Source organism: Sphingomonas sp. GW821-FHT10F09 (assembly GCF_058809195.1).
Genome location: NZ_JBXASI010000001.1, coordinates 1,631,477 through 1,689,147 on the forward strand (window position 1 = coordinate 1,631,477; position 57,671 = coordinate 1,689,147).

Here is a 57,671-nt window from a genome sequence, read left to right on the forward strand (position 1 = left end):
TACCTGCGCCGGCGTCGCGGGAATGCCGCTCGCGACGCAGGCGACCAGTTCGTCGGCCATCAACGGGCTGGCACTCTTCACGATTTCGACCTCCAGACGATGGAGGCGACCGTTAGCTCAGGGCTGTGTCAGCCCCATGACAGCTGCACGGACGGCACCGAGCCGTTGTCGTTGACGGGCGACGCGCGAAGGCCGCTGGCGGCGGCGCTCGCCTCCGCCTCGCTGGCATAGACCACCGGCAGCCACCGGCCGTCCAGCGCCGAACGCAGACCCCATCGGCCGTCGAATTCGGGCTGGGGCAGTCGTGCGGCGATCACGTTGCGTTTGTATACCATGCGGGCGCCCCTAGCCGACCCGTCACCCGGACGAAAGCCGTTTCGCAGATGCAACGTCGCGCCTCGCGTGTCACACCGCGGCAGCGCCACCCCGGTCGGCATCGGTTTCGGCGATACGGACGTCCGCCGCGACGCAGGCGGCGCGCAACGCCTCGGACGCGCGATCGGTCACCAGCCAATCGATATCGTCGAGTTTGCCGATGCGCACCGGCGCCGGCCGGTCAAGCTTGGAGGCGTCGATCGCCAGGATTACCTGACGCGCGTTACGGATGATCGTCTGCGACACGCGCACCTCGTCGACATCATAGTCGAGGAAGTCGCCATTGGCCTCGATCCCCGATGCGCCGATCAGCGCGATATCGACCTTGAAGCCGCGGATGAAGTCCATCGCGATGCCGCCGATCACCGCACGGTCGCTCGGGCGGACGCGACCGCCGGCCGCGATCACCGTAATCCCCGGCCGGTCGGCAAGGATGTCGACGACGTTGAGGTTGTTGGTGATGACCATCAGCCTGGTCCGGTCGACCAGATGGCGGGCGATCGCCTCGGTGGTGGTGCCGATGTTGATGAACAGGCTGGCGCCGTCCGGGACCAGCGTGGCCGCCGCTGCGCCGATCGCCGATTTGGCGGCGACGGCGATACCGCGCCGCTCGGCATAGGCGAGATTGTCGGTCCCCGAACCCGGCACCGCACCGCCGTGGACGCGGGTGAGCAGGGCGCGGCGTTCGAGCGTCGTCAGGTCCTTGCGGATCGTCTGCGGCGTTACGCCGAGCGTATTGGCCAGCCCCTCGACCGAGACGCGCCCCGCCTGCCGTGCAAGATCGACGATGCGCTCGTGGCGCGTCGGCACGTCCGCGTCGCTCATGCGAGATACGCCGCCAGCCGCTCCGCCGTGCCTGCGGGCACGTGCAGGCCGAGCTTGCTGCGGCGCCACAGCACGTCCTCCGCGGTGCGCGCCCATTCGTTCGCGACGAGATAATCGACCTCCGCCGCATGCAGCCCGCCGCCAAGATCGGGGCCGAGGTCGTCCACGGTCGTCGCCGTCGCGAGGATCGCCACCACCCGCGTGCCATAGGCCCGCGCGAGGCGGCGCAGCAGCGCCGGCGGCAATCGCGGATGGCGTGCCGCCAATGCGTCCGCGAACCGCCCGAAATCGGCATCGGGCATGTCGCCGCCGGGCAGCGGCGCGCCCGCGGTCCACGCCGGACCCGCGTCGGACAACAAGGGCGCGAGGTCGCGCAGCGCATGTTCAGCGAGCTTGCGATAGGTGGTGATCTTGCCGCCATAGACGCTCAGCATCGGCGCCCGCCCCTCGTCCGCGTCGAGATCGAGGACGTAGTCGCGCGTCACGGCGGAGGCATTGGCCGCCTTGTCGTCGTAGAGCGGCCGGATCCCCGAATAGCTCCAGACGATATCCGCCACCGCGACCGGTCGTGCGAAATAATGGCGGATGGTATCGAGCAGATAGCGCGTCTCCTCCGCGTCGATCGTCCCTCGGCCGGGCGGGTCGGTCCATGGCTCGTCGGTGGTGCCGACCAGCGTGAACGCGCCCTCATAGGGGATGGCGAAGACGATCCGGCGATCGGCGTTCTGCAGCATGAAGGCGTGATCGCCCTCGTAGAGGCGCGGCACGACGATATGGCTGCCCTTGACCAGCCGCACCGACCGGTCGTTGCGCGCGCCCGCGGTCTTGCCGAGCACGTCGGCGACCCATGGCCCGGCGGCGTTGACCAGTGCGCGCGCCGCGACCCGGCGACGGGTGCCGTCCGCCTGTTCCAGATCGGCGCCCCACCCCGTCCCGGTCCGGCTCGCCGCGATCAGGCGCGTACGAGTGGCGATCGTCGCGCCACGCTCCGCCGCGTCGAGCGCGTTGAGCACGACGAGGCGGCTGTCCTCGACCCAGCAGTCCGAATAGACGAATGCCCTGCCCGCCCGCGGCGACAGCCCCTCCCCCAGCGGCGAGCCTGCGAGCGAGACGCTCTGCGTGCCCGGCAGGCGCTTCCGCCCGCCGAGATGATCGTAAAGAAACAGGCCGAGCCGCACCATCCAGGCGGGCCGCGGCGACTGGGTCTGCGGCAGGACGAAGCGCAGCGGCCAGATGATGTGCGGCGCCATGCCCCACAGCCGTTCGCGCTCGATCAGCGCCTCGCGCACCAGCCGGAATTCGCCATATTCGAGGTAGCGGAGCCCGCCGTGGATCAGCTTGGTCGACGCCGAGGAGGTATGGCTGGCGAGGTCGTCCTGCTCGACCAGCAGCACCGACAGGCCGCGCCCGGCGGCGTCGCGGGCGATGCCGGAGCCGTTGATGCCGCCACCGACGATGAGCAGGTCCACGGGGTCGTCCGGCCATCGGTCCATTGTGCTACACCCTTCGTTGTCGTCGGCGACCATAACGCATCGCGCGACGAACCGGAACACTTGACCTTCGTTCGAAACGATCCGAACTTTCGAACGAAGCGCTGTAGGAGAGGCGACGTGGCCAAGACGCATATCCTGGTGATCGATCAGGGCACCACGTCGACGCGCAGCATCGTCTTCGACGGCGCGGCGCGGCGGGTCGGCATCGCGCAGGCCGAATTCGCGCAACATTATCCCCAGCCGGGCTGGGTCGAGCATGACCCGGAGGACATCTGGCGCGACGCGCTCGCCACGGGACGCGACGCACTGTCGGCGAGCGGGCTGACCGCGCAGGACCTCGCGGCGATTGGCATCACCAACCAGCGCGAGACGGCGGTCGTCTGGGACCGGGCAAACGGCGAGGCGATCCATCGCGCGATCGTCTGGCAGGATCGGCGCGGTGCGCCGCGCTGTCAGGAACTGAAGGCGGACGGCGCCGAGGATTTGGTGCGGGCGCGGACCGGGCTGCTGATCGACCCCTATTTCTCCGCGACCAAGATCGCCTGGATGCTCGACCATGTCGCCGGCGCCCGCGCGCGCGCCGAGCGTGGCGAGCTCGCCTTCGGAACGATCGACAGCTTCCTGCTCTGGCGGCTGACCGGGGGTGCGGTGCACGCGACCGATATCACCAACGCTTCGCGGACGATGCTCTACGACATCCACCGCCAGTGCTGGGACGCCGAATTGTGCCGCCTGCTCCGCGTGCCCGAGGCGATGCTGCCGCAGGTCCACGACAATGCGTACCTCTACGGCACCACCGACCCCGCCCTGCTCGGCGCGGCCGTGCCGGTGGCGGGGATCGCCGGCGACCAGCAGGCGGCGCTGTTCGGGCAGGCGTGCTTCGATCCGGGCATGGCCAAATCGACCTATGGCACCGGCTGCTTCATGCTGCTCAACACCGGCGAGGAGGCGGTCGAATCGCAGCATCGCCTGCTCACCACCCCCGCCTACCGGCTCGACGGGCGGACGACCTATGCGCTGGAGGGGTCGATCTTCGTCGCAGGTGCGGCGGTGAAGTGGCTGCGCGATGGCATCGGCGTCATCACCCACGCCAGCCAGACCGACGACCTCGCGACCCGCGTTCCCGACAATCACGGCGTCTATATGGTCCCGGCCTTCGCCGGCCTCGGCGCGCCGCATTGGGACCCGGAGGCGCGCGGCGCCATCTACGGCCTGACGCTGGGCGCGGGCGCGGCGCATCTGGCGCGCGCGGCGCTGGAGGCGGTGGCATTCCAGACGATGGACCTCGTGGACGCGATGGCGGCGGACGGCGGCGGACGGCCCGCAATCCTGCGCGTCGACGGGGGCATGGCGGCGAACGACTGGCTGTGTGGCTTCCTCGCCGACATGATCGACACGCCGGTCGAGCGCCCCGAAGATCTAGAGACCACCGCCCGCGGCGCCGCCTTCCACGCCGGCCTCGCGACCGGCGTCTGGTCGGGGCTCGCCCATCTGTCGGCGCTGTGGTCGCGCGAACGCTGCTTCGAGCCGGACATGACGGCGGAGGCGCGCGCACCGCTGGTCGCGGGCTGGCGGGATGCGGTACGGCGCACTTTGGGACCGCGCCGCTAACGCAAACGCTTATCTCCCTAGCAGGTGGTCATACCAATCTGGACAGGCCAAATTTCACCCGTTAAGCGTCAGCGTCGGTGCCATTTTCCGGCAGCCGATGGAACGACGTGAGGCGATGTGATGGCCGTTGAGCCCGTGATGATGACGCAGACGATGCGCTGGTTCGGCCCCGCCGACCCCGTGACCCTGCGCGACATCCGCCAGGCGGGCGCGAGCGAGGTCGTCACCGCGCTGCACGACCTCCCCAACGGTGCGGTCTGGCCACGCGAGGCGATCGCCGCGCGCCGGGAGATGGTGCAGGCGGCAGGGCTCGACTGGACGGTGGTAGAGAGTCTGCCGGTGCACGAGGAGATCAAGCGCCGCGGGCCGGACTGGGATCGCCTGATCCACGCCTATCGCGACAGCCTGCGCCATCTCGCCGCCTGCGGCATCCGCGTCGTCACCTATAATTTCATGCCGCTGCTCGACTGGACGCGGACCGATCTCGCCTGGGCGCTGCCCGACGGCGCGCTGGCGCTGCGCTTCGAGATGGCGGCGGTGGCGGCGTTCGACCTCCACATCCTCCGCCGCCCGGGCGCGGCGCGCGACTATACGCCGGAGGTGGTGGCCGCCGCCGATCGCCACTTCGCCGCGCTCGACGCCGATGCGCGGCATCGGCTCGAACGCACGATCATTGCTGGCCTGCCGGGCAGCGAGGAAAGCTTCACCGCCGCCGCCTTCCTGCGGGCGATCGGCACCTATGACGGCGTGGATGCCGACCGGCTGCGCGCCAACCACGTCGCGTTTCTCGAGGCGGTCTGCCCCGTGGCCGACGCGGCCGGCGTGCAGCTCGTCGTCCACCCGGACGATCCCCCCTTCCCGCTGTTCGGCCTGCCCCGCGTCGTCAGCACCGAAGCCGACGTCGCGGCGCTGTTCGATGCCGTCCCCAATCCGTCGAACGGGCTGTGCCTGTGCACCGGTTCCTTCGGGGTGCGCGCCGACAACGACCTGCCCGGCATGGTCGACCGGCTTGGCGACCGGATCGGCTTCCTCCATCTGCGCGCCGTCCAGCGCGAGCCGCAGGGCGCGTTCCACGAGGCGGTCCATCTGGGCGGCGATGCGGGGATGCCCGCCGTGGTCGCCGCGGTCCAGCGGCTGCAGCGCCGTACCGGCCGCAGGATCCCGATGCGCCCCGACCACGGCCACCAGATGCTCGACGACCTCGGCAAACACACCAACCCTGGCTATTCGCTGCTCGGCCGGATGCGCGGCCTCGCCGAACTGCGCGGGCTGGAAACCGGCCTCGCCCACGCCACGCTTGCGCAGGGCTGAAGCGACCTTCCACGTAGATGGGTCGCGCCGAGGCGCAGAGGACGCAAAGACGTGGCGCCCACGGCATCCACGGCCCTTCTATCGAACGTCGAAGATGAGAGGGCACGCCGCCTCAAGCGGCCCCTCTCCGCGCCCTCCGCGCCTCCGCGCGAACCCCGATCTCCCTTACATCGGTCAGTCGTCCCCCACCGGCCCGGCCGCCTTCCAGAACATGACATAGCCGAACACGCCCGACACAACCGAAGCGACGAGGATGGCGAGCGCCGCCAGCTCGGTCTGCACCGGATCGGTGAAGGCGAGTTCGGCGATGAACAGCGAGATGGTGAAGCCGATTCCGGCGACGCCGCCGATCCCCAGCACCATCCTCCAGTTGACGCCCTCGGGCAGCGACGCCGCCCCCACCCGCGTCGCCGCCCATGTCGCGGCGAGGAAGCCCAGCGGTTTGCCGATCACCAGCCCCGCGACGACGCCGATGGCGAGCGGCGCGTGCACCGCCTCCGCGATGAGGTCGGCGGAGAAATGGATGCGCACGTTCGACAGGGCGAACAGCGGCATGACGATGTAAGACACCCAGGGCGTCAGCACCCGGACCAGCCGTTCGGCCGCCTCGTCGGTCGCTGCCGCCATCTCGTGGATATAGCCCAGCCGCCGCTGCGCGCTGTCCCGCTGCTCCTCCGCCTCCGCCGGATCGTCGGTCCGCTCGGCCGCGGCATGCGCCTCCTTGAACTGGTCGATCGGGGCCTGCACCCGCTCGGCGAACCGTCCTTCCGACAGTCGCGACCGCGTGGGCAGCAGCAGGCCGACCGCGACCCCGGCGATCGTCGGATGCACGCCCGAGCCGAACACGCCGATCCACACGACGATGCCGAGCAGCACATAGGGGATCGGCGCGACCCAGCGCAGCCGCAACAGGCCGAGGATACCGGCATAGGCCACCCCGGCGAGGCCGAGGAACCACAGGTCGATCGACGCGGTATAGGCGACCGCGATCACCAGCAGCCCGAACACGTCGTCGATCGCGGCGAAGGCGAGCAGCACCGCGCGCACCGCCACCGGCAGCCGCGTCGTGAACATCGCGACGATCGCGAGGCTGAACGCGGTATCCATCGCCGCGACGACGCCCCAGCCATGCTGCGTCGGCGTGCCGAGGTTGAACGCCAGATAGATGGCGATCGGCGCGACGAGGCCGCCGATCGCGCCCGCGATCGGAAACACCGCGGTGCGGAGCGACGACAGCGATCCCTTGACGAACTCGCGCTTCACCTCCGTCCCGATGATGAGGAAGAACAGCGGCATCAGGGCATCGTTGATCCATTCCGCGGCGGGCCGGGCGAACGACCAGCTGCCATAGCTGATCCGCACCCCGCGATCCCACAGCCGGATATATTCGGCCCCGATGGGCGAATTGACCACGACCAGCGCGATCAGCGTGGCGATCAGCAGCGGACCGCCCGAAATTTGCCCGATCGCGAAAAAGGGTTCGATCTTCTGTAATACCGCCGCAGCGGGCGAATGGTGCGCGCGCGCCGCCACCTGCCCGGAAAGACGTGGAGTAAGCGCCATGAATATCCCGTCTTGTAAGCCGTTGAAACAATACACTTGAGCGAAGGGCTCCGTTCCCGTCGCCGGGCGGTGCCCGCCGGGTTCCGCGCCAGTCGGGGCGAGGATCGCGCCGCATGCATGAACTTCGACTAGACCGCCCGACTCTTGGCACGGCATCGTTTTTCCGGTTCGTCGTCACATAACCACAATTGATCGACTGCGCCGATGACATCAGCCGAAATTGTTCTTTTGACTTTATCCCGCCAAAAGTCTTTTAGGTCACCGTCGATCCTCCCCCAGGTATCGACATCCCCCGTCCGACCAAGCGAGTAACCCGAATGAACAAAGAGACGAATACCGTCGAGCTTGCCACCGAGCTGACCATTGCATGGCTCAGCAACCCGAACACGCGCACGTCGGCGGATGATGTTCCGGCATTCCTGCAATCCATGTTCGCGGCGGTCGGAAAGCTGGCCAATCCCGAAGCGGGCGAGACCGAAGCGACGGCGCAGGATCACGTCCCGGCCGTCTCGGCGCGCAAGTCGCTCGCCTCGCGCGATCACATTATCTCGATGATCGACGGCAAGCCCTATCGCACCCTGCGTCGCCACCTGACGACGCACGGCCTGACGCCGGACGAATATCGCCAGCGTTATGGCCTGAAGTCGGACTATCCGATGGTCGCGCCGTCCTACAGCGAGAGCCGCAGCGCGATGGCCAAGACGATCGGCCTGGGCCGCAAGGCTGGGGAAAAGGTCGAACAGTCCGCCGCCGGCGCGGTCAAGACGGTGCGCAAGGGCGGCAAGGCCGCACTGCAGGCCGCCAAGGAAACGCTCGGCGTCGACGAATAAGTGTCACCGGCGGGGCGGCGTTCGACGGCGCCGCCCCGCATCTTCCTCGATCGGTCTATTCGAGGTCGTTCTCGCTTATCACGATCAGCGACTGGTCCGGATTGCGCGCCAGCGCCGCGAGCCCCGCTTCGGCGATCTCGTCGGAAAAGCGGTTGAACATCTCGACCGCATCATCCTCTTCGGGGGCGTCGCCGCTCAGCGCTTCCAGCACGTCATATTGCACGGCGAACTGCAACTCTTCGGCATCGACTTCGCCGGAGAATTCCACCTGCCGCTCGTTCGGATTGTCGAGGACGGTGGCGATGTCGATGTCGAGTTTGTCTGCGGCCATAGATAACCTCTTTGCATTGATATGATCCGCGGATGGCGGACCTGACGGCATAGCGCGAGGGAGCAGGCGATGTTCCGCTTCGTCGGCAATGCGATGCGTCGGCGGTGCGTGCCGACCGCCCCTCCCTGCCCGCCGTCGTCCGCCAAGGCAATCGGGCCACGCGCGGATACCGGATTCTCAAGTAAAGAAATGCGGTTAACGTCCCGCTTCGATCGTCGGGACAGCCATGGTGCCGCATTGGCACAACATCCGGCCCACTCTTCTGCCTTATCCCTCTTCGACATCTGCGCGCATGTTGCTACGGGCGAAGTAACGGGGGCCTCCAGCAGGCCGGTTGATGGTTAACGGGGAATCTTTCGGCATGGCGAATGCAGCACCGCTCATTCTGGACGGCAATCTGAACGACTGGACGTCGGCGGACCGGATCGATCGCGGGCTGCCCGACGGCTACGCCATCTACGCCCGGGCGGACGGCGCCGATTTCGTCTTCGCGATGACGGCACCGACCGTGATCGGCGTCAACACCACCGCCTGGCTCAACACCGATCGCAACGCGACGACGGGCTATCAGGTGTTCGGCTTCGCCGGCGGCGCCGAATATAACGTCAACTTCGCCGCCGACGGCACCGTCTCGCTCTATCGTGGCGGCGCCGGTGAGACGCTCGTCGCGGGCGGCCTGCAGGCGGTGTGGAACGCCGATCGCACGACCGTCGAATTCCGCGTTCCCAAGGTCGACATCGGCAATCCGCAGGCGATCGACACGATCTACGACGTCAACGACAACGTCTTCCTGCCCGGCAGCTATTCGTCCGCGCCGTTCACCGTCTTCAACGACACCGGCGTCACCGCCGCCGCCGATCACCGTATCGCGATCGTCTGGTCGGAAACGACGGCGAACAACTATTTCAGCAAGACCGCCTATTCGCAGCTGTTCATGGCCGCGCAGAGCCAGGCGATGCAGGCCGGCGTGCCGTTCGACATTCTGACCGAAAGCGACCTCACCAGCCTCGCGACGCTGGCGAAATACGATTCGATCGTCTTCCCCTCGTTCCGCAACGTCGACGCGGGCAAGGCCGACCTGATCGCGCAGACGCTGGAACAGGCGGCCAGACAGTTCGGCATCGGCCTCGTCGCGGCGGGCGAGTTCATGACCAACGCCGCCGACAACAGCGCGCTTCCCGGCGACAGCTATGCACGGATGAAGCTGCTGTTCGACGCGACCCGCGTCACCGGCGGCTTCCCGGCGGACGTCACCGTCAAGGCGACCGACGCGGCCGGCACCGTGTTCGACGGCTATGCCGACGGGCAGGTCGTGCGCCAATATGCGGGCGTCGGCTGGAACGCGTTCAAAAGCGAGAGCGGCACCGGCACGACGATCGCGACCGAGACGATCAACGGCCAGACCTATGCGGCCGCGATCGCGACGCAGACCGGTGGCCGCAACGTCATCTTCTCGTCCGAGGCTGTGATGGCGGACGACAATCTGCTCCAGAAGGCGATCGACTATTCGGTCCATGGCAGCGGCCTGTCGGTCGGCGTGCAGATGACGCGCGAAGCCGGCATGTTCGCCTCGCGCGTCGACATGGACCAGAGCCAGGAGCGCGAGGAGGTCAATCCCGAGAACAACGCGCCCGGCATCTACGACAAGCTGATGCCGATCCTCACCGAGTGGAAAAACAACTACAATTTCGTCGGCAGCTATTACGTCAACGTCGGCAACAGCCCGACGACGGGCCAGTCGACCGACTGGGCGGTGTCGCTGCCATATTACAAGCAGCTGCTCGACATGGGCAACGAGCTGGGTTCGCACAGCTATACCCATCCCGAGAACACCAACCTGCTGACCGACGAACAGATCAAGTTCGAATTCGGCCAGTCGCGCGCCGAGCTGGAAAAGCAGCTCAGCGCCTTCCTCGGCAAGACGGTGACGGTCGGCGGCGCCGCGGTGCCGGGCGCGCCCGAACAGATCGCGACCAGCCAGGAAATCCTGAAGTACGTGACCTATCTCAGCGGCGGCTATTCGGGCGTCGGCGCGGGCTATCCCAACGCCTTCGGCTTCATGATCCCGCAGAATGCCGCGGACGACAAGGTCTATATCGCGCCCAACACCTCGTTCGACTTCTCGCTGATCGAATTCCAGAAGAAGACGGTCGCCGAGGCGAGCGCGGTCTGGGCGAAGGAACTGGCCGGGCTGACCGCGGGCGGCGATGCCCCCGTCGTCGTCTGGCCGTGGCACGATTACGGCCCGACGATGTGGACCAGCGACGGCACCGTCAGCGGCTACACCAAGCAGATGTTCACCGACTTCATCGCGCAGGCGGCGAAGGCGGACCTCGAATTCGTCACCCTTGCCGATCTCGCGACCCGGATCAGCGCGTTCCAGAACACGACGATCACGACCAGGGTGGTGGGCGACACGATCACCGCGACGGTCGGCGCGACCACCGGCACCTTCAGCCTCGACGTCGACGGCCAGGGCAAGGGACAGGTCATCAAGAGCGTCGCGGGCTGGTATGCCTATGACGCGGACAAGGTGTTCCTGCCCAAGGCGGGCGGCACCTATACGATCACCATGGGTGCGGTGGCCGACGACGTGACCCACATCACCGCGCTGCCGATGCGCGCCGAGCTGACCGCGCTGAGCGGCGATGGCCGCGACCTGTCGTTCACCGTGCAGGGCGAGGGCAAGGTCGTCGTCGACGTGAAGGCGCCCGGCACCGACTGGGTCACCGTCACCGGCGGCAAGATCGCCAGCCAGATCGGCGAGATCCTGACGATCGACATCGGCACGATCGGCACCCACGACGTCAAGGTCGGACACGAGGCGAACGTCGGCCCGGTGCTGACCTCGTTCGGCGGCGGCACCACCGGCGCGCTGTCGATCGCCGAGAACGGCACCGCGCTCACCACGATCACCGCGACCGACGCCAATGCGGTCTGGGGCGATTCGATCAAATATTCGATCCAGGCGGGCGGCGACGGCGGCAACTTCACCATCGATGCGACCACCGGCGTCCTGAAATTCATCACCGCGCCCGATTACGAGGCGCCGACCGACGCCAATCGCGACAATATCTATGCGGTGACGGTCGTCGCCACCGACGCGCGCGGCGCGATCGACACGCAGACGCTGACGATCGGCGTCACCGACGTGGTCGGCATCACGAAGACGGGCTCCATCCTGTCCGAAACGATGACCGGCACCAGCGAACAGGACGTGCTCGACGGCAGCTGGGGCAACGACGTCATCAACGGCCTCGGCGGCAACGACCGCCTGATCGGCGGGCTCGGCAACGACACGCTGAACGGCGGCGACGGCAACGACACGCTGCTGGGCGGTGACGGCACCGACACGATGGACGGCGGCGCCGGCGACGACATCCTGACCGGCGGTCGCGGCGTCGACCTGCTGACCGGCGGCGCGGGCAGGGACATCTTCCGCTTCGAGGCGACGACGGACAGCGGCGCCGCGCTGGGCACGCGCGACATCATCCGCGACTTCGTGCAGGGCGAGGACAAGATCGACCTGTCGGCGATCGACGCCAACACATCGCTGCTCGCCCGCGGCGACCAGGCGTTCAGCTTCATAGGTCAGGGCACCAAATTCACTGCCCCCGGCCAGTTGCGCTACAGCTACCAGATCATCAGCGGCAAGGAATATACGATCGTCGAAGGCAATACCAATGCCGGCTCGACGGCCGATTTCTCGGTCGCGCTGTTCGGCCATCACACCCTGACTGCAAACGACTTCTTCATGTGATCGTGTGATGACGCGGTCGACGTCATGGCCGGCATAGGGTTCCAACTTGCGAAGACCGCACGCGAAGGCGGCGTCGGCGGTATCGTCGGCGCCGCCGCATTCGGTGCGATCATCAGCGCGGGCCCCTGGCTCATCACCGCGATCGCGATGGCGCTGCTCGACGGCTGGACGCTGCGCCACCTCGGCAGCGAGGGCGGCCGCGTCGTCCAGACCGTGCTCGTCTACGCCTTCAGCCTGTCCGCGCTCGCCGCCGCGCCGATCGGCATCCTCGCCACCCGCATGGCCGCCGACCGGATCTTCGCGCGCGACGCGGCCGGCGTCACCGGCATCGTGATCGTCGCACTGGCGGCGGGCGGAGCGCTCGCGCTGGCGGTCGGCGCGCTGGTGTTCGGGCTCCTCGCCGGACTGCCGCTCCTGCAGGCGACGATCGCGACGATCATCCTTGCTTGGCTCACCCAGATCTGGATCGCCGCGCCACTGCTCACCGCGCTGCGCCGCTATCGCGCCGTGCCGCTCGCCTATCTGTTCGGCATCGCCTTTGCCGCGATCGCGCTGCTGCTGATCCCGCATCCCGGCATTGCGCAAGCGCTGGCGGTCATCGCCGCGGGGATCGGCCTGACGCTGGCCGCGATCGTCTGGGTCATACGCGGCCATTTCGCGACGATCGCGACGCTCCCGCCGCGCGACGCGATCGCGCCCCAACTCGCGCGGATCGTCGCCGCGGCCGGCGTCGCCGCGGTGGCGGCGATCTGGATCGACAAATGGCTGTTGTGGGTCGGCCCCGACAGTATCGCCGCGGTCGGCCTGCTGCGGCTCAACCCGATCAACGATCAGGGCAGCTTCCTCGGCCTGCTGACGATGGTGCCGGGGCTGACGCTGATCCTGATCGTCGCCGAAACCCGCTTCGACCGCGCTTTCGGCGACCTGATCGCGCGCTGCACCGGCACCTCGACGCTCGAGCGGATCGAAGAAGCGCGCCGGGACGTCGCCACCACCCTGCTCGACGGGCTGCGGCTGCTGGTGCTCGTCCAGGCGCTCGCCGCCGCGCTGTCCTGGGTGCTGGCGGTGCCGTTGTTCGACTGGATCGGCGCCGATGCGCGCGCGATCTTCGCCTTCCGCCAGACCTCGCTCGGCGCGGTGTTCCACCTCGTCGCGATCGCCGCGACGGTGGTGCTCGCCTATTACGACCTGTTCGGCCGCATCCTGATGACGTGGAGCCTGTTCGCGATCGGCAGCGCGATCGCCACGCTGCTGCAATGGGATCAGGGGTTCGCAGCGTTCGGCTGGGGCTATATGGCCGGCGCGGTGGTGGGCGCATCGGTCGGACTGGCGTTGGTGGCGGAGGCGACGGTCAACCTCACCTATCTGCTGTTCGTCGGTAACAACCCGTCGGTCGTCGGGCATGGGGGGCGGTTGCTGTGACGGATCAGGTCCATTGGGGACGACGCAGGATGCTGACGCTCGGCGCGGTCGGGCTGACGCTGGGGCTGAAGGCGCCGATCGACGCCGCGGCGAAGAAACGCGCGCTGCCCGCCGCCGGCGACTGGGACTGGGCGGTCGATTACGGCCCGGCGAGCGATCCCGCGATCGCCCGCCGCTATCGCCTGCTGGTGCTGGAGCCGCATCACGCCCGCCCTATCGCGCCGCTGCGTGGGCCGGGCAGCCGCCTGCTCGGCTATGTCAGCCTGGGCGAGGTGGAGCGGAACCGCAGCTATTTCGCGGCGCTGGATGCCGCGGGCGCGCTTGGCCCGCCCAACCCGAACTGGCCCGATGCACGCATGCTCGACCTGCGCCACGAGGCTGCCCGCCGCGCGGTGATCGAACGGATCGTGCCCGACGTCCTCGCGCTCGGCTATGACGGAATCTTCATCGATACGATGGATAGCGTCGAAGCGATGGAGCAACAGAATGCTATAGCAAACAAGGGCATGGTCGCGGCAGGTGCCGCATTGATCGGTCAGTTGCGCGCGCGCTTCCCGGCGATGCGGATGATGCTGAACCGGGGCTATGCGATGCTGCCGGACGTCGCGACCAGGATCGACGTCGTGCTGGGCGAGGCGATGGCGTCGCGCTGGAACTTCACGACCAAACGCTACGAGCTGCTCAGCGACAGCGACTGGCAATGGCAGGCGGATCGGCTGCGCGCGGCGAAGGCGCGTAACCCGGCACTGACCCTCACGACGCTGGACTATTGGGATCCGTCCGCGGCGCGACAGGTCGCCGGCCTCTATGCGCGCGAGCGGGCGGCGGGCTTCCGCCCCTATGTCGCGACGCTGGCGCTCGACCGCCTGATCCCCGAGCCGACGGGATGACTGCAAAGCGTCAACATGCCTGGCTGGCGGTCGCCATCCCCGTGCTCGCCGGACTGGGCCTGCTTGCGGGCGGGCTGCTGCTGCTGCCCGGCCGGCGCGAGGTGCTGCACGCGCAACGGCGTGCGCAGCCGGTCGACCTGTCCGTACCGCCCGCGCCCGCCTCGATCGCGGCGCGGCCGGACGCGCTGATGCCGGCGCCGCCCTCGATCGCGGGCGCCATCCCCACCGCCGATGCGGCGGCGCTCGCGACGCTGACCGCGGAACTCGTCGCCGACGGGCAGCCGGTGACGACGGCGCAGGTCGCCTATGATCTGGTCGCGGCGAAGCGACCCGCCGTCGCCCTCGCCTATCTTCGGCTGCGTCCCGACCGCGCCGCGCCTGCGACCTGGGCGCTCTACGTCGACCTCCTCCGACAGGCCGGCCGCACCGCCGAGGCTGCGGCGCTGGTCTCGGACGCTGCCCACGGGCGCGGCGGCATCAAGCCGGCGGATCTTATCGCCACGGCCTATGCCCTCGACCGGCCCGATCTGGTGATCGCCGCCGCCGCCCGCGGGGCGATCCCGCCGCCCGATGCGGCGCTCGCGCTCGATCTTGCGCGCCGCGCCGACAAGGCCGGACGCGGCGACCTGATCGTGATGCTCGACCGCGCGACGCGGGCGGACTGGCGCAGTGCGGACCCGTGGCTCGCGATCCGCGTCGCCACCCGCTCCCGCGATACCGCCGCCGCGCTGCGCGCTGCCGACCGCCTGCCTGCCGACCAGCGCGATGCCGCGCGCGAGACGATCATGACCGGCGCGGGCGACCGCGACGGCCTGCGCCGCCTGCTGCTCACCCGGGCGGCCGCACCCGGCGCGCCGGTGCAGACGATAGCCGAGCAATTGCTGGCGGCGGGTTTCCGCGAGGATGCCCGCGCGATGCTGCGCCGCGCCGCGATCGATCAGCCGGTCACCAGTCCGGCGACCCAGCGCCTGCTCTACCTGATGGGACCGCGGCCCGCGGCGGACGATCTGGCGTGGCTGCGGCAGCAGGCGACGCGCGGCACCCCGGCCGACCAGCTCGACTGGCTCGCGCTCTATGCGCAGCGCGATCGCCCGACCGAAGCTTTGACCTTCCTGTCGCGCCACCCGCTCGCGGCGCGGACGGAGGTGATGCTGACCCGCCTGTCGCTGGCGCGTGCCGCGGGCGACGATGCCGCCGCACGAAAGCTGGCGGCCACCCTGCTCGACGGGCGCGACCTCAGCCCCGCGCAAGTGCGTAGCGTCGCCGCGGCGGCACCAGCGGATGCGGTGCCGGCGGGCGCACTCGCCCGGCGACGGATCGCGGCGGGTGTCGCCGAGCCACGCGATGCGATCGATCTCGCCTGGGCGGCGTGGAATGCCGGCGATGCCGCGGGGACGGTGAAATGGCTGCGCGATCATCTCGCGACCGCGCCCGACGATGCAGCCGCACTGCGGCTGATGGCGGACGCACAGGCGCGGACCGGCGGTGCCGCCGCGGCACGGCCGTGGCTGGAACGCGCGCTGGCGCAGACCCCGCCGGACAGCCGCGCGCGCGCCGAACTGCTCGACCGCCTCGGACGCCGGGCGGAGGCGGTCGCGATCGTCGAGCGCTTGCGCACGAGGGCGCCGCAAGACCGCGCACTCGCCGCCCTCCACGCCCGGCTGCTGATCGCGGGCGGACAACCCGGCCGCGCCCGCACGGTCCTCGCGCAATGATCGCGCTGCTTCTCGGTCTGGCGGAGCCCCCCGTCCTGTCGGTGCCTCCTACGGTGTTCGCCGACGCGCGCGTTACTGCGCCCTCCCCCCTGCTGGTGTGGCCGGACGGCACGATCGTGCGGGTCGAGGAGGCCGAGGGCGAGATGGTCGCACGCTTCGACCGGCCGCTGGCAGCCGACCGGATCGACGCGTTTCGCAAAGCCGCCGGCGAGGCGATCGGCGACCTGCGCTGGAACGACGACAGCCTCGTGCTGCGCCCCGCGCCGGGATGGACGATGACGTGGCGACAGGCGGGGACGACCGTATCGGTCGCCTTCGCGCCATCCGCCCCCGTCGCCGCGCCATCCGCACGGGAGGGCGATGCCGCGCGTGATGCGGCGATCGCGGCGATCGAGGCCGACGCCGCCGCCGGCTATACCGGTGCGGCGCGACGGCGGGCGGCGGCGCTTGCCGCGCGCTACCCGAACGACAAGAGCGTCGCCCGACTGCTCGCCGACACGCGCTCGGCCGATGGCGATTCGCGCGGCGCGGCGCGCGACTATCGCGCGCTCGGCGCCGACGATCGCGCCGCACGCCGCGCCATCGCGGCGGATCCCGGCGCCGCGAGCCTCACCGTCACCGCGCGCGATGGCAGCGACCTGTCGCAGGTCGAACTGGGGGCGCGGGTCGATGCCGCGATCGGCGCGCGCCTGACTGCCGGCGGCGGCGTGCGTCATCTGGTCAGCCGGGTCGCCGGCGACACGCGCGCCGGCGCGACCGTCGCCGACGCCGCGGTCGCGGCGACGATCGACGAGACGGTCCGCGTGCAATTGCTCGCATCCGCCGCGCTCGACGATGCGGTGACCGGCGGCGGCGTCCGCCTCGTCGCCGGCCCGGCGGAGGCACAGTTCCGCGCCACCGTGCTACGCCACATGCCCGATTATTCCACCGTAGCGCAGGTGCTGGCGGGCGGCTATCTGTCGCGCGCCCTCGTCGGCGTCACCTATCGCCTGACCCCCGGCGTCGTCGTGCAGGCGGATGTCGGCGCCAACCGCTACGGCCTCGCCGGCCTGCCCGGCGCGAGCGACACGATCGTCGCCAGCGCCGGCGTCGACTATCTGATACGGCGCCAGTTTCCCGCGCTCGGCCTCACCTATCGTTACGAGGCGGAATACGTCCAGCGCATGCGCCGCGGCGCCGACGCCATCCCGATCGTGCCGCTCGCCACGCGTGAGAATCATACGCTGCAGGGACTGGTCAGCGGCAGCGTCGGCGTGGTGCAGATGACCGGCCTCGCCGGCTGGACGGTCGACCGCTTCGGTGGCGACGGCCCGACCGCCAGCCTCGGCGTCGCCGCGCCGATCGGCATCGGCTGGCGGATCGAGGGCAGCGGCGGCATCACCTCGATCGCGCGGGCGGGCTTTTCCGGCCGCCAGCTGTTCGCCCGTGCGCAGCTGACCCGCAGTCTGGGCGAGGCGCGATGACGCCGGCGCCCCCTCCCCCCTGGCGCCGGCCGGTCCGCATCGCGGTCGAGCTCGCGTTCGGCTTCGTCGCGCTCGTCGCGCTCGACTGGTGGCTGACCGGCGGCACCGGCTTCGCCGCCGTCCAGCCGAGCCCCTATTGGCTGCCGGTGGTGGTGATGGCGCTCGCCTATGGCACCGGGCCGGGCGTGATCGCCGCCGCCATCGCCTCCGGCCTGTGGCTGCTCCACGCCCATGACAGCGGCGGCGAGCGCGACTATCTGGATCATCTGTTCCACCTGTCGCTGCCGCCATTGCTCTGGTTCGTCACCGCGGTGGCGATCGGCGAGGTGACGATCCTGCGCACCAACCGCCACGCCCGCCTCGAACGGCGCGGCCGCGTCGCCCGGCGCAACGTCGCGCGGATGACCGAGGCGTTCGACGCCCTGTCGCGCACCAACCGCCGGCTACAGGTCCAGATCGCGACCGAAAGCGCGACGCTCGGCCATGTCATCGATACCGCCACCCGGCTGTCGTCGGCCGACCCGGCCGACCGGCGCGAGGCGATCGTGCACCTGACCGCGCTCGCCGCCCGGACCGAGGATTTCACCTGCTATCGCATCACCGGGGACGAGGCGCGGGCGTGGCTGCGAGGCGCGCAGGCCGCGGTCCGGCGCGACGTGCTGCCAACCGCCCTGATCGAACGGCTGCTTCGCCGGCGCGGCATCCTCCATGTCGCGCGGCGCAGCGACCGGGCGGCACTGGAGGGCATCGGCGTCGCCGCGGTCCCGCTCTGCGACCCCGCGACCGACGACCTCGTCGGATGCCTGATCCTCCACGCCCTCCCCTTCGCCGCCCTGAACGCATCCCGCGTCGCGGAACTGGCGGAGGTCGGGACATGGCTGACGCCGCTGCTCGCCGATGCATCGCGCGCGGCGCAACGATCGCCGAGACCGGCCGGGCTGGTCGCATGATCGCGCGGCTCGCGGCGCTCGCGATCCTCGACATCGCGCTATGGAGCCTGTGCGCGATCGACGGGCTCGCCCCCGGCTGGGCGCTCGGCGCGCATGCGCTGCTCACCGCGCTCGGCTATGCGCTCTGGTTGCGCGGCGGCGAGATGTTGAGCTTCGCCGCCGCGATCCTTGGCGTGCTGGGACCTGCCGGGATCGCCATCGCCCTGCCGCTGGCCCGCCGCCGCACCGCGCCCGCCGCGCAGGCGGACGACGCCATCTTCGGCCCGGCCGCGGTCCGCGTCGGCCAGCGCGGCGCGACCCTCGCCGCGGCGCGGATGCTCGACGGGCGCATCCACCACGCCGGCCCCGAGACGCTGAGCTCGCTCGTCACCATCCTGCGCCACGGCGACGTCGGTGCGCGACGGCGGGCACTGGAAACCGTCGTCCGTTCGTTCGAACCCTCCCTGTCGCCGTTGATCGCGCTGGCGCTGACCGACGGCGACCAGACGATCCGCGCGCTTGCCGCCGCCGCATCGTCGCGCGTCGCGCACAATCTGATACTGACCCGCGCCACGCTGGCAGAGCGCAGCGACGATCCCGAGGCGCAGTCGCGCCTCGTCGCGCTGCTCGCGGATCATGCCCGCGCCGACGTCCTGCTGTCGGATTCGCAACGTGGCCATTTGCGCGAGGACGCGGTGGCGATGATGCCTGCGGCCGACCCTGCACGGCAGGCGCTGGCGATCGAGGCGCTGTGGGCGGCCGGCGACTATGCCGCGATCGATGCGATGGCGGCCGACACGCTCGCCGCCGACCCCGATGCGACCAGCCGCGATGCGCTGACGGTGGCGCGCTGGTGGCAGGCGGAAGCCGCGGCGTGAATCATACTGACGCACCCGAAGCCGACGTCTGCCTGATCGTCGAGGGCGCCTATCCCTATGTCATCGGCGGCGTGTCGGGCTGGCTGCAGGATCTCATCACCCATCTGCCCGACGTCCGCTTCGCCATCGCCGCGATCAAGCCGGGCGCCGATGCCGCCCCCTTCCGCCTGACACCGCCGCCCAACGTCGTCTCGGTCACCGAAATCGGCCTCGCGCCCGAACCGGCGATGCCCCGCCCGCTCGCCGATACCGTCGCGATCCCGATCGCCGATGCGCTGGTCGCCTTCGTCGCGACCGGCGACGCGCAGCGGCTCGCGGCGCTGATCGACCTGATCGGCAGCCTCCGGCGCCCGCCGGCGACCGGCGACATCCTGTCGCATCCTGCGGTCTTCGCGCGCCTGCGCCGCCATTATCAGGCGATGCTGCCCAAGGCATCGTTCCACCATTATTTCTGGGCAATGCGCGTGCTGCTCGGCGGCCTGCTCGCGGTGCTGACCGCGCCGCTGCCGCGCGCGCGCGCCTATCACACCATCTCGACCGGCTTCGCCGGCCTGCTCGCCGCCCGTGCCGCGCGCCAGACCGGCCGCCCGGCGTTCATCACCGAACACGGCATCTACCTGCTCGAACGGCAGATCGAGGTGATGATGGCGGACTGGATCGGCGATCAGGTCGATACCGGCCTCGAACTCGAACGCAGCGTCCGCGACCTGCGCGACCTGTGGGTACGCGCCTTCACCAGCTATGGCACCGCCTGCTACGACGCCTGCGACCCGATCGTCGCGCTCTATGGCGAGAACACCATGGTCCAGCGCCGGCTCGGCGCGGCGTCGGGCCGGGTCCGCGTCATTCCCAACGGCATCGATTCGGGACGCTTCACCGGCATGGCCGACGCGCGCGATCCGGCGCATCCGCTCGTCGCGCTGCTCGGCCGGGTGGTGCCGATCAAGGACATCAAGACCTTCATCCGCGCCGCCGCCATCGTCCATGCCGAGCGCCCCGACATCCGTTTCACCGTGCTGGGGCCGGCGGACGAAGACCCCGAATATGCCGACGAATGCACCCGGCTGGTCGACGATCTGGGGCTGGCACCGGTGTTCGATTTCGCCGGCCGCGTCCGCATCGAGGACTGGATGGCGGAGATCGACCTGTTGGTGCTCACCAGTCTCTCCGAGGCGCAGCCGCTGGTGATTCTGGAGGGCGGCGCCTGCGGTATCCCCGTCGTCGCCCCCGACGTCGGCAGCTGCCGCGAGATGATCGAGGGGCGCGGCGACGGCGACGTCGGCCATGGTGGGATCGTTACCCCGCTGGTCAATCCGGCAGCGACCGCCGCAGGTATCCTGGCGATCGCCGGCGACCCCGAAAAGCGCCGCACGATGGGCGAGACGATGCGCGAACGGGTCCGCCGCGACTATGATCACGACACGATCATCGGCGCCTACCGCCGCCTCTACCGGGAACTGGTCGACCGCGAATGACCGGTGGCCGGTCGGCGAAGCCACATCGGTTAAGAAGGAAGAGAATGGTTCGCGCAGAGGCGCAGAGGCGCGGAGGACGCTGAGGCGCACGCTTGTCGCACACGCGGCCCTCTTCATCGAACCTTGGTGATGACAGGACCACGCTCTGCCACGCGCGAAACATCTCCGCGTCCTCCGCGCCCCTGCGCGAACCCTATCGCCTTCTATACAGGCGGATCACCTCGAAAACCGATCCTTCCTACGCCCCGCCCGTCACCACCGTATCGTTGAGGTCCTCCGCCACCGGCCCGCGCAACACCGGCCCGATCGGCAGCGCCCGCCCGGTCGGTCCCGCGACCGCCCGGACCGCTGCCGGCCGGACGCGAACGTCGGTCGCGATCGGCAGCACCGGCGCCGGCCGGGCCGCGCTGCCCGGCATCTGCGCCCGGTCGATCGGCGCGAGGATCGGATCGAACGGCCCGAAACTCTGCCGGCGGACCGCGCGGGTGTTGCGGGCCGGATCATAGGCCGGCACCGCCTGGTCGATCGCCGCCGCCTGGAGCCGGCCCAATGTCGCCAGCAACCGCGCCTCGGCGGCATAGGCGGCATAGGTCGCGTTGGTTTCGACCAGCTGCGCGGTCAGCAGCCGCTGTTCGGAATCGAGCACCTCGAAATTCGACCGGAAGCCCTCGGCGAACCCGCGCTGGACCCCGGTCAGCGCCGCCTGCGCCGCCTCCGTCGCCAGCCGGCCGGCATCCATCTGCTCGCCCGCCGCGACCGCCTGGTTCCAGGCATTCTGCGCGGTGACCAGCGCCGAACGCCGCGTCGTCTCGACCTCGAACCCCAGTTGCTGGCGTTCGGCGACGGCGGCGCGCACCCGCGATCCGATCACGCCGCCGGTCAGCAACGGCATCGTCAGCGTGACGCCGCCGGTCGCCGCCGGCCCGGCGTCGCGCAACTGGTAGGAATAGGAGCTGGTATAGCCGTAGCTGCCGGTCAGCGCGACGATCGGCGCCCGCTCGGCCCGCTGCGCCGCGATCCGCGCATCGCCTGCCTTGGTCGCCATGATCGCCTGCCACAGGCTGGGGCTTTCCTGTTCGACGATCGCGAACGCATTCTCGAGCGAGGCCGGCAGCCCGGGCAGCGTCGGCGGCGTCATTAGCGTCCCGGGATTGCGCCCGACCACCGCCGCGAACCGCCCGCGGCTCGCCTGAAGATTGGCGATCGCCTGCGCCAGCTGCGCCCGGATGATCTCGCGCTGCGCCCGTGCCTGCGCGATATCGGTGCGGGTCAGGTCGCCGCCGCGTTCGCGCGCGATCGCCTGTTTGAGCTGGCGGCCGTAGGATTCGAGCGAGCGCTGCTGGATCGCCACCAGCGCCTGGTCGCGGCGCACCGAGACATAGGCGTCGACCACCTCGAACAGGATCGCATTCTCGACCTCGCGCAGCCGCTCGCGCCCGGCGAGCACTGTCGCCTCCGCTGCCGACACCTGCGCGGCGGTGCGGCCGCCGTTGAGCAGGATCTGCGATACGGTCAGCGTCGCGCCCATGTTGCGCGCCCGCAGCGTCTCAAAATCGCCGAGCAGCCCGCGCTGTTCCTGCGAGCGATATTGCAGCGACATGTTGATGCCCGCGTTGAGCCGATAGGGCGAGCTTGCCTGCACGATCTGCTCGTCCAGCGCCCGCAGCTGCGCCCGCTGCCCTTCCAGTGCCGGATTGCTGCGATAGGCATCGGCGATCGCCTGCCCCAGCGTCTCCGGCGGCAGCTTCGCTTCGACATAGATCGACGGCGGGTCGCTCTCCTGCGCGCCCGCGGCGGCGGACAGGCCGAATGCGACGATCAGGGCGATGCACAGCTTACCGTTCATGGAGCGACCGTGAAAAGGCCTCGGTCAACGGATCGAGGAGATAGCCGAGCGCGGTGCGCGAATGGAGCTTGACCAGCACCGTGACCGGCACGCCGGCGCGGATGCCGGTATCGCCGCCGCGCACCGCCTCGATCTGCGCGATCTGGTCGCGCGGCACCGCGATCTCGGCGCTGAAATAGCTGTGGCCCGATTGTTCGTCGCGCAGCGCGTCGGCGGACACGTTGCGGACGGTGCCGGTCAGGATCGGCAGGTCGCGTTCGTGCAGCGACAGGAACTTCACCTCCGCCTCGCGGCCCGCGAACACGCCATCGATGTCGCCCGGTGCGAAATTGGCCCGCACCACCAGCGGCGCGGCATCGGGGACGATATCGAGGATCGGCTGGCCGGGCTGGATCACGCCGCCGACCGAAAAGACGCGCAGGCCGACGACCCGCCCGGTGACCGGCGCGCGTATGATCGTGCGGGCGAGCTGGTCGCGCGCCGCCAGCCATTTGGGCAGCATCTCGTTGAGCTGGAACTGCGTGTCGCGCAGCAGGGTGGCGCTGTCCTCGACATATTTGCGGCGGTTCTGCACCACCTCGGCCCGGGTCTGTCCGATCTGTTCGCGTGCCGCGGCGGAGCGGCTGACGAAATCGGCATCGGTGCCGTCTAGCTGCTGGATCGACCGTTCGATTGCCCGCACCGTGTTGCGCGACACATAGCCCTGGTCGGCGAGCGCACGGGTGCTCTCCAGCTGCTGGCGCAGCGAGGCGCGCTGCCGAGCGGTCGCCTGCGCCTGCGCGCTATAGCCGCTGCCCTGTTGCGCGACCGCCGCCTCCTGCTGGCGGAGCACCGCGCCGTTGGCGGCGAGCGCGGAGGCGCGGGCGGCGCGTTGCGCGACCTGCAACGCCTTGGCCCGCTCGACCAGCCGCAGGTCGTCGCCGGTCGCGGCGGCGAACTCCGCCGGCCAGACGATCGCGCTGCCGCGGACGTCCGCCTCCAGCCGGGCGCGCTGCGCCTGCAGATCGATGACGCTGGCGGCAAGTGCGCGTTCGCTCGCAGCGACGTCCGCACCCTGCAGACGGAACAGGACGGCGCCGGACCGGACATGATCGCCGTCGCGCACCGCCAGCGCGGCGACGATGCCGCCCTCGCGATGCTGCACCGTCTGGCGATTGCCCGCAACGACGACCTGCCCCTCGCCCGCCGCCGCCGCGTCGAGCCGCGCGAACGCGGCCCAGCCGAGCCCGACGACGAAGAACAGGATCGCGACGATCGAGCCGCCGAGAATCGCCGGGCGTGGCGAATCGTCCAGATGCAGGCGTTGCGCGATGCTCTGACGGCCGGCGGCCGGTTCGGGCATGGCGAGGTCGGCATGGATCATCGTGCGCCTCCCGCCGCGGCCGCGGGCACCGCCGTCGGGCTCGTCGGCCGCACCACCTTGGCGCGTTCGTCGAACAGCTGGATAGTGCCGCCGCGCAGCACCATGATCTTGTCCGCCACCTGCAACAGGCCGGTGCGGTGCGTCGACACGACGATCGTCGCGCCGCGGCGGCGCATTGCCTCCAGCGTCGACACCAGCCGCGCCTCGCCCTCGCTATCGAGATGCGCGTTGGGTTCGTCGAGCAGCAGGATCGTCGGCAGCCCGAACAAGGCGCGTGCCAGCGCGACCGCCTGGTTCTGACCGGCGGACAGGCCCGATCCCTCCGCCATGCTCAGCATCGTCGCATAGCCCTTGGGCAGGCCGAGGATCACCTCATGCGCGCCCGCCGCCTGCGCCGCCTGCACGACCGCGGCATCCAGCGCCTCGCTCTCGCCCGACAGCACCGACTGGAAACGCGAGATGTTGGTATGGACCGTCGTCGGGAACAGCGACGGGGTCTGCGGCATGAAGCCGATATGCTTGCCGAGCTGTTCGCGGTTCCAGTCGCTCAGGCTGGCGCCGTCGATCCGCACCTCGCCTTTGTCGGGCGTGAGGGCGCCGGAGAGCACCCGCAGCAACGTCGACTTGCCCGCGCCGCTCGGGCCGACCAGCGCGACGATCTGGCCCGGCTCGACGGAAAAGGCGATGTCGGACAGCAGCGCGCGATCGCTGTTGTCGGCGAGTACCGTGACGCCGCGCACGTCTATCCGACCCACCGGCGCCGGCAGCGCGGTGGCATGCGCCGCAGGCCCCGGCCGGCGGCAGAAGGCGTCGAGGTCGCGCCACGCGTTGCGCGCCGCCGCCAGCGGCTTCATCGCGCCGAGGATCTGCTCGACCGGCTGCAGGGCACGCCCCAGCAGCAGCGACGCGGCGAAGATCGCGCCGCCCGAGATATCCTGCCGGATCGCCAGCCACGCGCCCAGCGCCAGCGCCAGCGATTGCAGCAGCAGGCGCAGGAATTTGGTGACCGCCAGGAACTGCCCCGCCGTGCCCGCCAGCGCCGACTGGCGCCGCACCAGCTCGGCGCGCTCCAGCAGGTGCCGGGTGATGACCGCATTGCGCATGCCCATCACGCGGACGACCTCCGACCCGTGGATCGAGACGTCCTGTTCGCGCGTGGCGAGCGTCGCGCGCATCTGCGTGTCCCGTGCGGCACGCGCGGTCACCCGGTCGCTGGCGATCGCGATCCCGCCGAGCAGGAGCGCGCTGACCAGCGACAGCACGCCGATCCACGGATGGAGCAGGAAGGCGATGCCGATATAGATCGGCGCCCAGGGCGCATCGAACAGCGCGATGATCGTCGGCCCGGTCAGCGTGCCGCGAATCGTGTCGAAGTCGCGCATCGCCTGACTGCGCTGCCCGCCGGTCGCATCGTCGGCACCGAGGATGCGGAGCAGGATGCCGGGCGCGGCCCGCCGCTCCAGCCGCAGGCTTGCGCGCAGCAGCAAGCGCATCCGCATCATGTCGAGGATCGCGAACACGATCAGCGATACGACGAGGATCAGCGTCAGCAACAGCAGGGTCGCGCCGCCGCGGGTCGGCACCACGCGGTCGTAGACCTGCAACATGAAAATCGACGGCACGAGGTACAGAATGTTGACCAGCCCAGAAAACAGGGCGGCGAACAGCAGGTGCCGGCGACAGCCGCGGATCGCGTTCGCCAGCACGTTGGCGACCCGATCGGGCTCGGCAGATTCCTGGCGGGGGGACGACATGGTCGCCGACGTAGCGCGGAAAGGTAGAGGATATCCTAACCACGCACGACGGGGGTATCGGTCACGCCGATCCCCTCGTCGGGGCGGATCAGGCCTTCTTGGCGGTCAGATGCGCGCTCAGATGCTTGTTCATCTCGAACATGCTGACCGACGGCTTGCCGAAGATCTTGGCGAGCTTGTCGTCACCGTTGATCTGGCGGCGGTCCTTGGCGTCCTGCAGGTCGTGCTTCTTGATATAAGCCCAGACCTTGCTCACCACCTCGCTGCGCGGCAGGTCCTTGTCGCCGACGATCTCGGCGAGATCGGCCGACGGCGTGACCGGGGCGGTGATGCCGCCACGCGCGCCACCGGCGGGCTTGCCGGTCGCCTTGACCTTCTTTTCGGTCGCTGCGGTCTCGTCCTTGCCGCGCTTTTCAGCAGTCTTCGCCATCATCGTCTCCCTTTATCGGTGCGGAGCGGGTGCTCCCTGCGGGTATATACGCCGATGCCACACGCTTCGTTGCCTCCCCCGCGTCATCGGCAGGCGGGAGGGGGGAATTACACGGTTGACAGACCCGCGCCGCATCCGCCACCTGAAATGATACATCATCTCTCCGAAAGCTGCCCCTTGCTCCTCCGCTCTTCCACGGCCGCCATGCTGCCGTCCCTGTTGCTATGCGCCACACCCGCCGTCGCCGAACCCGACACCGCAGGCCCGGACACCGCGGAAAAGGACGAGGCGGCGGGCGATATCGTCGTGCTCGGCACCCGGCGGTCGCGGGCCGATCCGACGATCTCGTCCGACGTCGTCACCGAACGGATGTCGCAGTCGAGCCGGTCGGTCGAGCGCGACCTGCTGGTCGCGGCAGGCGCCTACCGCCTGTCCGACGCGCTCGAACTGGTCAGCAACGTCAGCAACCAGAACAATCGCGGCGGCGTGATCGACAACTTCGCGATCCGCGGCTTCCTCGGCACGCCCGATGGCGGCGCGGAATATTATGTCGACGGCTTCCTCGCGAACCGCGGCATGGGCCCGCCCCGCGATCCCGCGACGGCGGAACGGGTCGAGCTGTTGAAGGGGCCGGCGGGCGCGCTGTTCGGCGACATCGATCCCGCCGGACGGGTCAACATCGTCAGCAAGACGCCGGACTTCGCCCCCGCCGCCAGCGCAGCGCTGACCTATGGGTCGTTCGACACGCGCCGCGTCGAACTGGATGCGACCGGCCCGCTGTCGGCGACGCTGGCCGCGCGGATCGTCGTCGCCGCGGAGGATTCGGACGGATGGCGCAATTTTGTCGGCGTCAAACGGCGGGTCGTCTCCCCGTCGCTCACCTGGCAGCCGGTCGACGCCGTCCGCCTGACCTATCTGGCGGAGATCAACCATTTCGACACGCCGTTCGATCGCGGCATCCCGGCCTTGCGCAACGACGCCAATGCCGCGCCGCGCCGCGCCTTCTATGGCGAGCCCGGCGACGGCGTCACCCGCTTCCGCAACGAACGCCACCAGCTGACCGGCATCGGTACGTTCGGCGACTGGACGGTGAACGGCGGCATCGCATGGCGCACGGGAACGCTGAAGGGATTCTCGTCGGACCAGTCGCGGCTGGTCGACGGGCGGACGCTGTGGCGACAGCGCCGCTCGCGCGACTTCGCGGTCGACGACCTGTCCGCGCGCCTCGAACTGTCCGGGCGCCTCGGCGCGCACCGGCCGAGCATCGGTATCAAGGGCTATCGCCTCGAATATGGCGAGCGCTGGATGCGGCGCAATCCGAGCGCCGCCGCCCCTTATGCGATCGACGTGCTCCAGCCGGTCTATGGCCAGGCGCTGCCGGTCCTGCTGCCGTTCACCAACAATGACGAGGCGCGCTGGTCCGGCACGCTCTACGTGCAGGATATGTGGGACGTCGGTGACCGGCTGACGCTGTCGGGCGGCGCGCGCCTCGACGCCTATCGCCAGCGCATCCGCAACAATCGTACCGGCCTGACCGGGCGGACGATCGACCAGCCGGTGACCTTCCGCGTCGGCGGCCGCTACCGGCTGACCGATGCCGTCGCGGTGCACGCCAATTGGGGCGAGAATTTCGTGCTCAACTCCGGCACCGATCGCACCGGGCAGGGCTTCGCACCGGAGACCGGCAAGGGTTATGAGCTGGGCATCGCCGGTCGCTGGCCGGGCGTGGACATCGCGCTGACCTGGTTCGACATCCGCAAGCGCGGCATCCTGACCAACGATCCGACCGACCCCAATTTCCTCGCGCCGGTCGGCAGCCTGTCGAGCCGCGGGATCGAGGGCGATGCGGCGATCCGCATCGCGCCGCACTGGCAGGTCATCGCCAATTACGCCTGGACGCACGCCCGTACCGACGATGCCGCCTTCGCGACGGATCGCGTGCTCAACGTTCCGGCGCACAGCGGCACGCTGTTCGTGCTCGGCCGCTTTCTCGATCCGGCGGGACGCGGCGTGTCGGTCAGCGGCGGCGCGGCCTATGTCGGCGACCGCGCGGGCGCGGTCGACGCCAGCAGATTGGTGCTGCCGGCCTATGTAAAGGCGAAGGCGGCGGTGGAATATGCCTTTTCCCGGCGCCTGACGGTGCGGGCGGAGGCCGACAATCTCTTCGACGCCCGCTACGCGCTCAGCTCGTACAGTCCGGTGTGGATCTATCCGGGCCAGCCGCGCACGCTGCGGCTGTCGCTGCGCATCGCGTCCTGACCGGTCAGCCGCGGGTCCGCACCTCCTGCAGGTCGAGCTCGCGGATCAGCTTCTGCGCGGTGGCGCTGCCGATGCGCCGGTCGCGCGCGCTGTCGACGATGGCGCGGCGTTCGGCCTTCAGGCCGCGCAGCCTGAGGTCGCGTTCCAGCCGGTCCTGCAACCGCGCCTCCGCCGCCACCCGCGCGCCCTGGCTGCGGCTCTCGATCCGGTCGCGGTACAGGTCCATGATCCGGCTGCCCGCCGCCGAGTAGAAATCGGCGTTGCCGTGCGCCTCGGCCAGTTCGTGCTGTGCATGCTCGATCTCGCGGATCGCGGCTTCGTAGGCGATCACCCGCGCCTTGTCCTCTTCCGCCTGCATCGACGGTTCGGGCGGCAGCGTCAGGCCGTTGAGCAGCACCGGCAGCAACAGGCTGGCGATGATGAGCGAGACGATGATGACGCCCGCAGCGAGGAAGATCGCGAGATCGCGCGCGGGAAACGGCGACCCGTCGTCGAGCACCAGCGGCAGCGTCAGCACGCCGGCCAGCGTGATCGCGCCGCGCACGCCGGCGAGCGACATCGCCGCGATCAGCCGCCAGTCGGGGCTGACCCCGTCCGCGCCCTTGCGCTGGCGTAGCAGCGTGAGCCGCAGCGACACCCACACCCAGGCGAAGCGCAGCGCCGCCAGCCCGGCGACGATCGCAACGACATAGATGCCCAGCCACAGCGGATTGCCGTGACCGGTGATCCGCACCGTCTGCGCCGCCCCCGCGAGCACTCCCGGCAGCTGTTCGCCGAGCAGCACGAAGATGATGCCGTTCAGGGCGAACTGCACGGTATCCCAGACCGAATTGCGCCGCATCCGCGTCGCGGCCATCGCCTGGCGCGAGATTTCCGCGAAGGTCATCGTCACCCCCGCCGCCACCGCGGCAAGGATGCCGGAGGCGTGGATATGTTCGGCGAGCAGGTACGACCCGAACGGGATCAGCAGGCTGACGAGGATCTGGGAGGCGGTCTCCTCGCCATAAAGGCGCGACACCCACGCCTTGGCGCGGGTGACGGCGCCGGTCACGACGATGCCGGTGAGGATACCCGCCCCGGCGACCCACAGGAAATTGGCTGCGGCCGCGGCGGGCGAGAAGCTGCCGGTCAGCGCCGCCGCGACCGCGAAGCGCAGGCAGACGAGGCCCGATGCGTCGTTGAGCAGCGACTCGCCCTCGAGGATATGCATCATCCGTCGCGGTATCGGCACGCGCGCGGCGATTGCCGACACCGCGATCGGATCGGTCGGCGACACCACCGCCGCCAGCGCGAAGGCGACGGCAAGCGGCATCGCCGGGATCATCCAGTGGATCACGAAGCCCATGCCGAGCACGGTCAGCAGCACCAGCCCCAGCGCCAGTTCGAGGACGACCGGCAGATCCTTGAGCAATTCATCCTTGGGGATGCGCCAGCCGTCGAGGAACAGCAGCGGCGGCAGGAACAGCAGCAGGAACAGTTCGGGATCGAGTTCGACGCGATAGGAGGTGGACAGCCCGATCAGGCCACCGAGCAATATCTGCACCAGCGGCGTCGGGATCGGCAGAGGCAGCATGCGCGACGCCGCGCCGCTGACCACCACGGCCACCAACAGGAACAGGACGATCGAGATGACTTCCAACGCGTAACTCCGCAGACCTGACGTAAGGCCGCGACCTTAGCGCCCCGGAGCCGCGTTGACGACCGCCGGCGGCACCGGCCCGCCCGATTCCGGCTCCGCGGTCAGCAATCGCCACCCCGCCGGCAGATAGTCGGTCGACATGTAAAAGTAGAACGCGCAGCTGCCGTCGGCACGATAGCTGCCGCCTTTCAGGATGCCATAGGCGGTCGTGCCGAGGAAGACCGGGCTGCCGCTGTCGCCGCTCTTGCACACCGGCCCGGACACCGTCGTCCACGTCGGCAGGCAGGCGCCGCCGCACAGGTCGCCCGCCGGTGCGAAGTCGGTCAGTTCGACCTGCGAACAGCTGTAGCCGGTGCGCTCGCCACGGTGGCACACGACGTCGCCCGCGCGCATCCCCGACCGGCTGCGCGCGCCCGTCACGGGGCGATTGAGCGTCTTGGCGGTATCGGCGAAAAATAGGGGCAAGAGCGGTTCGGGGCTGGCATTGATCTGCACGTCCTGATGCCCCCAGCCCCATTGGCCGACGAACGGCAGTGCCAGTTCTCTTCCGTCGGCATCCCGGATGCTCAGCGCGTCGGGGCAATGCGCGGCGGTCGCCAGCCCCGACCGGACGCCGTCGGTGACGACGAAGCCGCTGGTGCACAAATAATGGCGCGGATCCCCCGGCACCGTGCCGATCACCCGCGCGCCGCCGACGATGCCGCCCATGTCGAGCGTCGGCTGGTCGACGACGCGCAGCCGCACCGGCACCCGCGTCAGCGCCGCCAGCCGGTCGCGCAACAGCGCCTCTCCCTCGCGCGCGATGTCGCGCGGCGAGACGATGACGACCAGTTCGCCGGTGCGCGGGTCGATCCCCATGCCGGGCGCCCCGAGCAGGCTGGCGCGGATCGTGGCCTTATAGGCGGTGATCGCCTGCACCAGTTCGGTGTGCGTCGCGGTCGCGCCGGTGACGAACCGGACGGTCACCGCCTCCCCGGCCAGATCGAGCGTCTCGTCAGGCTGTGGCACCGCGCCGGTGAGCAGCACGTCGATCCCGAAGGAGGGGCTATGCCGGATCGCGATGCCGGCCAGCCGCGACGCGAAGCGCGTGCCGATCGCGTCGGTCGCGGCGACGCTCGCCTGCTGGAGGCGCAACTGCCGCAACGCCTCGTCGCCGGACGCGCCGATCGTGCCGGCGATCGCGTCGGCATCCTGCGCCAGCGCCTGCTCCGGCGTCTGCAACAGGATCGGCACGGCCGTTTGCGCGCCTGCCGGACCACTTCCGACGAGCGCCAGCATGGCCCCAAGCCTGATGAAATAACGCCACCCCACGCCGGCATTCTACAGCGTGCAGATAACCGGCGACTGAACGAACGCGACCAGTAGCTGAACGATGCTGCCTTGTTCCCGACGTGATCGCGCGGCACGGTCGCGGTCATGCGCTGGCTGATCCCCCTGTTCGTCCTCGTCCCCGCCAATCTCCTCGCCGCCGACGTCGCGCCACAGGCGATCCCGGCAGGGCGCTGGGACGTCGTGTCGAAGGCGGTCGACCTGGTTATCCCCGGCGCGCCGGGATTCGTGCTGCGGATGATGAAGGGCCGTTCGAAGACGGAGCGCAAATGCCTGTCGCCCGCCGCCGCACAAGCCGGCGTCGCGGCGTTGCTCGCGCCCGATCCGAAGGCGAAATGCCGCGTGGAGAGCGTGCAGGTCGCCGGCGGCCGCTACAGCCAGACGCTCTCCTGTCCGCAGAAGAAGGGGCCGCCGCTGCAGATCGTCCGGTCCGGCAGCTACGATGCCGCCGGCTTCACCGGGCGGCTGAAGATGGCGGGGCAGACGCCGAAGGGGCCGATGGCGATCACGATCGACCAGACCGCCCGCCACGTCGCGGCAGCCTGTTCCGGCTAGGCGCATCGCTCAGTTGGCGCTCAGCACGCCGCTGAACCCTGGCTCCTCCAATGCCCGCCCGGCGCCGAGCGCGACGCACATCAGCGGTGCCTCGGCGACGATCACCGGTAGCCCCGTCGCGCGGCTCAGCACGTCGTCGATCCGTTGCAGCAGCGCGCCGCCGCCGGTCATCACGATGCCCTGTTCGACGATGTCGGCGGCGAGTTCGGGCGCGATCTGTTCGAGCGTCTTCATCACCACCTCGACGATCTGCGCGACCAGATCGGCCATCGCGTCCGCGACCTCCGCCTGACCGATGCTCAGCTCCTTGGGAATGCCGTCGACCAGATCGCGACCGCGCACGCGTAATTCACGGTCCTCGCCCTCGGCTGGACGGCAGGCCATGCCGATCTCGTGCTTGATCCGCTCCGCGGTCGCCTCGCCGATCATCAGATTGTGTTTGCGGCGAATGTGCGAGGCGATCGCCTCGTCCAGCTTGTCGCCGCCGACGCGCACCGAATTGCTGTAGGCGAGCCCGCCGAGCGACAGCACCGCGACCTCGGTCGTGCCGCCGCCGATGTCGACCACCATGAAGCCGGTCGGCGCGGTGATCGGCAGCCCCGCCCCGATCGCCGCGGCCAGCGATTCCTCGATCAGCAGCACCTGCGACGCGCCGGCGTTCATCGCCGCCTGCCGGATCGCGCGGCGTTCGACCTGCGTCGATCCGGCCGGCACGCAGATCACCATCTTGGGCCGGCGCTGGAACTTGCCCGGGCCGCCATGCACCTTGGTGATGAAATGCTTGATCATCTGCTCGGCGACGTCGATGTCGGCGATCACCCCGTCGCGCAGCGGCCGGATGGTTTCGACATGCTCCGGCGTCTTGCCCATCATCAGCTTGGCATCGGCGCCGACCGCCAGCACCTTGGGAATGCCGTCGCGCGTCTCGATCGCGACGACGGAGGGTTCGTTGAGGACGATGCCCCGGCCCGCGACGAACACCAGCGTGTTCACGGTGCCGAGGTCGATGGCCATGTCCTGGGACGCGAGGCCGAATGGCAGGGAAAGCCGCAAGGGGATGAGCTACTTCGTTGGTGGTGGCACGGCCGATGGCATGCCAGCACGGGGTCGCGCACGCCTTCGCGTTCTGCGCCCCCGCGTCAACCGCCATGCGACGACCGGCACGCCGCGAACGGCGATGCGCGACCTGCCCCGCCCTGCCCAGGGCCGATCGACATTCAGAAGATGACGTGGCGAACACGGTGGTTTCGCGTGACCCGGAGCGCAGCGTGCTTTCGGTAGGTGAGCACCGGAAGCGTGCGAAACCGCCGTTTGCAGGGCGTCAGGGCTGAATGGCGATTGGCCCTAGCGGTTGACGAAGCGCTGGTTCGAAGCGGCGTAGCGTTCGCCATGGATGGTGATGCCCGCCAGCGCCTGTGCGATCCGGTCGAGATCCCCGGGTGTCAGCACCACGTCGGCGGCACTCAGATTCTCCTCCAGCCGGTGCAATTTGGTCATGCCGGGGATCGGCACGATCCAGGGCCGCTGCGCCAGCAGCCAGGCGAGCGCGACCTGCGCCGGGGTCGCGCGCTTGTCCGCCGCGATCGCGGTGACGAGGTCGACCAGCGCCTGGTTCGCCTGCAACGCCTCCGGCGCGAAGCGGGGACCGGTGCTGCGGAAATCCGATGCGCCGAACGTCGTGGTCGCATCCATCTTGCCGGTCAGGAACCCCCGGCCGAGCGGGGCGAAGGGGACGAAGCCGATGCCGAGGTCTTCCAGCACCGGAAAGATGTCCTGCTCGGGCTCGCGCCACCACATCGAATATTCGCTTTGCAACGCCGCCACGGGCTGGACGGCATGCGCGCGACGGATCGTCTCCGCCCCCGCCTCGGACAGGCCGAAATGCTGCACCTTGCCCGCCTGAATCAGGTCCCTGACGGTGCCCGCGACCTCCTCGATCGGCACGTCCGGATCGACGCGATGTTGATAGAACAGGTCGATGCGATCGGTCCGCAGCCGCGTCAGCGCGGCGTCGGCGACCGCGCGTATCCGCTCCGGCCGGCTGTCGAGGCCGTCGGCCGGCACGCCATTGGCGAAGCCGAACTTGGTCGCGATGACGACGGCGTCGCGCACGGGTGCCAGCGCCTCGCCGATTACCTCCTCGTTGAGGCCCGGGCCATATGCCTCGGCGGTATCGAAGAACGTCACGCCACGATCGTGCGCGGCGCGGAGCAGGCCGATCGCCTCGCCGCGGTCGGTCGCCGGCCCATAGCCATAGCTCAGCCCCATACAGCCGAGGCCGATCGCCGATACGGTCAGGCCGCTCTTGCCGAGGTCGCGTGTCTGCATGGCTGTTCTCCGATCGTTGCGGCGGCGACGTCCGCTGTGTCGCCCTTTGTATAGCGACGTCTCCGGCTATCGATTAGACACGCCACTTCACTTGGGCCTATGACCGGTCGTCATGAAACCGATCGGAAAGCCGGACGATGCGACGTGAGGATCTGGGCAGCCTCACCATGTTCCTCGCCGTCGCCGAGGAGCGCAGCTTCACCCGCGCCGCGCGCCGGCTCGACGTGTCGCAATCCGCGCTCAGCCATGCGATGCGTCGGCTCGAGGCACGGCTGGGACTGCGACTGCTGACCCGCACCACGCGCAGCGTCGCGCCGACGGTCGCCGGCGAACGGCTGATCGAGACGCTGCGGCCGGCGTTCGACGAGATCGAGAACAAGCTCGCCTCGCTCACCGAATTGCGCGAGCGGCCCGCCGGCACGATCCGCATCACTACGTCGAAACATGCCGCCTATACGATCCTGTGGCCGGTGATCGCGCGGCTGACCGCCGAGAATCCCGACATCGAGGTCGAATTGAGCATCGATGCCGGGCTGACCGATATCGTCGCGGAACGGTTCGACGCAGGCGTCAGGCTGGGGGAACGGCTGGAGAAGGACATGATCGCGGTCCGGATCGGGCCGAAGCTGCGCATGGCGGCCGCGGCATCGCCCGACTATCTCGCGCAGCACGGCGTGCCGCTCACCCCCGGCGATCTTGCGCATCACGTCTGCATCAACCTGCGCTTCCACACCGCCGGTAGCCTGTATGTCTGGGAATTCGAGAACCATGGCCGCGAACTGAAGGTGAAGGTGGAGGGGCAGCTGGTGCTCAACGACGTCGATCTCGCGGTCGAGGCGGCGGTCGCCGGCCGCGGCATCGCGTTCATGCTGGAGGATCACGTCGCGCCGCGCATCGCCGACGGTTCGCTCGTCCGGGTGCTGGACGACTGGTGCGAACCCTTCGACGGCCATTACATCTACTACCCTAGCCGCCGGCAGCCCTCCCCCGCCTTCAGCCTGCTGCTCGAGGCGTTGCGTCGCCAGCGCGACGCGGACGCCTGACCGCCCCCGCCGTCATTCGCCGACGACGCGCGCGATCGCGCTGTAGCGTTCGAAGCTCTTTTCCATATGGCGACGCGCCGCCTGGCTCGCCTTCGCCGGGCTCTGCGCGGCGATGGCGTCGTAGATCGCCTTGTGATCCTTGTTGATCGTCTTCGCGTAGGCCGCGTGCGAGCGCGGGCTGTCGGTGCGCAGATACAGGCGACGCGACGGCACCAGCCGGATGCCGAGGAAGTCGGTGAAGCGCAGGAAATAGGGATTGCGCGTCGCCCGCGCGATCGCGGCGTGAAAGGCGGTGTCGGCCGCGACCGAGGCTTCGGTGTCAGTGCTGCGCGCCATCTGCTCCATACAGTCGAGCATCGCGTCGAGATCGTCCTGCGTCCGGCGCTGTGCGGCGATCGAGGCCATTTCTGCCTCGAACCCCGTGCGCATTTCGAGCAGGCGGAGGACGTCGTCGATCTCGCGCAGCTCGTTCGCCGTCACCTGAAAAGCCTGATAGCGGGCGCCCTCCGCGACATAGGCGCCCGATCCGCGCCGCGATTCGAGCAGGCCGCGCGCCGCCAGCCGCGCGAACGCCTCGCGCACGACGGTACGGCTGACGCCGAATTCGGCGGTGATCGTCATCTCGGTCGGAAAGCGCTCGCCCGGATTGAGCGCGCCGGACAGGATTTCCGCCTCGAACTGGCGGACCAGATCGTCGGCGAGGGACGCGGCCTTGGTGATCTTCATCGTCCGCTCACATCCCCCCACCACGCGGCTCAACCTGCCACGCCGTTCCTGCTTGCCCAGGGACCATAAGCCGCGATCGCCCGCTGGGGAACGGTCACCCACCAATTATAGCCGTTGCGGCGCCCGACGGAGATGAAGTTGACGTCGTCGTGGATCGATTTGTCCTTGTCGCCGAAGATCGGGCGCTGCGTCGCGATGTCGTAATTGCGCGACCACAAGGCACCGCCACCCTGGCGGGGGAAGAATTTGCGGCCCTCTTCGCCGACCCGTTCCCAAGCATGATCGTAGACCGCGCAGGCCTTCAGCCAGGCGATGCCGCCGGTCACCGCCGCCTTGATCGCGGGGCTGGGGGCGGGTTGCTGCATCAGGAACATCAGCACGTCGGTCGTCTCGCCGCTGGCGATCGAGCGCGGTTCGTAATTGCGTGCCGAGATCGGCGCCAGCGTCAGCGGATCGACCTGCTGCGGCCAGCCGGCGAGGCGGCCGTCCACCCGCACCTGCGCGCGCAGGATCAGATCGACGCCGCGCTTCACCGCCGCGGCGGACCGCGAACGCAGGTCGGCGGGAACGAAACGGTAGAGCGCTTCGGTGGCGACCGCCTGCAACAGCATCGCCGCCTCCGCCATCGCATTGTCGTTGAACGTAATCCCGTCGTGGAACCCGCCCTCCAGCGGCCAGATCTGCGGCCAGCCGCCGTTGGGATATTGCGCGGCGAGCAGATAGCGGACGCCCTTTACGAAGCTGGCGCGATAGCGGTCGCCGTCGCGGCCGGGCAGCGTCGCCGCCACCTTGGCGAGGAAGCGCATCTCCATCCAGGTCGCGTCATTGTCGAGCGTGCCGACGAAGGTCCAGTAGCGATCCTCCGGCGCGTCGAAGTTCGACCGGTCCGGGTCCATCGTCTCGGCATCGTTGGCGTAGCGCTGACCGGGCAGGCGCGGCGGTCCGGCGCGGTTCTGGTTCTTGCTCCAGCCGCCCGCCGGGGTCTGGAAGCTGACGATCGTGTCGGCGACGCTGCGTGCGGCTGCGCTCGCATACCATGCCGCATCGCGATCGAGCGGCATGTTATACTGCCCGCCACCCACCGCCTTCGGCGGCGGCGGCGCCGTCTCGCCGGGCTTCAGTTCGGCAGCGAGACTGGCGCGATCGGCGGCGCGCTGCCGTTGCGAACGGCGCAGATAGTCCGCCCATGCTGCCTGCTGCGGCTTCGGCAGCGCCGCGATGCGATCGGCGGTCAGCGATTGCGCGGGGGTGTTCTGGCCGATGACCTTTGCCATAGCGGGCACGGCGAGCAGTGCGACGGGGGCTGCGGCAAGCGCGAGCCACGACAAACGGGACATCCTCTCTCCTGTTCTTATGGGTGTTTGGCGTCGAAATCGAATCGAGTTTTCGCGACCAGCGCATCCCAGTCGGCGGTGCCGCGCACGTCGAGGCCGCGGTCCCAACCATAGCCGGTGTAATAAGCAAAGGCGGTGCCGGGCTCGACCCGGACCAACATCAGGTAATTGTCGGCATCCTCGGCAAAGCCCTGCACCAGCGTCGGGTCGGCGGCGACGGTGATCGACACCGCGCCGTGGCCGGGATCGACGGGCTCGTGGAAGGTCAGCCGCCCGTTCGCCTTGTCGCGCACGACGCGGCCAGCACCGGCGCCGCCCTTGCGCTTGCTGATGCCGATACCGACGACCAGTGGCTCCTTCATGTCCGAGCCGAGCGTCGACACCATGCGGGTGAAATGCGATCCCATCGGCAATGCGAAGCTGCGCGTTTCCCAGACGCGGCGGACGACATCGACCGGCCAGGGCTTGTAGGTCACCTCGAATTTCGCGACCTTGCCGCCGGTATCAAGCACGCGGTGCGTCGCCCAGTTGCGCGAATTCCACAGCTTGCTCGCATACCAGATGCCGAGCGCCCCTGCCCCGCGCCCGCCGCCGACATCGTAGAAGTCGAGGCCCTCGCCGCGATCGACGTGATAATTGGGAAATTTCAGCTGCCGTTGCATGAACGGCCAGCGCACCCGCTTGCCCCAGATGTCGATACCCGACCCCGACGGCGGCTCCTTTGCCTCCAGCGCGGGACCGTAGATGCGCAGCGCGACCTTGTCGTTCTCCCACAGGATGTCGTCGAGCCGTTCGGGGGCATAATGGACGATCGCCCGCGGGCGGGCGGCGTCGCCGGTGGGCGGCGTCAGCGGCTCGATCGTCGCCGGGCGCTTGAGCACGGCGGGATCGTAGGCGAGCGCCGCCGTCGCCTTCATCTCTTCCGCGCGGCGGGCGCGTTCCGCATCGCCGACGACGCTGCGCGGCGCCGGGGGTTGCGGCGTGGTCGCCGCGATCGCTCGCTCGCCGTCGCGCGGCGGCTGCGCGACCGGCAGGGCGGTGGCCGGACGGGCGAGGTCGGCGACTTCCAGTGCGGTCAGCAGATAGGCGCCGGTGCCGTACAGGCCGACGTCCGCCGCCGCGGTCGCGACCGGCTGGTCGCCGGTCTTCTGCACCGCGCCGAGCAGGCCCGACGGCAGCATGTGCCGGTTGAGCCCTGCCCAGCCGCGCGTCACCACCGGTACGTAGCGGTCGCGCGGCAACAGCCCGTGGTTGACGCCCCAGGCGAGGCCATAGAGCAGCAGCCCCGATCCCGATGTCTCCGCCTCCGGAAAGGCCGCACGGTCGAGCAGGCTGGCGCTCCACAGGCCATCCTTGCCCTGCAGTTCCGCGCTGCGGCCGGAGAGCTGGCGGAACAGGTCGATGTAGAAATCGCGACCGGCGAAATCCGCCGGCATCGCCTCGATCGTACGGGCGAGGCCGGCGAGCACCCAGCCGTTGCCGCGCGACCAGAATATCGGCGCTCCGTTCGCCGACGTGCGGTCGAGGAAGCGCGCGTCGCGGAAGAACAGCCGCTGCCGCGGGTCCCAAAGCAGCTTCGCGGTGCGCCGCCATTCCTTGTCCATCGCGATCAAATATTTGGGATCGCCGGTGATCGCCGACATGCGCGCCAGCACCGGCGGCGCCATGAACAGCGCATCGCACCACCACCAGACCAGCGCCGGCGTTTCCTCCGCGCGATTGAGATGCGGGATCATATAATCGAGCCGCTGCTGCAGCGGCATCAGCGCCCCCTCCTGCCGCCGCCGGACATAGAGCTCCTGATACAGGTCGCCGATCGCGATGTCGTCGGCGTTGAGCATTGTCTTGCCCGAGCGCGCCCCCCGAAACCCGTAATTGTAATGTTCGGCGACCGCGGTGAGGTAACGCAGCGTCTCCGGGCGCGGGGAGACGCGGGCGAGGCGAGCGGCGCCGACGTAGAAGGTCGCGGCGACCCAATTGGAGGCGGCCGCATCCGTCGCACCGCCGGTGGACAGCGGCAGCGGATGGCGCGCCATGTCGGCGATCTGCGCCGCGGCGACATAGTCCGCCGCGCGCAACACCGCCGCGGAATTGGGGATGCGATCGGGGGCGAAGGCAAGCGTCGGACGCGGCGGCAGGACCTGCCATTCCGGCTGCATGCCGAACGATTCCGTCCCCTGCGCCGACACCGCGCCCGGCGACGCCACCGCCATCGCCGCCATCGCCGCCTTCATGGCCAGCTGCGTGATCGATCGCATGGCATCCCCCTCCTCATGCTTGTTTTCGGCGGCCCATGTGTAGGCCGCACGTCAAAGTTGTGCAACAACTTGGGACAAAGCCGAGTGCTGCAGTTAACCGGTGTCACCCATTCGGGCAAAAGGGGTGCGGAGCGCCTTGACGCTCCGCACCAGAATGGCGCCGACCAGGGGAGGTCAGTAGCGCCAACGCAGACCGAACAGGATCTCACGGCCGAAGTGACGATAGTTGGACACGCGGTCCGTCACGTCGGCATACCTGTCGGAATAGGTATCGGTCAGGTTCACGCCCTCCAGCGTCAGGCTGAACTTGGGCGTCAGATCGTAGCGGATCGCGGCGTCGATATTGGTCGCGGCCTTGATCCCCTCTTCGGTATTGCCGTTGCCGCCGGGGAAGGCCACGAGATAGCCGTCGCGATAGGCGGCGGACACGCGTGCGCTGAACCCCTTCACCTCGTAATAGAGCGTCGCGTTGAACAGATTCTTCGACTGGCCGGTCAGCCGGTTGAACAGCGGGTTGGCGGCGGTGCGATAATTCACGCGGCTGGCGACGTGCGTGTAATTGCCGATGAAGCCGAGATCGTCGAACGGCGCCGGCAGGAACTTGAACGGCTGCTGATACTGGAATTCGACGCCCTTCAGCGTGCCGCCCGTCCCGTTGATGTTGCGCGTGACCTGGAACAGCTGGTCGGGCGACGAGGGGGTGCCGGTCAGCAGCGAATCCGGTAGGCCGAGTTCGCGATACGGCAGGAACGAAATGTCGCTGGCGATGAACGAATCGATCTTCTTGTAGAAGACCGCGACGGCGAGCAGCGATTCGGGCGCGAAATACCATTCGGCCGCGAGGTCGACGTTCTTGGCGCGGAACGGTTCGAGCAGCGGATTGCCGTAGGAAATCGTCTGGCCCGAGGTGTTGAGCGACCCGCCGGGCGTCAGGCTGTTGAGCGTCGGCCGCGACATCACTTTGGCGACGCCGAAGCGGAAGACGAGCTTGTCGGTCGCATCCAGCGCCAGATTGGCAGACGGCAGCCAATCCTCATATTTGTTGTCGACGGTCACATAGGTCGTGTTGAGGAAGCCCGACGACGCCGTCTCGGTCCGCGCATAGCGCAGGCCGACATTGCCGCGCAGCGTCGTGCCGCCGAATGGCTGTGCGAAGTCAAGCTGCGCATAGGCGCCGGTGTCCGTCTCCGACACCTCGCGGAACCCGTTGAAGGTCGGGAGCAGCGGAAAATTCTGGTACAGGCCGATCGCCTCGGTCGTCTTCCAGATGTCGGGCGTGATATAGCTGAGGTCGGTGCCGTTCGGGATCGCCAGCTTGCCGTCGAGGCTGGCGAGCTTGCCCAGATTGCCGACGCCGACGATCTGTTCGGCCGCGGTCAGCACGCGATTGCGCTGGCGGCCGAAGCTGTTGAAGCCATAGCCGCGCCGTTCGCCGCCCAGCTTCAGTTCGAACACCTCGTCGAACCTGTAGGCGAGCGCACCCGATGCCGAGGCGAGATCGTAGACCGCACCGCTTTCGCTGGCCCGCACCTCGGTGAGCGTGAACTTCGACGGATCGGTGACGTCGAAGCCGTAGCGGATCAGCGGCAGACGATCGTTCTGCCGGAAGTCATAGGTATATCCGTTCACGTTGTTGACGTCGAACTGGTAGGAGATCGACACCGGGGTGAGCGCCTCCGCCTTCGACTTGCCGAGCTTCAGCTGGCCGCGCAGCTTGTCGTTGAACTGGTGGCGGGCGTTGAGCGACACCTGCGTGAACCGGCTTTCGTTGCGGTCGAAGCCGTTTTCCGAACGCACGTCGACGCGATCGAACACGCCGTAGGAGATGACGTTCTTTTCGGGGTCGATCGCATAATCGCGCACGATCGTCTCGCGCACGCCGGTCGCGGTCGATCGGCTGAACGAGATCGCCTCGATGTTCGGGCTTTCGAATTCCTGGTTGAAGCGCGAATGGAGCGCATCGATCGACACTTCGGTGCGGTCGCTCGGCTTCCATTGCAGCGAGGCGGTGATGCCCATCCGGTCTTCGGAAAACTGGCCGAAGGTGTAGCGCGGGATGCGCGGATAATAAGCGTTGAGCAATTCGGTCCGCTGCGCGGGCGTGGCGCAGACTGTGCAGCCGGCAAAATTCTGGTTGGTGCCATAGGCCTGCGCGGCGTTGCCGGCCTGCCAGCGCGTGGTGTTGAAGCTTTCCGAGGTCGGCTTGCGCTCCGAATAGGCGAGCGAGATTAACCCGCCCCAGGTCTGGTCGTCGTTGGTCCAGCTGACCAGCCCGGCGATGCGCGGCAGCACCTTCTTCGACAGGTCGTTGTACGACCCCTGCGTCGACAGCGCGGCATCGAAGCCCGCCTTGAAATCGAGCGGTCGCCCGGTCTGCAGGTCGACGGTTGCGCCGAGCGAGCCCTCCTCGATCTCCGCCGACTGGGTCTTGCGGACGGTGACGCTGTTGAACAGTTCGGAGGCAAAGATCGAGAAATCGAAGCCGCGGCTGCGATTGCCGCCGGCCGCCGCCTGCGCCTCCAGCCCGTTGATGCGGACGCGGGTGAAATCGGCGCTGAGGCCGCGGACGCTGATCGTACGCCCCTGCCCCGCGTCGCGTTCGATCGTGACGCCGGGCAGGCGCTGGATCGATTCGGCGAGGTTGAGGTCGGGGAAGTCTGCCATGTCCTCCGCGAGGATCGCGTCGACCGCGCCGGCTTCGGTCTTCTTGACGTTGAGCGCCTTCTGCAGGCTGGACCGGAAGCCGGTGACGACGATGTCGTCGCCGGTCTCGCCCGCGGCCCCGTCCGTCGCCTGCGCCGGATCGGCAGCGACGGGCTGCTCCTGCGACGGCGAGGTGGACGGCGGCGCGATCTGCGACATTGGCGGTGAAACGGCCTCCGGCGGCGGCGTCGTTTGGGCCGCAGCGGCGGTGCCGATCAACAGCGCAGACGCCGAAACCGTGGCACGGAAAGATGTACGCAAAGCCACTCGAACCGTCATAATCCCCTCAATCCATTCCGTTTTTGCTACCGGTGTCATCGCCGCAACTGCCCCAGAACTGACGCGAGTTGCAATACAAATCATGTCTGACCGGGAATTTTTCCGTCAGGCTCGTTGACCGAAGTTGCATGACAAGTTACCCGTCCAGCATGGAGAGGTCTGCTTGGGGGAACGGCCGTACGCGGCCGATGGAGGGCGTCGTCCGTCGGCGCGCGATACGCGTCGCGGCGCTGCCGCTGGCCTGCGCGCTGATCGCCGCCGGGCCGCCGCCGATTGATCGCGAGGCGCTGGTGCGACGGCATACGATTATCTTCACCAAGGCCGATCCCCACGCACCGGTCATGCTCGGCAACGGTGAGCTGGGCTTCACCGCCGACATCACCGGCCTGCAGACCTTCCCCGCGCTCTATTCCGAGCTGACGCCGCTGCTGACGATGGCGCAATGGGGCTGGCACAGCTTCCCCAACCCCAAACGCTACACGGAGCGCGACGGGCTGACGATGGTCGCGGTGCCGGGCCGCGGGCAACAGCCCTATCCATGGATGCGGGCGTGGAGCGATGCCGACAGGAACCCGGCCTTCAACTGGCTCCGCGCCAATCCGCATCGCATCTCGCTCGGGCGGATCGCGCTGACGGTGGACGGCAGGCCGGCCGATTTCGCGCGCATCTCCGCGACGCGGCAGGTGCTCGACATGTGGACGGGGACGCTGACCAGCCGCTTCCGTTACGATGGCCAGCCGGTCGAGGTGCGAACGCGGGTGCTGCCGGGAATCGATGCGGTCGCGGTCGAGGTGACGTCGCCGCTGGTGACGCGCGGATCGCTCGGCGTGTCGGTCGCATGGCCGGGCGTGGCGCCGGCGATCAATCCCGATCCGTCGCACTGGACGCCGCGCGCCGGCGAGACGACGCGCATCGTCTCGCAGACGCCCGGCGAATGGCGGGTCGAGCGAGCGTTGGACGCCACACATTACTGGTCGACGGTGCGATCCGACGGGACGATCGCGCAGGGCGACGGCGACCGGCTGACGATCCGCGGCAGGACGCCGACGCTGCGCACGGTCGTCGCATTCGCTCCACGAGCGGAGGCGCCACGCCTGCCCGGCTTCGCGGCGATGCCCGATGCGGTGGCCGCGCACTGGCGGCGGTTCTGGACTCGCGGTGCGGCGGTGGATTTTACCGGCAGCAGCGATGCCCGCGCGTCCGAACTCGAACGCCGCGTGGTGCTGTCGCAATATCTCTCGGCGATCAACGGCGCGGGCACCCTGCCGCCGCAGGAAGAGGGCCTGTTCTCGAACAGCTGGTTCGGCAAGTTCCACCTCGAAATGCACCCGTGGCACAGCGCGTGGCAGGCGGCATGGGGCCATGCCGACCTGCTCGAACGCAGCATGGGCTGGTATCTGCGCACCCTGCCCTCGGCGCGGGCGGAGGCGGCGCGGCATCGGGTCAAGGGCGCATGGTGGCCGAAGATGGTCGGGCCAGAGGGGCGCAACAGCCCCAGCCTGATCTCGCCCTTCATCATGTGGCAGCAGCCGCACCCGATCCTGCTGTCCGAACTGATCCGCCGGGCCGGCACCGGCCGGGCAGGGAAGGATCGCGCGGCGCTCGACCGCTACGCACCGCTGGTCGAGGCGACGGCGGAGGTGCTGGCGAGCTGGCCGACCTGCGATGCCACCGCCTGCCATCTCGGCCCGCCGCTGATCCCGGCGCAGGAGAATTACGATCCGCTGACGACGCGCGATCCGGCGTTCGAGCTGGAATATTTCCGCTGGGCGCTCGGGGTCGCGCAGGACTGGCGGGTGCGGCGCGGCTTGCCGCGGCGGGCGGACTGGGACGGCGTGATCGCGCGCCTCGCGCCACCCGCGGTGCGCGACGGGCTGTACCTGCCGGTCGCCTCCGTCCCCGATTTCTGGCGCGTAGCCGCGTCCGACCGCTGTCGCCGCCATGCCGAGGCGGAGGGGTGCCGGAACCGCGACCACCCGTCGTTCCTGATGGCCTATGGCTTCGTACCGGGCGCGCGGATCGATCGGGCGACGATGGCGCGGACGTTGCAGGCGGTCGAGGCGAACTGGGACATGCGCCAGACCTGGGGCTGGGACTATCCGATGATCGCGATGACCGCGGCGCGGCTCGGCCAGCCCGACAAGGCGGTCGACTGGCTGTTCGCCGCGGGAAAGAACAACCAATGGGGCGCGACCGGCATGACGCCGCGCGTCCATCTGGATGCGCATGCCGCGGGGCTGGTGCCGAAATCGGGCGGAGCGGGCGGCGTCGCGATGGCGGTCAATCCCGACGGGCCGGGCTATGCGCGCGCGGCAGAGACCTATTTTCCCTCGAACGGCGCCCTGCTGATGGCGGTGGGGCTGATGGCGGGCGGCTGGGACGGTGCGGATCGCCCTGCCCCCGGCTTCCCCACGCGCGGCTGGCGGGTGCGCGCCGAGGGCTTCACCCCCCAATCCTGAGACTGGAGCGATGATGGACGGATCGACACGACGCGCGTTTCTGGGTGCCGCCGCTGCCATGACCGGTACGGCGATGGCAGGCGCGCGCGCGATCGGACAGGGGCCGGCCGGCGTGCCACCGCGGGAATGGACCGATGCGAAGACCGGCCGCCGCATCGTCCGCCTGTCCGGCGACGAGGGTGGCAACAAGCTGTATTTCTATCGCAACAGCTTCACGCCGCAGGGCGACCTGATCGCGATGTCGAGCCCGCGCGGCATCGTGCTGGTCGACCTCAAAACGCACGCCCGCCGGCTGCTGGTGGCAGACCCGCGGGCCGACCTGATGTTCACCGCGCGCCGCTCGCGCACCGTCTTCTACAGCGTGTCCGATCCGGGCGAAGGGCAGCCGACCGACCGGCCGCGCACCTTCTTCGCGGTCGACGTCGACAGCGGGCGCAGCCGCCGGATCGCGCGGATCGAGGCGGGGCAGATCGGCGCGGTCAACGCCGACGATACGCTGTTCGTCGGCACCGTCGCCTATGGCGATGCGCCGTTACAGCCCGACCTGCCGGACCCACGCAACCGCCGCTTCGGGCAGGCGGAATATGCCGCGGTAGGCCCCGACGGGCGACCGCTCAACTTCGCCAAGGCGAAGGGGGTGCGCATGCTGCAACGTTGGGCGGCGCGCGTGCCGATGGAATTGTTCGTCATCGACCTCAGGACCGGGCAGCGCCGCGTCATCCACACGGCGAAGGACTGGCTCAACCATCCGCAATTCTCGCCGACCGATCCGGGCCAGATCATCTTCTCGCACGAGGGGCCGTGGCACCGCGTCACCCGCATGTGGCGCATCCGCACCGACGGCAGCGGCCTGGCGGCGACGCACGATCGCACGATGAACATGGAGATCTGGGGCCACGAATTCTTCAGCCCTGACGGCAAGTGGCTATGGTACGATCTCCAGACGCCGCGCGGGCAGGTGTTCTGGGTCGCCGGGCTGGAGCTGGCGACCGGGCGTCGGCTGTGGCGACGGGTCGATCGGAACGACTGGTCGGTGCATTTCAACGTCTCGCCCGACCGGCGGCTGTTCGCGGGCGACGGCGGCGATGCCGACATGGTCGCGCACGCGCCGGACGGCAAATGGATCGTGCTGCTGACCCCCGAGCCGGTCGTCGACGGGGAGACGCAGGCCTACGATCCGGCGCTGGTGACGCCCGAATATATGCGATCGGCCCGCCTCGTGGACATGTCCGCACACGATTACCGGCTGGAGCCGAACGTCACCTTCACCCCCGACAGCCGCAGCCTCGTCTTCGGATCGAACATGCACGGCCAAAACCACGTCTATCGCGTGTTCCTCTAGCCCGGACGTGCGGCGTCATTCCGCCAAGAACGCTCGCGCCTTGCCGAGGAATGCATCGTGATACTGGAAGATGCCACCATGCCCGGCATCGGGATAGAGGACGAGCTCCGCACCGGGAATGCGACTTGCAAGGTCGCGCGAATTCTCGCTCGGCACCATGATGTCATGATCGCCGTTCGCGACGAGCACCGGCGTGCGGATCGTCTCGAGCGGCTGCGGTGCCTGCAGCCCCCATGCCTTGATCGCCGCGAGCTGCGCCAGGAAGGGCGGCAGGCCGACCGCCTTGTCGCGATCCGCGGTGCGCAGCTTCAGCCGCGCGAGAAAGGCCCTCGCCGCGCGCCGGCCGTTCGCGCTGGCGGTGAAGAACAGATAGGTCTTTGGATCGCGGAAGGTGACGATCCCCTTCAGGATCAGCGGCCAGGACACCGCACCCACCCGCTCGATGCCGACGCCGCCGGCGGGCCCCGTCCCCGCCAGGATCGCGCGGCGGACGAGGTCGGGCGCGTCGAACAGGATCTGCTGCGCGACGAAGCCGCCGAAGGAGAAGCCGATCAGGTCGACCGGCCCGGCGCCGAGGGCGCGAATCGCGGCGATGACGTCCTGCGCCGTGGCGGCGATGGTGCGTGGCGCCTTACCCTTCGATGCGCCGATGCCGCGATAGTCGAGCGCATAGACCGGCCGATCCGCGGCCAGCCCTTCGACGATCGGCGGATCGAAATTGTCGAGGTTCGCGCCCCAATGGTTGAGCAGCACGACCGGCACGCCGCTGTCCGGCCCGAGGCGGCGACAGGCGAGCGACGTGTCGCCCGCGGGGATCGTCTCCGTCGGCACCGACGCCCAGTTGGCGCGCGCGGTCATGCCGATGCCTCCGGTCGGATGGTGACGACGACCTTGCCCTTCGCCCGGCCGCTGTCGACATAGGCGATGGCATCGTTCAGCGCGTCGAAGGCGAAGCGGCGATCCACCACCGGCTTGATCGTGCCGTCGTCGATCAGCGCGCCGAGCTGCGCCAGCTGGCCGCCATCGGCGTGCATGAACAGGAAGGAATAGTCGACGCCCGCCCGCTTCGCCTTGCGGCGGATGCCCGCGCTCAGCAGGCGCATGACCAGCCGCAGGACGGGATTGAGCCCCTGCGCCCGGGCAAAGGCGGGATCGGGGGGCCCTGAGATCGAGATCAGCTTGCCGCCGGGCTTCAAGACCTTGAGCGATTGCTGCAGCGTCTTGCCGTCGAGGCTGTTGAGGACGACGTCATAGTCCGACAGCAGGGTCGAGAAGTCCTGCGTCCTGTAGTCGATGACGACATCGGCGCCGAGGCTGCGGACGAGGTCGGCGTTGGCGGCGCTGGCGGTGGTCGCCACCGTCGCGCCGAGATGTTTGGCGAGCTGGATCGCGACCGTGCCGACGCCGCCCGAACCGGCGTGAATCAGGACCTTCTGCCCGGGCTTCAGGCCGGCGCGTTCGACCAGCACCTGCCACGCGGTCAGGCCGACGAGCGGAATCGACGCCGCCTCCGCCATCGACAGCGTGACGGGTTTGCGGGCGATGTCCGCCTCGGCGACCGCGATCCGCTCGGCGAAGGTGCCGATATGGCCGTCGCGCGGGCGGGCATAGACCGCGTCGCCGACCTTGAAGCGGTGCGCGCCCGCGCCGGTCGCCACGACGACGCCGGCAAGGTCGTGGCCGAGGATGACGGGCGGCTTGTACGGCAGGATCGGCTTGAACGCGCCGTCGCGGACCTTGCCGTCGAGCTGGTTGATCGCGGTCGCATGCACCTCGACCAGCACTTCGCCCGCCCCTGGCACCGGATCGGGCGTCTCGGTCGGCGTCAGCGCCCGTCCCTTGCCGTAGGAATCGAGGCGGAATGCCTTCATGCTGCATGCTCCCGGGCATCGGCCGTCGCGGCGACCGGATAATCCGTATACCCCTTTGCACCGCCGCCGTACAATGTCTGCGGATCGATCTGTGCCAGCGGCAGGCCGTTGCGCAGCCGCGCGACCAGATCCGGATTGGCGATAAACGGGCGACCGAAGGCGATCAGCTGTGCCTGTCCTTCGGCTAGGTAGCGTTCTGCCAGAGGCTGATCGAAGCCGTTGTTGGCGATGTAGGTGCCGCGGAACCGGCTGCGCAACGCCGCATAGTCGAACGGCACGGCATCGCGCGGGCCGCCGGTTTCGCCCTCGACGACATGGATATAGGCGATGCCGAGCGCGTCGAGCCGCTCGACGATATGCTCGTACAGCGGCTGCGGATCGCTGACGGACGTGCCGTTGGCGGACGCGACGGGCGACATGCGGATACCCGTCCGCTCCGCTCCGACCTCGCGCGCCACCGCCTCGGTGACCTCGATCATCAGCCGCGCGCGGTTCGCGATTGATCCCCCGTATGCGTCGGTGCGATGGTTGGCGCCGTCCTTGGCAAACTGTTCGAGCAGATAGCCGTTGCCGGCATGCACCTCCACGCCGTCGAAGCCGGCGGCGATCGCGTTGGCGGCGCCACGCCGAAAGTCGTCGACGATACCGGGGATCTCGCCCAGTTCGAGCGCGCGCGGCTCGGATACGTCGACGAACTGGTTGTTGACCACCGTCTTCGTTGCGGCGCGGATCGCGGAGGGCGCGACCGGCGCCGCACCGTTCTCCTGCAGGTCGACGTGGCTGACCCGCCCGACATGCCACAGCTGCAGGACGATGCGGCCACCCTTCGCATGGACCGCATCGGTCACCTTGCGCCACCCTGCGACCTGCGCGTCGGTGTAGATGCCGGGCGTATCCTGATAGCCCTGCCCCTGCTGCGACACCTGCGACGCTTCGGTGATGATGAGCCCCGCCGAGGCGCGCTGGCCGTAATATTCGGCCATCAGGTCGGTCGGCACGAGGCCGGCACCGGCACGGTTGCGCGTCAGCGGCGCCATCACGACACGGTTGGCAAGGCTGACGGGGCCGAGGTCGTAGGACGAGAAGAGGCTGGGTTCGGACATGACGGGGGTCTTTCGCAGGTCAGGGGAGACGGGTCGGGATATCGCCGGGATCAGGCGGTGTAGCGCGGCGCGGGACGGTTCTCGCCGAAGCCGGGCAGCATCGCCTGCCGCGCGCCCTGGAACGCCTGCCACAGGTCGCCATCGTGGAGCGGCGGGATCGTCACGCCTTCGCGGGCATCGAAGCCGGCGAGCGCGGCATCGACCATCGCGCCGACGTCCATCATCGGCGGCAGCGACGCCTCGTCGGCGCCCGCCCGGCCCCACAGCTCGGTTGCCGTTGCGGCGGGCAACACCGCTTGGACATAGACGCCCTTCGGCCCCAGTTCGAGCGCCAGCCCCTGCGACAGGAACAGCACGAACGCCTTGGTCGCGCCATAGACCGTCATGCCCAGTTCCGGCGCCAGCCCGACCACGGAGCCGATGTTGACGATCGTGCCCTCGCCGCGCGCGGCAAGCCGCGGCGCGACCGCGCTGGCGAGCCGCGCGACCGAGGTGGTGTTGAGGGCGATCAGCCGGTCGATCGCATCGGTGGTCTGGTCGACGAACCCGCCGCCCAGCCCGGCCCCGGCATTGTTGACGAGCGTGCCGATCCGGTCATCCTCGCGCAGCCGCGCCTCGACGCGTGCGAGCTGGTCGGGCTGCGTCAGGTCGGCGGGCAGGACATCGACCGCGACGCCCGTCTCGCCCGTCAGCTTCGCTGCCAGCGCCTCGAGCCGCGCGGTATCGCGGGCGACGAGGACGAGGTCGTGGCCGCGGCGTGCGAAGCGATCGGCATAGGTCGCGCCGATTCCGGTAGAGGCGCCGGTGATGAGGATGGTAGACGTGGTCATCGAAATGCCCTTTCGGTGTGGACCGCCCTATTGATGATGGGCGTCATGATTGCTAAATGTGATGGCGATCATGAAACTGTCAACGGGGCAGGTGGAGAAATTTTATGAAGGTCAGTCGCGAGCAGATGGGGGAAAACCGCCGCCGCATCCTGCGCGAGGCGAGCCGACTGTTCCGCGACCGCGGCTTTGCCGCGGTGACCGTCGCCGACGTGATGAAGGCGGCTGGGCAGACGCACGGCGGTTTCTACGGGCATTTCCGGTCCAAGGACGATCTGATCGCCGCGACGGTCGCCGACACGCTGTCGGTCGAAGTGACCGCGATGGCGGATATCGAGGCGTGGACCGACAGCTATCTGTCGCCGCTGCACCGCGAGAATCCAGCGCAGGGCTGTCCGATGGCGAGCCTTGCGGGGCTGATGCGTCAGCAGGCGCCGGAGGCGCGGGCCGCGATGGCGCATGGGCTGGACGTGCACATCCACCGCTTCGCCGATTGCCTGGCCGGGGAGGACGATGCCGAGCGGCGCCGCGCCGCGATCGGCCGGTGGGCGGCGATGGTCGGCGCCGTGGTGCTATCGCGCGCGGTCGGCGACGCGACGCTGGCTGACGAGCTCCTGACCGAAACCCGGGCGTGGATCGCCGCGCAACCGCCGCATGGCCCCGCCCCGCACGCCCCCGTCGATCCGGCAGGCCCGGTCGCTATCGAACAGGATGCTCGCGCATGAACGTGCTGACCGACCATGCCGATCTCGACGGCCACGACCAGCTCGCGGCGCTGATGGCCGCCAACCGTCATCCCCCGATCGGCGAGACACTGGAATTCGCACTGGTCGAGCTGGAGCGCGGCCGCGTCGTGTTCGAGGGCTCGCCGTCGCGCAAGGTCTTCAATCCAATCGGGTCCGTTCATGGCGGCTATGCCGCGACGTTGCTCGACAGCGCCTGCGGTTGCGCCGTCCATTCCAGCCTGCCGGCCGGTCAGGGCTATACGACGCTGGAGCTCAAGGTGTCATACCACCGCGCGCTGACCGAGACGAGCGGGCCGGTGCGCGCCGAAGGCAAGCTCGTTTCGCTGGGCCGGCGGGTCGGTTTCTCCGAGGCGCGGCTGGTCGATGCGCAGGGGCGGCTCTGCGCCTCGGCGACGTCGACGCTGCTGGTCTTTCCGATGGGCGGCGGCTGACCCGATACCGCCGCGCGGTCAGGCGTGCAGCCGCCGTTCCAGCGCGCCGCGCTGCTGCTCGATCTCCGACCGGGCGCGGCGCAGCGCCTCTACCTCGGTCGCGGCCAGCAGATCCTCGACGACGCGCTTCAGGTGGCTGCGCATCGCGGTACGGGCCGCGGCCGAATCGCGGGCGCGCAGCGCGTCGACGATCAGGCGATGCTCCTCGACCCGCGGGTTGACGCCCTCGCGGCGCGCTTCGGCAAACATGTGCGCGCTGAGCGGAGACCGTTCGCGCAGGCCCCACAGCATCTCGACCACGGTCGCGATCACGGTATTGCCGGTGGATTGCGCGATCGTCAGGTGGAACTGGCGGTCCGCGGCCATCGCGTCCGCGCCCGAGGGATCGCAGGTCGCCATGTCCGCCAGCACGCGGTCCAGCGCGCCGAGCGTCTCGTCGTCGATCATCGTCGCGGCGACCGCGGCCGCCTCGCCCTCGAACAGGATGCGCGCCTCCAGCAGTTCAAACGCGCCGATATCGAGTTCGGCCGGCGCGGGCGGCTGGGCCGGCGCGGCGGTGACGTAGAGGCCGGATCCGTGCCGCGCCTCGACCAGACCGCGAATCTCTAGCGCGATCATCGCCTCGCGGATCGTCGGCCGGCTGACGTTGAACTCCTCCGCCAGCTCGCGTTCGCCGGGCAGGCGGGTGCCGATGCCGTGGCGTCCCTGGTCGATCGCCTCGACGATCGCATTGACGACACGCTGATAGAGTTTTTCGGGACGCGGTTTCATGCCCCAACCAATCTCACGGCGGATGGATTGACACAATAGCCGAGCTGATCCAGATTGGCCTTGCCAAAAGGAACGGCCAATTTTCCGGTAATCACCCCGGACGATGGATCGGACCCGACGGCGGCCGGACCCTTATCAGGGCTGGTCGATCGGAGCCGCAGCTTCGTACAGGGGAGGGACAGGATGACATTCGCTACCGTTACCGGAGCGCGGCCGATGGTCGCCGCACTGCTGGCCGCCACCATGCTGTCCGGCACGCCGGCCTGGGCGCAGCAGGACACCGCCGCGCCGGGCAATCCGCCCAGCCCCACGGTCGCGACGCCGGCCAACCCCGCCCAGACCACCGCCGCCGACCCGCAATCGCAACCCGCATCCGCCGATGACGGCGCCTCCACCGACATCGTCGTGACCGGTTTCCGCCAGAGCTATGCCGACGCGATCCGGTCGAAGCGCAATGATATCGCAATCACCGACGGCATCTCGTCCGACGGGCTCGGCCGCTTCCCCGACCTCAACGTCGGCGAGGCGCTGCAACGCGTGCCCGGCGTGCAGATCAACCGCGAGGCGGAGGGGCGCAACGCCACGATCAACCTGCGCGGCCTGCCCGGCGAATATGCCAAACTGACGATGAACGGCGTCGCCTTCGCCGAACCGATACTGACCGAGGCCGCACCGCTCGGCGCGTTCAACGCCGACATCTTCAGCGCGATCGTGATCGACAAGTCGCCGCTCGCCAACGCGCAGTCGGGCGGCCTGTCGGGCAACGTCGACCTCCAGATCGCGCCCGCGCTCAGCCGGAAGGAGGGCGGGTTCGCAAAGGTGGCAATGGAATACAACCAGCTGGGCGACAAGTTCGCGCCGGCTGCCACCCTCGGCTACAACCACCTGTTCTCCGACAGCTTTGCGATCTTCGGCGTGGCCGCCTACAAGCGCGAGAACTTCCGCCGCGATACGGTGCAGTACAACAGCTATTCGCAATTCTCCGCCGCGCAGGCGCAGGCGAATGCCGCCGCGCTCGGCGCTTATTACCCGCGCTCGGCCGCCTGCCCGTCCTGCACCGGCACGACGACGACCGCCGGCGTCCTCTACAATTCGCAGCTGCGCCAATATTCGCGCGAAAATCCGGGCGACCTGTATACCGGTGCCGCCGGCGCCGAATGGAAGCCGGACGACAAGACGCGGTTCGGCCTGACCGGTTTCTACACGGATCGCCGCCTGCCCAAGACGATGCAATATCTCTCGATCGTCGGCAACAACGACGCCAGCGTGCTGACCCCGCGCTCGACGCCGGTGCAATTGAACGACGGCCGCTACGTCGTCACCGATTTCGACTTCGCCAACCCCGACGCGCGCGCCTCGACCCGGCGGCTCGGCATCCGCCAGCGCGCCTGGGGGCTCAACGGCAAGGCCGAATGGAGCGACGACGTCTGGCGGCTCAGCACGGTGCTGACCGCGTCGAAGGCGGACAACCAGTCTGAAGAGACGTCGATCGATTTCGACCGGCTCCAGACCGCGGCCGGCAACGGCGCCAGCGGTTCGCTGCGCACGGGTGCCGGCAACGTCGACGACCTCGCCTATACGCTGGCGCCCGACCCGCTCATCACCAGCGCGGTGCCGGCCTGGGTGTGGGGCGGCGTCGGCGATCCGACCCAGTTCTACAATTCGGCGACCGCCTCGGCGCGCACCAACCGGCTGCAGCTGACCGGCACGCAAAGCTATGCCAGAAACGACCTGCTCGCCTATCAATGGGATGCGGAACGTAGCTTCACCAACAGCGTCTTGACTGGCATCCAAGCCGGTTTCCGGTTCGAACACAACAAGTTCCGCTCGGAGGGCTATCGCACCCAGGCGTTCGGCATCCAGACGCAGAACATCGACGGCAGCTTCCTCGAAACCTCGCCGACGGTCGACGATTTCTTCGGTGGCAAGGCGGGCAGCTACAGCCGCAACTGGCAGGTCACGCGCTACGATTATGCGATCGCCAAGCTGTTACCGGTGACGCTCTATCCGGGCGGCGGGCTGTCGCCGGCGGGGTTCAACATCCGCTACAACGACAACAATTACGCGCTCTACAATTTCACCAACCAGACCGATCTCGCGATCGGCTATGCGCAGGTCAAATACGAGCTGCAGCTGGGCGGGGTGCGCATCCGCGGCAATGGCGGCCTGCGCTACGAACAGGCGCACAACCGCATCGACGCGCTCGACCGCATCTCGCTGACCGGGACGATCGGTTCGCCCGCGGACTTCCGGACGAACACCTACACCAACACCTATGGCAAGCTGCTGCCATCGTTCATCCTCGTCGCCGACCTGACCGACAAATTGCTGCTGCGCGGCGCCGCCTATCGCACCTATGTCCGCCCGCAGCCGCGCCAGTTCACGCCGTCGACGATTGTCGGCAATCCGACCAACGGCGTCTACGCTGTGACGCTAGGCAATCCGGGGCTGAAACCGTATGATTCGACCTCGCTCGACGTGTCGGTGGAATGGTACAACCGGCCGAGCGGCATCGTCTCGCTGGCAGGCTTCCAGAAGCGGATCACCGGGCTGATCGCGCAGGTGACCGATCCGACCCGGCTGTGCCCCGCGGACGCGTCCGAGCTGGGACTGGGGACGCTACGCGTCAACGGCGACCGGTGTGAAAGCAGCCTGATCTACACCGGCGGCGCGGTGCCGACGCCGTTCCTCGTCGCCGCCAACGGCTTCGTCAACCAGACCAGCCCGATCACCGTGCGCGGCCTCGAATTCAACGTCCAGCAGACGCTCGATTTCCTGCCCGGCGCGCTGCGGCATCTCGGCGGCGGCTTCAACTACGCCTTCACCGACATCAGCGGCAGGACCGCGACCGGCGCGCAGGCGACGCTGCCCGGCGTGTCGCGGCACAATGCCAATGCCATCGGCTATTACGAAACCGACGGCTATGGCGTGCGGCTGGTCTACAACATCCGCAGCAAATACGACCTCGCCTCCGCCGGTACGTTCACCGGCGCGGCGCGGCAGGTGCGCCAGCGCGGACAGCTCGACCTGTCGGCATCGTACAACGTCAACGACGCCATCTCGCTCTCGTTCGACGCCTACAACCTGACCAATGCGATCCGTGTCGAATATGAGAACGATCCGCGCCTGATCCGCCGTGCCGACTATGACGGCCGCACCTTCACGATCACCGCGCGCGCGACCTTCTAGGCTCCCCCAACTGCGGCGCCCCCTTCCCGGGGGGCGCCGTTTTCGTTCGCCTCAGCGCGCCGCGCCGTAGCGGGGCCGGGCACGGTCGAGCACGACGTCGATCCGGTCGAGCATGACGCCGGGGTCGAGCGCCGCGATCGACAGCCGGTGCGTCCCCGCCGCCAGCATCGGCAGCGCCACGGTCGCGACGCTGGTGTTGGTCAGCACGTTCTGCCGCCAGCGATCGCTGCGGCCATGCGTGGCGAGGTCGAGCGTCACCGGCGCCGCGCCGTCGATGCTGACGGCGACTCGCAGGCCGCGCGACGGATCGACCGGATGCGTCGGCAGCGCCACGACCCGCAGGTCGGCATCGGATGCGGTCACCGTCGCGAAGCGATAGGTCGCGGGACGCGACGCGGCATCGGCGGGCAGGCGCAGCGGCGCGCGCAGGCTCGCGCCCAGGCTGCCGAGCCCGGCGATCCGCTCCCATGCGCCGGTCGTCCCCGCCGCCGCGGGGATGGTGACCCGGCGTTCCTGCTCGACGATATCGCCCTCGCCGACGCGCGGCAGCAGCGCCACCGGCAGCGTCAGCCGCTGCGTGCCGCAGCCCAGCCGGATCGGCCCACCCTGCCCCGTACCGTCGTAGCGCAACGTCAGCCGCATTTCGTAATCGCCGCGCGCGGTGAGCGTGCCGGCGGTGGCCGACAGCGACAGGCCGGCCGGCGGCGCCTCGGCGCGCCACGCCAGATCGACCGGCTGCCGCGAGAACAGCGTGACCTGCCGCTCGCCGGGGATGCCGCGGGTGAAGGCGGCGACATTGCCGTCCCCCATCCACGCGCCCCAATGCGTCAGCACGCAGCCCGTCTGCGTCGCGGGGATCGTCCATTGCGGCCATGCCGGTTCCTGGAAGACCGGCAGCTGGCGCGGCGCCATGTCCATGATCCCGCGCCATTTCCCGCCGGCGAGCGCGTTATAGGCCGCGGTGTCGGCGACCAGCCCGGCATGCGCCCGCCGCGCCCGCTCGACATAGGCGTTGGTCCCGGCGCGATACTGGCGTGCGTAGAGCGCGGCGAGGTCGAGCGACAGGATGCGATCGTTGAGCCCGGCGGCGCCGCGGACCGGATAGAGCACGAGTTCGAAAAAGGCGTCGCGCCGGTCGGCGGGCATCCGCGCCGCCACCGCCTCCGCCCGTGCGGCGAGCGCGCGATAGGCGGCGAGCCGGTCCTGCGCCTCGCCCCCGTCGGCGGTGACGTAGCCGGTAGGGCGGTTCGGCGTCACCCATTCGGTTTCGCCGAAGCCCATGAATTCGGGCTTCCGCTCCCATGCCAGGTCGTAGAAGCGCATCATGATCGCGGCGATCTCCGATGCGTCCGTGGTCCCGAACTGCTCCGCCATGAACCGCGTCAGATGCGCCTCCGGCCGGTCGGCGAACAGCCGGTCGTCGAAGGCGAGATCGAGGAAATATTGCGTCAGATATTCGATCGGCTTGATGTCGCCGACGTTGACGATCCACATCCGCCGGGCGTCGGTATCCCAGGCGCGGCCCATCTGTTCGCGGATCAGCGCGGGATGCGTGGTGCCGAGCCACAGATAATCGTGCGGACGCCCCCAATAGGACAGGTGGTAATAGACCCCCGCCCCGCCCGGCCGCCTCCGCTCCGCCGTATTGCTCAGCCGCCGCAGCCAGCCGTAATTGTCGTCGGTCCACATCAGGGTGACATCCGCCGGCACCTTCAGCCCGGCGTCATAGGCCTCCTGCAATTCGTGATAGGCGACGAACACCTGCGGAATGTCGGCGATCGGCCGCCCGAGCGTGGTCGAGAGCAGCGACTGCTGCACGCCGAACACCTTTTCGAGGACCGCCTGCCGTTCGGCATTGGTCTCGGCCCCCTGCATCGGGCCGTCATGGATGCCACGCAGGCCGAGCGTGTAGATATCCTCCTGCGCGCGCGTCGCCGCCACGCGCTCGCGCCAGTAATCGGCGATCGCGTCTGGGCGGCGGGTGAAATCGAACCCGCCGCGTAAGGCTTCGTCCCATTCGCGCAAATTGTTGCGCATCATCGGTTCGGCATGGCTGGTGCCGATGACGATGCCATAGGCGTCCGCCAGCGGCGCATTGCCGGGATCGCCGTAGAAGGGCGTCGAGATGCTGTGCATCGCCGGCCACAGTGTGTTGGCCTTCAGCCGCCACATCAGCTCGTAGACGCGGGCATAGGTGCGCGGCCCGATATTGCCC

Annotated in this window: 43 protein-coding genes (2 of these 43 running past the window's edge); 19 read left to right on the forward strand and 24 right to left on the reverse strand. The window is 69.1% G+C overall.

Annotated features, from left to right (window positions below):
- From AC1RTO_RS07730 to AC1RTO_RS07745, 4 genes are all read right to left on the reverse strand, one after another.
- Nucleotides 1–81: the start of a hypothetical protein gene (locus tag AC1RTO_RS07730; RefSeq protein ID WP_493160237.1), read on the reverse strand. The gene continues 135 nt to the left of window position 1, outside the view; only the first 81 of its 216 coding nucleotides appear in the window; it begins with the start codon at nucleotides 79–81; the stop codon falls past the left edge of the window.
- 47 nt (nucleotides 82–128) lie between these two features.
- Entirely contained in the window at nucleotides 129–335 is a 207-nt protein-coding gene (locus tag AC1RTO_RS07735) for a hypothetical protein (RefSeq protein ID WP_493160238.1), read from the reverse strand.
- 70 nt (nucleotides 336–405) lie between these two features.
- Complete coding sequence (locus AC1RTO_RS07740; protein ID WP_493160239.1) at nucleotides 406–1,200, reverse strand: DeoR/GlpR family DNA-binding transcription regulator; 795 nt, start codon at nucleotides 1,198–1,200, stop codon at nucleotides 406–408.
- Complete coding sequence (locus AC1RTO_RS07745; protein WP_493160240.1) at nucleotides 1,197–2,693, reverse strand: glycerol-3-phosphate dehydrogenase; 1,497 nt, start codon at nucleotides 2,691–2,693, stop codon at nucleotides 1,197–1,199. The genes AC1RTO_RS07740 and AC1RTO_RS07745 overlap by 4 nt, the downstream gene beginning before the upstream one ends.
- Nucleotides 2,694–2,810: 117 nt before the next feature.
- On the opposite strand from AC1RTO_RS07745, the gene glpK reads away from it, so the two are divergent.
- Together glpK and uxuA are read left to right on the forward strand one after the other, a co-directional pair.
- Nucleotides 2,811–4,304, forward strand: a complete 1,494-nt coding sequence (glpK, locus tag AC1RTO_RS07750) for a glycerol kinase GlpK (protein ID WP_493160241.1) — start codon at nucleotides 2,811–2,813, stop codon at nucleotides 4,302–4,304.
- Nucleotides 4,305–4,424: 120 nt separating this feature from the next.
- Nucleotides 4,425–5,615 (forward strand): mannonate dehydratase, encoded by a 1,191-nt coding sequence (gene uxuA / locus AC1RTO_RS07755; protein ID WP_493160242.1) that lies wholly within the window; start codon nucleotides 4,425–4,427, stop codon nucleotides 5,613–5,615.
- 174 nt (nucleotides 5,616–5,789) lie between these two features.
- On the opposite strand, the gene nhaA is transcribed toward uxuA, so the two are convergent.
- Nucleotides 5,790–7,178 carry a Na+/H+ antiporter NhaA gene (gene nhaA, locus AC1RTO_RS07760; RefSeq protein WP_493160243.1) on the reverse strand — a complete coding sequence of 463 codons (1,389 nt, stop codon included), beginning with the start codon at nucleotides 7,176–7,178 and terminating at the stop codon, nucleotides 5,790–5,792.
- Nucleotides 7,179–7,495: 317 nt separating this feature from the next.
- Between nhaA and AC1RTO_RS07765 the strand changes: the two genes are divergently transcribed.
- Nucleotides 7,496–8,008 (forward strand): Ros/MucR family transcriptional regulator, encoded by a 513-nt coding sequence (locus AC1RTO_RS07765; protein WP_493160244.1) that lies wholly within the window; start codon nucleotides 7,496–7,498, stop codon nucleotides 8,006–8,008.
- Between the two features lie 55 nt (nucleotides 8,009–8,063).
- On the opposite strand, the gene AC1RTO_RS07770 is transcribed toward AC1RTO_RS07765, so the two are convergent.
- A complete protein-coding gene (locus AC1RTO_RS07770) occupies nucleotides 8,064–8,339 on the reverse strand; it encodes a DUF1488 family protein (protein ID WP_293878448.1) in 276 nt (91 codons plus the stop codon).
- Between the two features lie 361 nt (nucleotides 8,340–8,700).
- Here AC1RTO_RS07770 and AC1RTO_RS07775 point away from each other — a divergent pair, with 361 nt between their 5' ends.
- From AC1RTO_RS07775 to pelF, 8 genes are read left to right on the forward strand one after another with little or no spacing between them, the layout of a single operon-like run.
- Nucleotides 8,701–12,099: a M10 family metallopeptidase C-terminal domain-containing protein gene (locus tag AC1RTO_RS07775; RefSeq protein WP_493160245.1), complete on the forward strand. Its 3,399-nt coding sequence runs from the start codon at nucleotides 8,701–8,703 to the stop codon at nucleotides 12,097–12,099.
- 24 nt (nucleotides 12,100–12,123) lie between these two features.
- Complete coding sequence (gene pelG / locus AC1RTO_RS07780; RefSeq protein WP_493160246.1) at nucleotides 12,124–13,521, forward strand: exopolysaccharide Pel transporter PelG; 1,398 nt, start codon at nucleotides 12,124–12,126, stop codon at nucleotides 13,519–13,521.
- Between the two features lie 29 nt (nucleotides 13,522–13,550).
- Nucleotides 13,551–14,411 (forward strand): glycoside hydrolase family 191 protein, encoded by an 861-nt coding sequence (locus AC1RTO_RS07785; protein ID WP_493160247.1) that lies wholly within the window; start codon nucleotides 13,551–13,553, stop codon nucleotides 14,409–14,411.
- Entirely contained in the window at nucleotides 14,408–16,126 is a 1,719-nt protein-coding gene (locus tag AC1RTO_RS07790) for a hypothetical protein (RefSeq protein WP_493160248.1), read from the forward strand. The genes AC1RTO_RS07785 and AC1RTO_RS07790 overlap by 4 nt, the downstream gene beginning before the upstream one ends.
- Complete coding sequence (locus AC1RTO_RS07795; RefSeq protein ID WP_493160249.1) at nucleotides 16,123–17,589, forward strand: hypothetical protein; 1,467 nt, start codon at nucleotides 16,123–16,125, stop codon at nucleotides 17,587–17,589. The genes AC1RTO_RS07790 and AC1RTO_RS07795 overlap by 4 nt, the downstream gene beginning before the upstream one ends.
- Nucleotides 17,586–18,539, forward strand: coding sequence for a hypothetical protein (locus tag AC1RTO_RS07800; protein WP_493160250.1), 954 nt, complete (start codon nucleotides 17,586–17,588; stop codon nucleotides 18,537–18,539). The genes AC1RTO_RS07795 and AC1RTO_RS07800 overlap by 4 nt, the downstream gene beginning before the upstream one ends.
- Nucleotides 18,536–19,396, forward strand: coding sequence for a hypothetical protein (locus tag AC1RTO_RS07805; RefSeq protein WP_493160251.1), 861 nt, complete (start codon nucleotides 18,536–18,538; stop codon nucleotides 19,394–19,396). Before AC1RTO_RS07800 ends, AC1RTO_RS07805 begins: the two co-directional genes overlap by 4 nt.
- Nucleotides 19,393–20,871 carry a GT4 family glycosyltransferase PelF gene (gene pelF / locus AC1RTO_RS07810; protein ID WP_493160252.1) on the forward strand — a complete coding sequence of 493 codons (1,479 nt, stop codon included), beginning with the start codon at nucleotides 19,393–19,395 and terminating at the stop codon, nucleotides 20,869–20,871. Before AC1RTO_RS07805 ends, pelF begins: the two co-directional genes overlap by 4 nt.
- Before the next feature lie 238 nt (nucleotides 20,872–21,109).
- Here the strand turns inward: pelF and AC1RTO_RS07815 are convergent, their stop codons facing one another.
- The 4 genes from AC1RTO_RS07815 to AC1RTO_RS07830 form a co-directional block, all read right to left on the reverse strand.
- Nucleotides 21,110–22,717, reverse strand: coding sequence for a TolC family outer membrane protein (locus AC1RTO_RS07815; RefSeq protein ID WP_493160253.1), 1,608 nt, complete (start codon nucleotides 22,715–22,717; stop codon nucleotides 21,110–21,112).
- Entirely contained in the window at nucleotides 22,707–24,080 is a 1,374-nt protein-coding gene (locus AC1RTO_RS07820; protein ID WP_493160254.1) for an HlyD family type I secretion periplasmic adaptor subunit, read from the reverse strand. Before AC1RTO_RS07820 ends, AC1RTO_RS07815 begins: the two co-directional genes overlap by 11 nt.
- Complete coding sequence (locus AC1RTO_RS07825) at nucleotides 24,077–25,834, reverse strand: type I secretion system permease/ATPase (protein ID WP_493160255.1); 1,758 nt, start codon at nucleotides 25,832–25,834, stop codon at nucleotides 24,077–24,079. The genes AC1RTO_RS07820 and AC1RTO_RS07825 overlap by 4 nt, the downstream gene beginning before the upstream one ends.
- 88 nt (nucleotides 25,835–25,922) lie before the next feature.
- Nucleotides 25,923–26,264, reverse strand: a complete 342-nt coding sequence (locus tag AC1RTO_RS07830) for an SWIB/MDM2 domain-containing protein (protein ID WP_493160256.1) — start codon at nucleotides 26,262–26,264, stop codon at nucleotides 25,923–25,925.
- 204 nt (nucleotides 26,265–26,468) lie between these two features.
- Here AC1RTO_RS07830 and AC1RTO_RS07835 point away from each other — a divergent pair, with 204 nt between their 5' ends.
- A complete protein-coding gene (locus tag AC1RTO_RS07835; RefSeq protein ID WP_493160257.1) occupies nucleotides 26,469–28,523 on the forward strand; it encodes a TonB-dependent siderophore receptor in 2,055 nt (684 codons plus the stop codon).
- A gap of 4 nt (nucleotides 28,524–28,527) precedes the next feature.
- On the opposite strand, the gene AC1RTO_RS07840 is transcribed toward AC1RTO_RS07835, so the two are convergent.
- Nucleotides 28,528–30,162 (reverse strand): Na+/H+ antiporter, encoded by a 1,635-nt coding sequence (locus tag AC1RTO_RS07840; protein ID WP_493160258.1) that lies wholly within the window; start codon nucleotides 30,160–30,162, stop codon nucleotides 28,528–28,530.
- A 36-nt stretch (nucleotides 30,163–30,198) separates the two neighbouring features.
- Nucleotides 30,199–31,440 carry a chymotrypsin family serine protease gene (locus AC1RTO_RS07845; protein ID WP_493160259.1) on the reverse strand — a complete coding sequence of 414 codons (1,242 nt, stop codon included), beginning with the start codon at nucleotides 31,438–31,440 and terminating at the stop codon, nucleotides 30,199–30,201.
- Between the two features lie 138 nt (nucleotides 31,441–31,578).
- Here AC1RTO_RS07845 and AC1RTO_RS07850 point away from each other — a divergent pair, with 138 nt between their 5' ends.
- Nucleotides 31,579–32,046, forward strand: coding sequence for a DUF3617 domain-containing protein (locus tag AC1RTO_RS07850; RefSeq protein WP_493160260.1), 468 nt, complete (start codon nucleotides 31,579–31,581; stop codon nucleotides 32,044–32,046).
- A gap of 9 nt (nucleotides 32,047–32,055) precedes the next feature.
- Here the strand turns inward: AC1RTO_RS07850 and AC1RTO_RS07855 are convergent, their stop codons facing one another.
- Nucleotides 32,056–33,099 (reverse strand): rod shape-determining protein, encoded by a 1,044-nt coding sequence (locus AC1RTO_RS07855; RefSeq protein ID WP_293878417.1) that lies wholly within the window; start codon nucleotides 33,097–33,099, stop codon nucleotides 32,056–32,058.
- A 291-nt stretch (nucleotides 33,100–33,390) separates the two neighbouring features.
- Nucleotides 33,391–34,374 carry an aldo/keto reductase gene (locus AC1RTO_RS07860; RefSeq protein ID WP_493160261.1) on the reverse strand — a complete coding sequence of 328 codons (984 nt, stop codon included), beginning with the start codon at nucleotides 34,372–34,374 and terminating at the stop codon, nucleotides 33,391–33,393.
- A gap of 137 nt (nucleotides 34,375–34,511) precedes the next feature.
- On the opposite strand from AC1RTO_RS07860, the gene AC1RTO_RS07865 reads away from it, so the two are divergent.
- A complete protein-coding gene (locus AC1RTO_RS07865) occupies nucleotides 34,512–35,417 on the forward strand; it encodes a LysR family transcriptional regulator (protein WP_493160262.1) in 906 nt (301 codons plus the stop codon).
- A gap of 12 nt (nucleotides 35,418–35,429) precedes the next feature.
- Here AC1RTO_RS07865 and AC1RTO_RS07870 read toward each other — a convergent pair whose 3' ends face one another.
- The 4 genes from AC1RTO_RS07870 to AC1RTO_RS07885 form a co-directional block, all read right to left on the reverse strand.
- Nucleotides 35,430–36,143, reverse strand: a complete 714-nt coding sequence (locus tag AC1RTO_RS07870; protein WP_493160263.1) for a FadR/GntR family transcriptional regulator — start codon at nucleotides 36,141–36,143, stop codon at nucleotides 35,430–35,432.
- 29 nt (nucleotides 36,144–36,172) lie between these two features.
- Nucleotides 36,173–37,480, reverse strand: a complete 1,308-nt coding sequence (pelA, locus tag AC1RTO_RS07875) for a pectate lyase (RefSeq protein WP_493160264.1) — start codon at nucleotides 37,478–37,480, stop codon at nucleotides 36,173–36,175.
- A 14-nt stretch (nucleotides 37,481–37,494) separates the two neighbouring features.
- Nucleotides 37,495–39,735, reverse strand: a complete 2,241-nt coding sequence (locus AC1RTO_RS07880; protein ID WP_493160265.1) for a glycoside hydrolase family 88 protein — start codon at nucleotides 39,733–39,735, stop codon at nucleotides 37,495–37,497.
- Between the two features lie 174 nt (nucleotides 39,736–39,909).
- Complete coding sequence (locus tag AC1RTO_RS07885) at nucleotides 39,910–42,597, reverse strand: TonB-dependent receptor (protein WP_493160266.1); 2,688 nt, start codon at nucleotides 42,595–42,597, stop codon at nucleotides 39,910–39,912.
- Nucleotides 42,598–42,866: 269 nt separating this feature from the next.
- Between AC1RTO_RS07885 and AC1RTO_RS07890 the strand changes: the two genes are divergently transcribed.
- Entirely contained in the window at nucleotides 42,867–45,176 is a 2,310-nt protein-coding gene (locus AC1RTO_RS07890) for a hypothetical protein (protein ID WP_493160267.1), read from the forward strand.
- A 58-nt stretch (nucleotides 45,177–45,234) separates the two neighbouring features.
- Nucleotides 45,235–46,518, forward strand: coding sequence for an oligogalacturonate lyase family protein (locus tag AC1RTO_RS07895; protein WP_493160268.1), 1,284 nt, complete (start codon nucleotides 45,235–45,237; stop codon nucleotides 46,516–46,518).
- 15 nt (nucleotides 46,519–46,533) lie between these two features.
- Here AC1RTO_RS07895 and AC1RTO_RS07900 read toward each other — a convergent pair whose 3' ends face one another.
- The 4 genes from AC1RTO_RS07900 to AC1RTO_RS07915 are packed head-to-tail and all read right to left on the reverse strand — an operon-like array spanning nucleotide 46,534 to nucleotide 50,322.
- Nucleotides 46,534–47,376 carry an alpha/beta fold hydrolase gene (locus tag AC1RTO_RS07900; RefSeq protein ID WP_493160269.1) on the reverse strand — a complete coding sequence of 281 codons (843 nt, stop codon included), beginning with the start codon at nucleotides 47,374–47,376 and terminating at the stop codon, nucleotides 46,534–46,536.
- On the reverse strand, nucleotides 47,373–48,389 hold the full coding sequence (locus AC1RTO_RS07905; protein WP_493160270.1) for an NADP-dependent oxidoreductase: 1,017 nt from the start codon (nucleotides 48,387–48,389) through the stop codon (nucleotides 47,373–47,375). Before AC1RTO_RS07905 ends, AC1RTO_RS07900 begins: the two co-directional genes overlap by 4 nt.
- Nucleotides 48,386–49,492 carry an alkene reductase gene (locus tag AC1RTO_RS07910; protein WP_493160271.1) on the reverse strand — a complete coding sequence of 369 codons (1,107 nt, stop codon included), beginning with the start codon at nucleotides 49,490–49,492 and terminating at the stop codon, nucleotides 48,386–48,388. Before AC1RTO_RS07910 ends, AC1RTO_RS07905 begins: the two co-directional genes overlap by 4 nt.
- Nucleotides 49,493–49,542: 50 nt before the next feature.
- Complete coding sequence (locus AC1RTO_RS07915) at nucleotides 49,543–50,322, reverse strand: SDR family NAD(P)-dependent oxidoreductase (RefSeq protein ID WP_493160272.1); 780 nt, start codon at nucleotides 50,320–50,322, stop codon at nucleotides 49,543–49,545.
- Between the two features lie 104 nt (nucleotides 50,323–50,426).
- On the opposite strand from AC1RTO_RS07915, the gene AC1RTO_RS07920 reads away from it, so the two are divergent.
- Complete coding sequence (locus tag AC1RTO_RS07920; RefSeq protein ID WP_493160273.1) at nucleotides 50,427–51,044, forward strand: TetR/AcrR family transcriptional regulator; 618 nt, start codon at nucleotides 50,427–50,429, stop codon at nucleotides 51,042–51,044.
- Nucleotides 51,041–51,496, forward strand: coding sequence for a PaaI family thioesterase (locus tag AC1RTO_RS07925; RefSeq protein ID WP_293878391.1), 456 nt, complete (start codon nucleotides 51,041–51,043; stop codon nucleotides 51,494–51,496). The genes AC1RTO_RS07920 and AC1RTO_RS07925 overlap by 4 nt, the downstream gene beginning before the upstream one ends.
- Nucleotides 51,497–51,514: 18 nt before the next feature.
- On the opposite strand, the gene AC1RTO_RS07930 is transcribed toward AC1RTO_RS07925, so the two are convergent.
- On the reverse strand, nucleotides 51,515–52,267 hold the full coding sequence (locus AC1RTO_RS07930) for a FadR/GntR family transcriptional regulator (RefSeq protein WP_493160274.1): 753 nt from the start codon (nucleotides 52,265–52,267) through the stop codon (nucleotides 51,515–51,517).
- A 183-nt stretch (nucleotides 52,268–52,450) separates the two neighbouring features.
- Here AC1RTO_RS07930 and AC1RTO_RS07935 point away from each other — a divergent pair, with 183 nt between their 5' ends.
- Nucleotides 52,451–55,456, forward strand: coding sequence for a TonB-dependent receptor (locus AC1RTO_RS07935; RefSeq protein WP_493160275.1), 3,006 nt, complete (start codon nucleotides 52,451–52,453; stop codon nucleotides 55,454–55,456).
- Between the two features lie 51 nt (nucleotides 55,457–55,507).
- Here AC1RTO_RS07935 and AC1RTO_RS07940 read toward each other — a convergent pair whose 3' ends face one another.
- Nucleotides 55,508–57,671, reverse strand: the 3' portion of a protein-coding gene (locus tag AC1RTO_RS07940; RefSeq protein ID WP_493160276.1) for a glycosyl hydrolase 115 family protein. 590 nt of this gene lie beyond the right edge of the window; 2,164 of the gene's 2,754 nt are visible here — the last part of the coding sequence; the start codon falls outside the window, past its right edge; it ends in the stop codon at nucleotides 55,508–55,510.

What these genes read in the sequence shown, in the direction of transcription:
- AC1RTO_RS07735 (WP_493160238.1), bottom strand. Translation starts at nt 335, where the DNA reads ATGGTATACAAACGCAACGTGATCGCCGCACGACTGCCCCAGCCCGAA.
- AC1RTO_RS07740 (WP_493160239.1), bottom strand. Translation starts at nt 1,200, where the DNA reads ATGAGCGACGCGGACGTGCCGACGCGCCACGAGCGCATCGTCGATCTT.
- AC1RTO_RS07745 (WP_493160240.1), bottom strand. Translation starts at nt 2,693, where the DNA reads ATGGACCGATGGCCGGACGACCCCGTGGACCTGCTCATCGTCGGTGGC.
- uxuA (WP_493160242.1), top strand. Translation starts at nt 4,425, where the DNA reads ATGGCCGTTGAGCCCGTGATGATGACGCAGACGATGCGCTGGTTCGGC.
- nhaA (WP_493160243.1), bottom strand. Translation starts at nt 7,178, where the DNA reads ATGGCGCTTACTCCACGTCTTTCCGGGCAGGTGGCGGCGCGCGCGCAC.
- AC1RTO_RS07765 (WP_493160244.1), top strand. Translation starts at nt 7,496, where the DNA reads ATGAACAAAGAGACGAATACCGTCGAGCTTGCCACCGAGCTGACCATT.
- AC1RTO_RS07770 (WP_293878448.1), bottom strand. Translation starts at nt 8,339, where the DNA reads ATGGCCGCAGACAAACTCGACATCGACATCGCCACCGTCCTCGACAAT.
- AC1RTO_RS07775 (WP_493160245.1), top strand. Translation starts at nt 8,701, where the DNA reads ATGGCGAATGCAGCACCGCTCATTCTGGACGGCAATCTGAACGACTGG.
- pelG (WP_493160246.1), top strand. Translation starts at nt 12,124, where the DNA reads ATGGCCGGCATAGGGTTCCAACTTGCGAAGACCGCACGCGAAGGCGGC.
- AC1RTO_RS07785 (WP_493160247.1), top strand. Translation starts at nt 13,551, where the DNA reads ATGCTGACGCTCGGCGCGGTCGGGCTGACGCTGGGGCTGAAGGCGCCG.
- AC1RTO_RS07790 (WP_493160248.1), top strand. Translation starts at nt 14,408, where the DNA reads ATGACTGCAAAGCGTCAACATGCCTGGCTGGCGGTCGCCATCCCCGTG.
- AC1RTO_RS07795 (WP_493160249.1), top strand. Translation starts at nt 16,123, where the DNA reads ATGATCGCGCTGCTTCTCGGTCTGGCGGAGCCCCCCGTCCTGTCGGTG.
- AC1RTO_RS07800 (WP_493160250.1), top strand. Translation starts at nt 17,586, where the DNA reads ATGACGCCGGCGCCCCCTCCCCCCTGGCGCCGGCCGGTCCGCATCGCG.
- AC1RTO_RS07805 (WP_493160251.1), top strand. Translation starts at nt 18,536, where the DNA reads ATGATCGCGCGGCTCGCGGCGCTCGCGATCCTCGACATCGCGCTATGG.
- AC1RTO_RS07815 (WP_493160253.1), bottom strand. Translation starts at nt 22,717, where the DNA reads ATGAACGGTAAGCTGTGCATCGCCCTGATCGTCGCATTCGGCCTGTCC.
- AC1RTO_RS07820 (WP_493160254.1), bottom strand. Translation starts at nt 24,080, where the DNA reads ATGATCCATGCCGACCTCGCCATGCCCGAACCGGCCGCCGGCCGTCAG.
- AC1RTO_RS07825 (WP_493160255.1), bottom strand. Translation starts at nt 25,834, where the DNA reads ATGTCGTCCCCCCGCCAGGAATCTGCCGAGCCCGATCGGGTCGCCAAC.
- AC1RTO_RS07830 (WP_493160256.1), bottom strand. Translation starts at nt 26,264, where the DNA reads ATGGCGAAGACTGCTGAAAAGCGCGGCAAGGACGAGACCGCAGCGACC.
- AC1RTO_RS07835 (WP_493160257.1), top strand. Translation starts at nt 26,469, where the DNA reads ATGCTGCCGTCCCTGTTGCTATGCGCCACACCCGCCGTCGCCGAACCC.
- AC1RTO_RS07845 (WP_493160259.1), bottom strand. Translation starts at nt 31,440, where the DNA reads ATGCTGGCGCTCGTCGGAAGTGGTCCGGCAGGCGCGCAAACGGCCGTG.
- AC1RTO_RS07850 (WP_493160260.1), top strand. Translation starts at nt 31,579, where the DNA reads ATGCGCTGGCTGATCCCCCTGTTCGTCCTCGTCCCCGCCAATCTCCTC.
- AC1RTO_RS07860 (WP_493160261.1), bottom strand. Translation starts at nt 34,374, where the DNA reads ATGCAGACACGCGACCTCGGCAAGAGCGGCCTGACCGTATCGGCGATC.
- AC1RTO_RS07865 (WP_493160262.1), top strand. Translation starts at nt 34,512, where the DNA reads ATGCGACGTGAGGATCTGGGCAGCCTCACCATGTTCCTCGCCGTCGCC.
- AC1RTO_RS07870 (WP_493160263.1), bottom strand. Translation starts at nt 36,143, where the DNA reads ATGAAGATCACCAAGGCCGCGTCCCTCGCCGACGATCTGGTCCGCCAG.
- pelA (WP_493160264.1), bottom strand. Translation starts at nt 37,480, where the DNA reads ATGTCCCGTTTGTCGTGGCTCGCGCTTGCCGCAGCCCCCGTCGCACTG.
- AC1RTO_RS07880 (WP_493160265.1), bottom strand. Translation starts at nt 39,735, where the DNA reads ATGCGATCGATCACGCAGCTGGCCATGAAGGCGGCGATGGCGGCGATG.
- AC1RTO_RS07885 (WP_493160266.1), bottom strand. Translation starts at nt 42,597, where the DNA reads ATGTCGCAGATCGCGCCGCCGTCCACCTCGCCGTCGCAGGAGCAGCCC.
- AC1RTO_RS07890 (WP_493160267.1), top strand. Translation starts at nt 42,867, where the DNA reads ATGGAGAGGTCTGCTTGGGGGAACGGCCGTACGCGGCCGATGGAGGGC.
- AC1RTO_RS07895 (WP_493160268.1), top strand. Translation starts at nt 45,235, where the DNA reads ATGACCGGTACGGCGATGGCAGGCGCGCGCGCGATCGGACAGGGGCCG.
- AC1RTO_RS07900 (WP_493160269.1), bottom strand. Translation starts at nt 47,376, where the DNA reads ATGACCGCGCGCGCCAACTGGGCGTCGGTGCCGACGGAGACGATCCCC.
- AC1RTO_RS07905 (WP_493160270.1), bottom strand. Translation starts at nt 48,389, where the DNA reads ATGAAGGCATTCCGCCTCGATTCCTACGGCAAGGGACGGGCGCTGACG.
- AC1RTO_RS07910 (WP_493160271.1), bottom strand. Translation starts at nt 49,492, where the DNA reads ATGTCCGAACCCAGCCTCTTCTCGTCCTACGACCTCGGCCCCGTCAGC.
- AC1RTO_RS07915 (WP_493160272.1), bottom strand. Translation starts at nt 50,322, where the DNA reads ATGACCACGTCTACCATCCTCATCACCGGCGCCTCTACCGGAATCGGC.
- AC1RTO_RS07920 (WP_493160273.1), top strand. Translation starts at nt 50,427, where the DNA reads ATGAAGGTCAGTCGCGAGCAGATGGGGGAAAACCGCCGCCGCATCCTG.
- AC1RTO_RS07925 (WP_293878391.1), top strand. Translation starts at nt 51,041, where the DNA reads ATGAACGTGCTGACCGACCATGCCGATCTCGACGGCCACGACCAGCTC.
- AC1RTO_RS07930 (WP_493160274.1), bottom strand. Translation starts at nt 52,267, where the DNA reads ATGAAACCGCGTCCCGAAAAACTCTATCAGCGTGTCGTCAATGCGATC.
- AC1RTO_RS07935 (WP_493160275.1), top strand. Translation starts at nt 52,451, where the DNA reads ATGACATTCGCTACCGTTACCGGAGCGCGGCCGATGGTCGCCGCACTG.